Raw genomic sequence first — 57671 nt, forward strand, 5'->3', positions numbered from 1 at the left:
GAAAACAAGGATTCATTACCGGTAGGAACTGATATTTCGAGGGTACTGCTCAACATAAAGGCCGATACGGATTACATCCTTTATGGCAAGATAAACGAGAAAGGCGGTGAAGCCAAAGATACGCTTTGGACATCGGGCGACACCATCAACTTTGCCGTAGCTCCAACAGAAGGACTGCAGTTCAAAGTTATGGCCTATAGCGGCGTCATCGGCAAGCCTTATACGGTCAAGATCAATGTACACAAACAGGTCCCTGATTCTCTTGAATGGAATCTGTCACCAATGGGATCCGGTTTCCAGAACGGAACACTAAGCCGTATGAAATCTGTCTGCCTTGGCAACAGACTTTATGTCTTTGGAGAAAAAGACGGAAAAGGAGTTGCCGAATATTGCGACATCTCCGCCAATAATACTCCAGGGGACTGGGAAACACTTCCGTTGCCTGAAGGCACAGACAGCTATTCTGTAACGTCATGCGGCAATGACATATACTTCATTGCGACGGGTGCCCTCTACCGGCTTACCACCACAGGTTATGAGGTCTGCGGCAATGAGACATCATTGTCACAACTGATAGCGGCATCAGCTATCAACGGAGAATATTTACTCTATACCAGAAAAAACGACGGACAATTCCTGACTTACAACACTGTACAGAACACATGGAGCCCCAACGACGAAATCGAAAATTGTCCGGACGCCAGCCAGAACATTTCATCTGTCAACCTGCCATTATCATATAACAATACAATTGTCCGTACCATTCTGATGGGATACAATGAAACCGAACCGGAAGGTTCAGGCTTTGTGGCTACCCACCTGAGCAATGAAACGACATGGACAACCTACAATTTCGCACAGGCCGATACTTTCAGATGCCCTAACATTGCAGATCCGACCATGATATTCTACAACAAGAAAATCTATGTATACGGAGGCAATGTAAAGACGACCGACTATGAATACGCCCCATTCAGCGTATTCTTCGAATCGGCAGACAACGGCCTCACCTGGAATCCTGTACAACGTTATGTGACATTCCCGAAAGGTAACAATGCTTTCGCACAATATTATAAAGGCAACGGAAGTTACGCCAGTGTTGTGGACACCAATAACTTCATCTGGATTATCTGGAACGACGGACAGATGAGCAGGGGACGTATAAACCATTTTGGCTTTGCTACCAAATGGGAATAATATAAAATCTGAAAATTAAGACCATGCTATATAGAGACCAACTGGATAAATCGCGCATTCCGGCACACATAGCCATCATAATGGATGGAAACGGACGCTGGGCCAAACAACGTGGGAAAGCCCGCTCGTTCGGCCATCAGGCAGGAGCCGAAACGGTTCATGTCATCGCCGAAGAAGCTGCACGTCTGGGGGTGAAGTATCTGACACTCTATACGTTTTCAACAGAAAACTGGAACCGTCCTGCAGACGAAATCGCTGCATTGATGAGCCTCCTGATGGATTCCATAGAAGAAGAGACCTTCATGAAAAATAATATCTGTTTCCGGATCATCGGAGACACAGCCAAACTGCCGGCCGATGTATTGGAACGTCTGAACCAATGCATCGAACGAACCTCCTCCAATACGGGAATGTGCCTGGTATTAGCCTTGAGCTATTCATCCAAATGGGAACTGACAGAAGCCGTAAGACAGATAGCGGCCAAGGCCGTCAACCATGAGATCGAAATCGGAGAAATAACCGACAAAACAATAGACCAACATCTGGCAACCAATTTCATGCCCGATCCGGATCTTCTGATACGCACCGGAGGAGAAATCCGCCTGAGCAATTATCTGTTATGGCAATGTGCTTATTCCGAACTTTACTTCTGCGATACCTATTGGCCCGATTTCAAGGAAGAAGAGTTCTGCAAGGCAATCTGTGATTATCAACGAAGAGAACGCCGTTTCGGCAAAACCAGTGAACAAATATTGAAATAGAAAATGCGATACTTTTTTACTCTGATCTTGCTTGCACTTGTATGTTCCATTTTTAATCCGACAAAAGCCAGTGCGCAAGAGTTGAACGATACAATCTACAACCCGACAATCCTCTATAACGGAACACCGAAAAAATACGAGATTGCCGACATCAAGGTTGAAGGTGTTAAGAACTATGAGGACTACGTGCTGATAGGTATCTCCGGATTGGCTGTAGGCCAGACCGTAACCATACCGGGCGATGACATTACCGATGCGGTAAAACGCTATTGGAGGCACGGATTGTTTTCATCGGTCAGCATTACGGCAGAAAAAAGTGTCGGGAACAAGGTGTATCTGAAAATCTCCCTCACCCAACGTCCACGTATCACTGATATCCGCTATTACGGAATCAAGAAAAGTGACCGTGAAGACCTGCAGGCCAAACTGGGACTGGTCAAGGGAAGCCAGGTTACTCCGAACCTGATAGACAGGGCAAAAATATTGATCAAGAAACATTTCGACGAAAAAGGCTTCAAGAACGCCGAAGTGAACATTGTCGAAAGAGAGGATCCTGAAAACAAGGAACAGGTATATATTGATGTCAACATCGATAAGAAAGAAAAGGTCAAAGTACATAAGATTACGATAGAAGGCAACCAGGTACTGACCGACAAGAAGCTGAAACGTATCATGAAGAAGACAAACGAAAAAGGTAAACTCATTAACCTGTTCCGTACAAAGAAATTCATTGAAGAAAAATACGAAGAAGACAAACAGAAGATTATCGACAAATATAACGAATTGGGATATCGTGACGCCATCATTGAGGAAGACAGCGTTTCGAACTATGATGACAAGACAGTCGATGTCTACATGAAAATCTATGAAGGTAACAAATACTATCTGCGCAACATCACATGGGTAGGTAACACCGTTTACCCGTCCGACCTGCTGAATCAACAGTTACAGATGAAGCATGGTGATGTCTATAACCAGAAACTATTGAACGACCGTATCAACAACGATGAAGACGCTATCGGCAACAACTACTATAACCGTGGTTACGTATTCTTCCATCTGGATCCGGTTGAGGTCAACATTGACGGAGACTCCATCGATCTGGAAATGCGTATTGCCGAAGGTCCGCAGGCAAGTATCAGCCATGTACGTATCAACGGTAATGACCGTCTGTATGAAAACGTGATACGCCGTGAACTCCGTACACGTCCGGGCGACCTGTTCAGTAAAGAGGCTCTGGAACGTTCATACCGTGAAATTGCCCAGATGGGACACTTCAATCCGGAGACTATCAAACCGGATGTACAGCCTAACATCCAGGACGGTACGGTAGATATCAACTGGGGACTGGAATCAAAGGCCAACGACCAGGTGGAATTCTCGGCCGGTTGGGGACAGACAGGTATCATCGGTAAGCTGAGCTTGAAGTTCACGAACTTCTCGTTCGCCAACCTGTTCCGCAAGAACGACAACTTCCGTGGTTTCCTTCCACAAGGTGACGGACAGACACTGACAATCAGCGGACAGACCAACGGACGATACTACCAGTCGTATAGTATCTCACTGCTTGACCCGTGGTTCGGAGGGAAACGCCCGAATTCACTTTCATTGTCGGCTTTCTTCTCTGTACAGACTGACGTCAGCGACCAGTATTACAACTCGGCCGTCATGAACAGCTATTACAACTACATATCAGGATGGGGTAATACCTATGGCGGATACTACGACAATTATGAATTGTACTACAATCCTGACAAGTCAATCAAGATGTTCGGGCTTTCATTAGGATGGGGAACACGTCTCCGCTGGCCGGACGACTTCTTCACCTTATCGGCCGAATTGTCATACCAACGCTTCATGCTGAAAGACTGGAGCTACCTCTACATCAAACTGAACAACGGGCAGTATATGAATACAGGTAACTGCAACAGTCTGGCGCTGAACCTGACGCTGGCACGTAACTCAACCGATAACCCGATATTCCCGCGTTACGGTTCCGAATTCAGCGCATCTCTACAGATAACGCCGCCATATTCTCTGTTCAGCAAGAAAGACTATTCAACCTACGGCAAAGACAATTATGAAGAGGCTGCCAGCATGTATAAATGGATCGAATACCACAAATGGAAATTCAGAGCCAAGACTTATACGGCATTGATGGACATCCAGAAGTGTCCGGTAATCATGACCCGTACTGAATTCGGTATTCTGGGACATTTCAACAAATACAAACGTTCACCGTTCGAAACCTTCTACGTGGGAGGTGACGGTATGACGGGCTACAGCTACAACTACGCATCCGAAACCATTGCATTACGCGGTTATGAAAACGGATCCTTGACACCTTACGGTAGCGAAGGTTATGCATACATCCGTCTGGGAGCTGAATTACGTTATCCGCTAATGCTGGAAAACTCAACCAGTATCTATGCATTGGGATTCGTAGAAGCCGGTAACGCCTGGACCGATGTAACCAAATTCAATCCGTTCCAGTTGAAACGTTCGGCCGGTGTGGGTGTCCGTATCTTCCTGCCTATGATCGGTATGATGGGTATTGACTGGGCATATGGTTTCGACAAGATCAACGGTTCCATGCAATATAGCAAGAGCCAGTTCCACTTCATTATCGGACAAGAATTCTAATTACCTGCCTGATGCGGATGTTGTTCCCGCAACATCCGCCATCAGCATTAAAAACACTATATTATGAAAAGATTGATCCTTTCGGTAGCATTGTTAGCAGTGTGCACATTAGCAGTACAGGCCCAGCGCTTTGCACTCATTGACATGGAATATATCTTGAAACAGATTCCAGCTTACGAACAGGCAAACCGCCAGCTGGAAAGCCTCTCCAAGCAATGGCAAAGTGAAATGGAGGCAAAAGGGAACGAAGCCAAAACCCTTTATGAAACTTACCAGCAGACAGCCGGGAAACTGACTGCTACCCAAAAGACTGTAAAAGAAGAAGAGATTGTAGCTAAAGAAAAAGAAGCGGCCGAACTCCGGAAAAAATATTTCGGCCCGGAAGGCGAAATCATGAAAAAGCGTCAGGAATTGATCGGGCCGATCCAAGATGCCATCTATAACGCCGTAAAAGAAGTAGCTGTAGAAAAAAATTATGATGCAGTTATTGACCGTGCATCGGCCCAAAGCATGATTTTCGCATCACCACGCATTGATATCAGCAATGAAATCCTCTCGAAATTAGGATATTCAAATTAATTTCATACATTTGCAGTCGACATTGAATTAAGTATTTTAACCATAACATTAGAAACTATAAGATTATGTTGAAAAAAATTGCTTTATTACTTTTACTCATCGCTCCGATGACCGTATTCGCTCAGAAATTTGCACATTACAAATCTATGGATGTTATCCTTGTAATGCCGGAATATGCAAAAGCCCAGACTGACATCCAAGCTTTACAGAAGCAATATGAAGACGAAATCAAACGTGCTTCGGACGAGTTCAACAAAAAATTTGCAGAATACCAGCAGGAACAGAAAAACTTGCCGGCAAATATCCAGGAACGTCGTCAGAAAGAATTGCAGGAACTGCAGGAAAAAGGAATCCAGTTCCAGCAGGATGCCCAGCAGCAATTGCAGAAATCATATACAGATATGATGGAACCGATCTATAAGAAAATGGAAGATGCAGTCAAAGCTATCGGTGCTGCCGGCGGTTACACTTATATCTTCGACCTGAACCGTACAGATATTCCTTACGTTAACGAAACAATGTCTAAGGATGTAACCAATGATATCAAGACAAAACTGGGTATCAGCTTGACAGCAGCTCCTTACAATCCAGGAACAGCGACTACAGCACCAGCAACTACTACAAAATAATCAAGATATCCCTAATCCCTCGGAACCTCCGTTCAAAGGGATCCGATACTGACGAAGAATCCGGTAACACTTGTTTCGAACAGTCTGCCAGATTCTTCGTTTTTTATTTATAACCTTCTACCTTTATATGCCTATGTTTACAACTGGACCTATCGGTGTCTTTGATTCCGGTTATGGAGGGCTGACTATCCTCAACAAATTCCGTGAACTGCTCCCTCAGTACGACTATATCTACCTTGGAGACAATGCACGTACTCCATATGGTACACGTTCATTCGAGGTAGTTTACGAATTTACCCTACAAGCCGTACGCAAGCTGTTTGAATTCGGATGCCCGCTGGTCATCCTAGCCTGTAACACTGCCTCGGCCAAAGCTTTACGTAGTATACAGCAGAATGATCTCCCCCATATAGATCCTCACCGGAGGGTATTAGGGGTAATCCGTCCTACTGTGGAATGTATTGGCGGACTGACCCAGTCACGCCACATAGGACTGCTTGCCACGGCTGGAACTGTAAAATCGGAATCATATCCGCTGGAAATACATAAGCTGTATCCCGATATAAAAGTAACCGCTGTAGCTTGTCCTTTATGGGTTCCATTGGTTGAGAACAATGAATATGACTCTCCGGGAGCCGACTATTTTGTAAAGAAATACCTGGATCAACTGCTGGGCCAGGATCCGGAAATAGATACAATCATCCTGGGATGTACCCATTATCCTTTATTGATAGACAAGATCAGGCAATTCACCCCATCCCACATCCATCTGATAGCCCAAGGCGAATATGTTGCCCACAGCCTGAAAGACTACCTGATGCGTCATCCGGAAATAAAGTCCCGATGTACAGCTAACGGGACCTGCGAATTCCTTACAACAGAATCAATCGAAAAATTTCAGGAATCGGCAGCTACATTCCTGCATGAAAAAGTCCGTGTAAGAAGCATTGTTCTGGAATAACCGGACATGAAAAGAAAGACGGCTGAGATGGAACATGTCTGCCAGTTTTCATCTCAGCCGTCTTTTTATCATATAAAAGAGTAATCCGTCATTTCTTCTTCAACTCGTCGGCAGGTACAATCCGATAAAGCTTGTCGCTAGGCCGTACACGGTCGGGAACCTTGAATGAAACATGTACTCCTTTCTTGACAACATCTACCGGCTTCAGGTCAACACGAGCCTCATCCAGCGTTACATACATGGCTCCGGTAGTAGGTCCCGTAATCAGCAACTTGTCGCCAATCTTGATTTCGGCAGCTTCAATCAGAAACTCGGCTACACCGATATTCGAAAAGTATTTGATACCACGTCCTGCATATACCTTGCGTTCTGTCGCTTCCGAACCGTAGTTCTTACTCCATTCCCCCAAACGCTGGCCTAAATAATAACCGTTCCAGAATCCGCGGTTAAATACCGTCTTCAAACGGGCATCCCAATCAGCCTTCTTCTCTTCTGTAAAAGTACCGTCCAAGTAAGAACGGATAGCTTCCTTATAACATTCTACCACGGTTTTCACATACTCCGGTCCACGGGCACGCCCTTCAATCTTGAACACACGCACACCGGCCTCAATCATCTCATCCATGAAATGGATAGTCTTCAGATCCTTCGGTGACATGATATACTGGTTATCGACTTCCAGTTCAATATCGCTCTCCTTATCCTTTACAATATACGACCGGCGGCATACCTGCATACAGGCTCCACGATTGGCCGACGCATTCAGCTCGTTCAGACTCAAGTAACATTTTCCAGACACAGCCATACACAAAGCTCCATGACAGAACATTTCGATACGAACCGGATTTCCCATAGGCCCGACAATATGCTGTTCCTGAATCGCTTCATAAATCTTACGGACCTGCTTCAAATTCAGCTCACGGGCCAGTACCACCACATCGGCAAACTGGGCATAGAATTTCAAGGCCTCAGCATTACTGATATTCAACTGAGTGGAGAGATGTACCTCCTGCCCCACCTGATTACAATATGACATCACCGCCACGTCGGCTGCAATAACTGCACTGATACCTGCCTCTTTCGCGGCATCAATGATTTTACGCATCAGCTCAATGTCTTCATCATAGATGATGGTATTGACTGTGAGGTAACTCTTTACACCATGTTCGTCACAAACCTTTGCGATTTCACGCAAATCGTCAACCGTAAACGTGCCGGCCGAACGTGCACGCATATTCAGGCTTTCAATTCCGAAATAAATGGAATCGGCCCCTGCATGAATAGCCGCAGCCAACGACTCACGAGAGCCCACAGGAGCCATGATTTCAAAATCTTTTATAGAATAATTCATCCTTTTCTTGTTGATTTGGGATGCAAAGGTAGTGAATTTTTCCGTAATTTTGCAGCCGGAATCAGCCATTTCATTATATATAAGATATTTACGATAGGAAAACCAACTATACGCAATGAATATTAGGAATATAGACTTAGGAGAAAAGCCCGTATTGCTGGCTCCCATGGAAGATGTGACCGATCCTGCATTCCGCCTGTTATGCAAGGAATTCGGGGCCGATATGGTATATACCGAATTCGTATCAAGCGATGCACTGATCCGCTCTGTCGGAAAAACACTGCTAAAACTGAACATCAGTGAAGCCGAACGCCCTGTAGCCATCCAGATATATGGCAAGGATACCGAAACAATGGTTGAAGCCGCACGCATCGTAGAACAGGCACAACCGGATATTCTTGACATCAACTTCGGATGCCCCGTAAAACGGGTTGCCGGAAAAGGAGCAGGAGCAGGCATGCTGCAGAACGTACCGAAAATGCTGGAAATTACCAAGGCTGTTGTCAATGCCGTAAAAATACCGGTTACAGTAAAGACCCGCCTCGGATGGGATGCCGACCACAAAATTATTGTCGACCTGGCAGAACAACTGCAGGATTGCGGTATAGAAGCTTTGACCATACACGGACGTACACGCGCCCAGATGTATACCGGAGAAGCCGACTGGACCTTGATCGGTGAAGTCAAGAAAAATCCCCGGATCCATATTCCTATTATAGGAAACGGCGACATCACTTCTGCCGAACGTGCCAAGGAATGTTTCGACAGATATGGAGTAGACGCCATCATGATAGGACGTGCCAGCTTTGGACGGCCCTGGATCTTCAAGGAAGTGAAACATTATCTGAAAACGGGAGAACAGCTCCCTCCCCTTTCCTTCAAATGGAAAATGGACGTACTACGACGCGAAGTACAAGACAGTGTCAATCTTCTCGATGAAAGAAGAGGAATCCTCCATGTCCGCCGTCACCTGGCTGCCTCTCCCCTGTTCAAGGGTATCCCGAATTTCAAAGAGACCCGCATAGCTATGCTGAGAGCTGAAACACTAGTACAGCTGAATGAAATCCTGGATCATATCGAAATGACATTCGGACAACAGCTATAAAAATAAAAAAGGTAAGGATATGCGGATAAAACCGGAACATATCCTTACCTTTTTCTCCTTATAATCTCCTTATAACCTGGAAACCTTCTTCACATCACCTGAAATATGCGCAGGGCTCCCTTTATAGCCGACACTACCTCCTGTCGATACCTTGACAGTAAGTGTTCCGGACGGATGGCAGGTAATATCGCCAGAAGTTGAAGCACTGGCCGTCACATTACCGGCCTTTACATTATCGGCCACCACATTACCACTGCTCGTCGCTGAAAAGACAGCATCCCGACAAGAACCGTTTTTCAAAACAATATCGCCCGACGAACTTGCTACAGCAGAAATATTTCCCGAACAAGTCACCGACTTAACCTCACAGCCTCCTGACGAAGAAGCTTCCATTTCCACATCGGCTGAGCTGACCAATGATCCCACATTACAGTCGCCCGATGAGGAAGCTGACAAGAAGAAAGCTCCGCCATCCAATTTATCAATATTGATATCACCGCTACTGGAAATATCCAAAGTAACCTTTCCATTACATACTACATCCGACAACTTGATGTCACCACTGCTTGAAGCCTCCATATCCAACTCCCCGCATTTGATGGCAGAAGCATCCACATCTCCCGAACTGGATGAATGGATGCGTACCGGCTTAGCCGTATTCAAAGCAGTACCTAACTTTATATCGGCCGAACTCGAAGCCGCAAAAGAAATGACTTCAGGAGCATATACACGGACTTCACATTTGCTGTCTCCCCATCTGACAGATTCTCCATTCTTCAACTTAATTCCGGCTTTCAGCTCACCGTCCGAAACAGCAACATCAATATAAGGCAATATATTTTCCGGTGCATAAATCTCAATGCGCGGACTGCCCGCAGTCTGATAATAAACCACATTGACCGATGCATAAGCTACAATTGATGTCACATGAGTGGCACTGACCTCCCGGGTTACATACGTCTTGCTGGGAACAATGGTTTTACCCGTTACAGCAAAACCGCAAGCGGAACATAGAAACAAAACCGCTACAAACATAAAGGAGCCTACAACTCCAACCGATGTCTTCATTTTTTATATGTTTTAATGTTTATCTACCCTTTAGACGCAATTCGCCACAAAAAGTAACACAAAAAATGAAAAAATCAACCCATCAGTTTAAATACCGGTGAAATAAACCAACGTTTATACATCAAAGTAGCCAGTTGATACACAAAAAATGCTGAAACAAATCCCACAATAGCATCAATCAGATAATGGGCCTGAATATAGACTGTAGCACAACACAACAAGATATAGAAGGGAGCCAGCACAAATGCCAGCTTCTTGCTGACACGCCATGCCATGATCATCACAATGGTAGAAATACCGACATGCGAACTCGGGAATGCAGCAGTAGGACGTTCACCCACTTCCTGTGAAGCCTCGACCAACCGATAAAAGAAGCCTTTATCAAAACCCGGTCCGGGAATCAGGTAATCATTGGTATTAAAATAATCCCCGATTGAAGGGAATATACATGCATTTATCTTATCCATACCTACGGCAGGAAAATAAAACTGAGGACCGGCAACCGGTAAAAGAATATAGATGAAATAATAGATGAAGAAAGACGTAACCAGCACAAAACAGATTTTCTCGAACCATTCGAAACGGAAAAGGAAATAATACACTACAACGACCAATATCATGGGATAATAACAGAAATATCCCATATTGAACGGTTCGCTGAACCATATGGAAGGACATAACCTGCTGAAGGTGACAGCCGGCTGACAACCGAATATAGCTTGCTCGGCATGTGCGAACAGATGATCCAGATTTGGAAACAAACGGTTAAATTCGAATGTATCGGGGTACCAATAGGCCAGTAATACCATCTGGACTGCCATACGGATAAAAGCTGTCAGACGGCAGGGGAATGCCTGATACAGATAAATCAGCACAAACGTCAATACAACGATTCCCAAACGTTCCAGCAACATCGTACCCGGATGGTCCATCCGTGCATATAACAACAATATCAATATGGAGGTAAGTGCATTATATATAAGACTGATTGCCTCTACAGCAAAAAGTCCTTTTCCACTTTCAACCCGTTCAAATAACTTTATAGCCATCCTTCTTTCTTATACCAAGCAATAGTTTCCTTAACGCCTTTATCCAACAAGTAATCGGCTTTATAGCCTAATTCCTTCTCCAGAGGTGTAATGTCACAACGCCAGTTACGCTGCTTCATAATCTTATATTTATCCAGATTCAACGTACTTCCCTTATGAAACAGCTTTGCAGCTTGTTCTGAAAAGAAAGAGATGACTTTCAGCAAGGGCAGAGGACAAGTAAAACGGATCCACCATGGATTTCCCAACTCCTTCCGGATCAGATCGGAAAAAGTACGGCTGTTATAGACTTTTCCGTCACTGACAAAATAAGATCTTCGGGAAACCTTTTTTTCAATAGCCAGATAAACAGCCTTGACCAGATCCTTTACATACACAAATGTGATATCCTGACGACGGAATCCCGCCGCTATATCCAAATGCCTGCTGATTGATTCAGCCATCAGATAATAGTCACGTTCACGGGGACCGTAAACCCCCGTAGGACGGAATATCACATAAGGAAAATCTTCCATTGAAAACAGAAACTCTTCCGAATGTAACTTACTTTTTCCGTAAGCCGTATTAGGATGAGGGGTATCCTGTTCACATATCGGCATATAATCTTTTTCATGAATCGGACCGAAAACACTCAGAGAACTGAGATAGATAAACCGTTCAGGTACCATATCCAGGCGGACCAACGTTTCGATGAAATGACGTGTTGCCCAATAATTTCCGATTTCAAAGTCAGCCTTATCACTACATTTGGTCACACCGGCACAATGGATGATATAATCCCATCCTCCATGCTCCAGTTTATGCTTCTGCAACTGTTCGGCCAGGTGGTCGGAATCAGTAAAATCAAGAACGGCAAAACGTATGTCCTGCTCCTGCAGATACTTGCGGCTGCTACTCTTCCTGACACCCGCCCAGACCTGCATTCCACGTTCCAGACCACCTTCAACCAGAAAACTGCCTATAAAGCCACTGGCTCCTGTAACCAAAACTTTTTTCTTCATCTGTTTATTTTTCGGGTTCTACATGAAGGCTCACATACGTTCCTTCACCGTATTTTTCTCTTAACTTACGCTCGACAGCAGTCGCTTTAGCGTGTGCCTCCGATAATTTCAGATTACCATCCATGCGGATATGTACATCAATGGCATAATGGCTGCCTATCCGACGTGTCCGGAGATGATGCGGCTCACTAACACCTTCTTCAGAAAGGACAATCTCGGTGATCTGTTTCTCCACTTCTTCAGGCAACGAACTTTCAAGCAATTCGTCCAGACAAGGTTTCAGCTGCATAATGGAGACCTTTATAATGAACAGACTCACAACTACAGCAGCTATAGGATCCAGTACCCTCCAATTTTCCCCTAAAATAATAGCTCCACCGATACCGACAGCCGTACCGATAGACGAAAAGGCATCGCTCCGGTGATGCCAGGCATTGGCTATTACAGCGGGGCTGTCAAACATCCGTCCTACCCGACGGGTATATTGAAACAATATTTCCTTAGACACGACAGAAACGACAGCTGCTCCTAAAGCAATCCAACCGGGAGAAGCTAACTTCTCACCGTTGATGAAAGCCATGATCTGTTCAGCTCCATTCCAAAAAATACCTACACCCACAGCCAATAATGCCACACCAATCAGCAAAGTGGCCAAAGTCTCATACTTACCATGCCCATAATCATGATTCTTATCGGCCGGTTTCCCGGAAACACGGACAAAGACAATCACAATTACGTCTGTTACCAAATCAGAAAGAGAATGTACGGCATCAGCTACCATTGCCGCACTATGCCCCAAGATTCCTGCAACAAATTTGCAAGCTACTAGCAGGACGTTTACAAAACTTCCTACCAAAGTCACTTTATAAAGTTCTTTCTCACGTAGAACTGCATCAGTTTTATCCATTCTTTCATTCCGTTAAAAACAGAGCACAAAGATAATGGTTTATATACATCTTTCCTTAAAATAAAACAAGTTATTGATGTGCCATTTCATTTATTTTGCTTACTTTGTACTAGTGATATCAATCAGATGCCATTTCATGAATATAAACTAAAATAGAGAAACTATGGCTAAAAACAAAAAAGAGAAAAAAGGCGGAAAAAGAATGAAGAAAAAAGAGCTGAGTGAGCTACTGATAAACTTCTTCCGTACCAAGCCAACAGAGAGTTTCAGCCTCAAACAGATATTCGTATCATTGCACCTTACTACACACCCACTGAAAATGCTTTGTGTAGATACTATCCAAGAAATGACAGAAGACAATTTCCTTCTCGAAACAGAGAAAGGCCATTACAAGCTCAATGACAAAGGTCAGATTCTGACTGGTACCTTTGTACGGAAAAGCAATGGAAAGAATTCATTTATCCCGGACAACGGAGGAGAACCGATTTTCATAGCCGAACGTAATTCAGGCCATGCCATGAACAATGACAAGGTAAAGGTAGCTTTATGTGCCAAACGTCGTCGTCATGATATAGAAGGACAAGTCATTGAGATACTGGAACATGCAAACAGTACGTTTGTCGGTACACTGAAAGTAAGCAAGAACTATGCATTTTTGCTTACGGAAAGCAGTACCCTTGCCAATGACATCTTTATCCCGAAAGAAAAGCTGAAAGGAGGCAAGGACGGCGATAAAGCTGTAGTAAAAATCATTGAATGGCCCGATGAAGCCAAGAACCCGTTTGGAGAAGTCATCGATATACTGGGTAAAGCCGGAGACAATACAACCGAAATGCATGCCATACTGGCAGAATACGGATTACCGTATACATACCCACAGAATGTAGAAGCAGCTGCCGACAAGATATCGGCAGAAATCACTCCACAAGACTATGCCGAACGGGAAGATTTCCGGGATGTCGTAACCTTTACTATCGACCCGAAAGACGCCAAGGATTTCGATGACGCCCTTTCCATCCGTCAGCTAAAACCAGGATTATGGGAGGTAGGTGTACACATAGCCGATGTATCACATTACGTGACCGAAGGCAGTGTCATCGACAAAGAGGCGGTAAAACGCGCTACATCCGTCTATCTTGTAGACCGTACCATACCGATGCTTCCGGAACGTCTATGTAATTTCATCTGTTCCCTCCGGCCGGATGAAGAAAAACTGGCTTATTCGGTCATTTTCGACATGAACGACAAAGCGGAAGTCAAAGACTACCGTATCCGCCATACCGTAATCAAGTCCAACCGACGCTTCACATACGAAGAAGCACAGAATATCATCGAAACCGGACAGGGAGATTATAAAGAGGAAATTCTGGAGTTAGACAAACTTGCCAAAATCTTACGCGAAAAACGGATGGCGGCCGGTGCAATCAATTTTGACCGTTGTGAAGTGAAATTCGAGATTGATGAGAAAGGCAAACCCCTCAGCGTCTATTTCAAGGTGTCCAAAGACGCCAACAAGCTGATTGAGGAATTCATGCTGCTAGCCAACCGTACCGTAGCCGAACATGTAGGAAAAACGCCTAAAAACAAAAAACCGAAAGTATTCCCTTACCGTATCCACGATCTGCCGGATCCCGACAAGCTCGACAATCTAAGTCAGTTTATAGCCCGATTCGGATACAAGATCCGTACCAGTGGAAGCAAAACCGAAGTGTCAAAATCATTGAACCGCCTGCTCAGTGATGTAACCGGTAAAAAAGAGCAGAATCTGATAGAGACCGTTTCACTGAGAGCCATGCAGAAGGCACGCTATTCTATCCATAACATCGGACACTACGGACTGGCCTTTGATTATTATACTCATTTTACCTCACCTATACGTCGTTATCCCGACCTGATGGTACATCGTCTGCTTACCCGATATGAGGCAGGCGGACGTACGGCCCAAGCCGATAAATATGAAGCCTTATGTGAACACAGTTCAGCAATGGAACAGACTGCCGCCAGCGCCGAACGCGCTTCTATCAAATACAAACAGGTAGAATTTATGGGAGAACGTATCGGAAACGTTTATGACGGAGTTATATCCGGTGTAACGGAATGGGGCCTCTATGTGGAAATCAACGAAAACAAATGTGAAGGAATGATATCCATGCGTGATCTGGGCAATGACTATTATGAATTCGACGAAAAGAATTATTGCTTGATAGGACGCCGCCATCACCGCAAATTCAGCCTAGGCGACCCGATCAAAATCAAAGTGGCCCGTGCTAATCTGGAAAAGAAACAATTGGATTTCGTACTGGCAGAAGAATAAAATCATATAGATTTCTGAAACGTAAGCATTCGGTAAACCACGTTGCAAATTTTGTGAATTAGTTCCGAATCGGTGTTATTTGTAGTCGATTCGGAACTAATAGTATCTATTCGGAACAAGTTTGATGGGATTTAGCCCAATCACGTGGTAGAAGTTCTTCCATATTCTTCTCATCCCTTTCATAATATGGGATTTTACTCAGGACATCTTCCATCCAGATTCTGGGGTCTACTTCTGCAGACTTGCAGGTGGCAATCAGTGAGTACACGATGGCAGCCCTGTATGCGGATGCGTCGTTGCCGCAGAACAGATAATTCTTTCTGCCCAAGGCCAAAGGTCTTATGGCATTTTCTATGCGGTTGTCATCAATTTCGATTCTTCCGTCGTTTACGTATCTGGAAAGCCTGGGAAGAAGCGTGTACGTATATTCGATGGCTTTACCCATGCGGCTTTTAGGAAGCACTCTGAGATAAGCATCCTGCAGCCACTTTTCAAATTCAAGTATCAGCGGATAGGCCTCACTGATACGTTTTTCCTTACGCTCTTCGGCTGCGAGTCCGGCATCATTGGCTTCAGATTCTATCTTGTACAGCTTGCCGATGTAGTGTATTGCCTGTGTGGCCAGGGTCCTGTTCTCTTCCAGGGCATCCACGTACTTCCTTCTGGCATGTGCCCAACAGCCGACCAGGGTGATTCCTTTCATCTGCTCGAACTGTTCGTAAGCTGCATAGCCGTCACATTGCACAATGCCACGGTAGCATCCCAGCAGTTCACGGGCTACCATCCCCGAACGGCTGCCACGGTCATAATGGAACATGACGTCCCCCGTGATGCCGTCGCGCACGCACCACTCATACCCTTTTTTCGCCTTATGTTTCTCATTGTCCATCACAGGAATGACACTCTCGTCCACTTGTATATACTCACTGGAGAGTATCTTCTGTTTGAGCAGGTTGTACAGCAGCTTGAGTTTCTCCACCGCCATTTCATACCATCCGCACATGGTAGATTCGCTTATGCTGATTCCTGATTCGCGATACTGCTGTATCAGACGGTAGAACGGGAGATGATACATGAACTTGCCGATGATAATGTCCGTCAGGACCGAGGCGCCTGCCATACATTTGCTGACCGGAACAAGAGGTAGCGGGTGAATCAGGATCTGCCTTTCCTCGGGGTATTTCTCCATATCGGATTTACTTATCACTTTGTGACGGACGGTCTTCAGGATATATACTTTTGCCGGAACACGTTCCAGGCGTGAACTCTCTTCCTTTCCGATTTCAATGAATTCATCCTTAAGCCTGCCTTCCTCGTCTGTTGTCCCTTCAGGGTAAAGATCAACAACCTCTACAGGCAGTGAGGAAGTGTCCAGAGACTTGCGGACCGGTTTTTCCTTGACTTTTATAGTTCTGGTGATTTCTTCTTCACTCTTGCGGACTTCCTTCTCCATCCGGGATATTTCCATGGAGGACATTTCCTCCTTTGAGAACAGAAACAGCTGGTTGGGATCAAGCGGAAGACTCTTCTCGCTCATCCGCCCAAAGACTTTTTTCCGGAGCCAGTAAAGGGATTGTTCCAGCGAGGAAACCCTGCTGATAAGCGCCGCTTTATCCTGACGGAGCTTCTCAATTTCTTCCAATAAGGCTTTTTCCTGTTCTTCTGTAAGCATCTGTATCTCATTGTTCTACAATGTAAATATACTAAAATCCAATGACATACAAAAGCGAATAGAGTAAAAATCCGATACTATTTTCGAAGTTTCTGCAGGTTTTCAAGTCTCGTGCGACGGGAGTCGCGGGCTTCCATGATACCCTCCACAATCATGACAAGTTCCCGCCATTCTATATTTGTACAGACCTCATTGTCGTTGGCAGAATCAGGCTTGCCTAAGGTACCGGCTTCCAGAAGTTTGGAATACAGCACCATGCCGCCCGGCTCCCAATGCAGGAGCTTTATGCGGTCACGGGCACGGTTTATGAAGATATATACGTTGCCGTTGCTGGGGTCCTGACCCATGGCGTCGGTAATGATACCGCTGAGAGTATGAAAGCTTTTGCGCATATCAGTCGGGCGGTTATACAACAGATAGCGCATACTGTCATTAAGGCTGAACATGGCTGCAGGCCTGGATGATTGAAAACAGTTCCTTTTCATTTAGCTCACCGCAAATGCGTATGGCAGTACCGGCCGGTGTACGTATTTCTATCTCTTTCAATCCGCTTGGCGGGATCGGTGCGTTTTTCTGTTTACGCCCGCTTGTTCCGGCAAATGAAGGAACAGGAACAAAAGATCCGCTGTGGGGAAGCTCGATAAACTCACCTTGAGCCGATTTACCCGATGATTGCTCGGCGGCATAACGGGATTTGCTGTCATAAAACCGCCATACAGGGATATTGAGCTCCTCTAATCTTGACTTATAAGTCACTTTGTGCTCTTTGCAGTAGTTCATTATCTCTACTACTTCTTCTCGTGTCATCATAACTTTGCTTTTTGGACGTAAAGTTAATGATGGAAGTTGGAGATAAAAATACGTGGTTTACCGAATGCTTACTCTGAAACAATCCCTCCAGACTGTCTGGCTTTTCAGTATGTAAGTCAGACAGTCTGGAGGGATTGTTGATTTCTAGGAATTATCTAAAGATATTTCATTAAAATAACAAAAGAAAGCCAACCAATTCGTACTTAACTTTTAGTATTACGAATTAGTTGGCTAACCTCATTTTCATCTTTATTGCCTAAGATATTACTGAAATATCATAAGAATATGAATTCTAAAACTTTAAATTCATGTCAATTAGTTACACATTAATTATTATAGCCATAATTTTGATAAGCTTTCTTTCCAGCCTCATCAAGAACATTGTTATTCTCGTCTGTATACAAATCAAGGGTTGCCTGTTTAAAGGGTTTCAAGGTATGATAAGGCTGTAAAAATCCTAAACCTTTACGTCCAGAAAGAGACCCATCACTAACTTCATTATCTGCTACTGGCCAATAATCAGGACCCTCAGTCAATGTAGATGCCTCCTTATTATGATACAATATACGAACATACTGCCAAGCAGAATGATGTAACCAATCATAATAAATCATTTCCATATTGAATTCACGAGCAACTTCATTCAAAATAAAATTCTGGAAACGATCAGTTTCACTTAAAGCACCACCTAAAATACTCTGCCCTGGATACATTTCCCGTACAGAAGCCTGAGAACTACCATCCCATGAAGTGGCATCAATCATCATCTTAGAAGAATAATCTTGAGTCACTGTATATGGGTAATGACGCTCAGATGACTCCAGATTTTCACTGCCTGGATACAAACGAGCAATTACTTCAGCACGTTTTTCACCTGGACGATATGCGGCACGTTCACGAACCTTATTAATATCAGCTATCGCATTTGAATATTGCCCTTTCAATCCATAAGCATTAGCACGAATCAAATAAGTTTCTGCAATACGGAAAATAGGAACATCACGTCCTGAATAATAAGTATCTGCTCCCGGACGATCTGGATCATCATATTTACGGGTTGCCGGCTGAGGTTCTTTGGACATGTTATTCAAACCACCATGATTTGTATGATCCAAATAAGGCTCGTTACCATTTCTCTGATTACGTACAGGACGATAATAATACTTTCCATCTTTTTTCACCCAACGTGCAAATAAGAAATAAGGTTGTGCTTCTGCCTCATCCAAATCAATAGCCGTTGCTTTAGTATTTTCCAAATAAGCATAAGCAAGATCACCTGAACCCATCTTATGTTCTCCAGCTACAGCCTGACGTCCACCCCACGACTGACGATCATAAGTCGGTAATATGTGTGAATTAAAATATGAAGCCTGCTCTTCAGTCCAAACATAAGTCCCATTTTGAGGATCATTATAAGCATAATAAGGCAGATTTGCAGCATAGCCACTCGCCCCTCCTGTTCCACGAAGAGCTGTTTCCATTTCAACCCAAAAAGACTTTTCAAAACGTGAATCAATCGTTTTATCCGCAAAAACATCAAACCCAAAATCGTTCGTCGAAGCAATATGGGAACGTCCACGATATGGATAATCACAACATGTTTCAGGAATCCCCCACAATGCGACCATATATGCCGGTGACAAGAAATACATTAAACGATTCCCATACCGGCCATTATTTCCATCAGTAGCCGGATAACCATATACACAAGAAAATATTATTTCCGGACTTGTTTCACCAGAGAAATCCCCACCTTTACGGACAAATAATGTTCCATAATCGTCAGCTAAAGCATAATGACCATCCTGATCAATTACATAATTGCTATAATAAATACAAGAATCCAAATCAGCAGAACCTGTGCCTTTATATAGCATACCCAAATATGATTTAGGATTAGTATTATCTATTGTACCATCCGAATTACGCCCATACTCAGCTGTTCCATAATCCTTACCCATATAACGATACAAATACAATTTTGCCAAGAAATGAGCGGCTGCTCCTTTTGTAGCTCTACCAAATTCACCAGAAGCCATTTCTGAAGCTGTAGGTAGATTATCAAAACCATAGCGAAGATCTGTAATTATTTGTCTATAAATAGATTCAGATGATTCACGTTTGAATGCATAACTACTTGGCAACCCAGTTGTATATGTACGCGGGAAATATACATCACCCAAGAATGTATTCATAATATAGATACAATAAGCACGATTAAACAAAGCCTCAGCTTTTGCACGGGCTGCGTCAGTTCCTGATGCATATTTACCGGGACCTTTTCCTTCATTAATAGTCTGAATAACACGATTACAGTTATTAATAGTAGGATAATATCCTAGCATCTGACTACTTGTATATTCAGCACAAAGGCCATCCATATTATTAGCAGGAGCTCCAGTAGAACTCCAAACAGAAGCTGAATAATTAGAGGTTGTGGCTCCAGCAGCCGTCATATTATCGACCCCAAGAAAATATGTTGACGGCCCCTGTGTATATTGTTTAGATTGACGGAAAGCATCATAAGTCGCAGTAATCAATTCACCCATTCCTTTTTCGGTATTGAAGTAATCCTGAGTAATAGTAGATACCATCTCTTCTTCCAAAAAGTTATCGGTACAGGAAGCCAACGAGACTGCTGCCACAGAAAATAAAATATATTTATTAAATTTCATAATTACTAAATTAAATATTAATTAAAATCCAAGACGAATACCAATTACATAACTACGTGTTAACATCGTATTATTTGTCTGTCCACCTGTAGTTTCTCCTTCTGAGTTAAAATTAGTCCATCCTGTAATATCATCAGGATTAATACCTGCTTTTACCAACTCACCACCCCAAATAAACGGATTCAAGCATTGAGCATAAATCTGACATTTATTAATACCAGCCTTATTCAACCAACGTTGTGGGAAATTATATGAAAGCGAGATATTACGTAATGCAACCATATTACCCTTAGTATAGCTCATATATTTACTATAATCTGTTACTCCAGTATATGTACCGCCACTATATTGAACAGGATATTTACCATCCGGATTATCCACACTCCACAAATCTGTTTCAACACGACGCCCTAACGTCTGTGTCAAACCATAATACAAACCTCCGAAACGTCCATAGAAAAATGCACTTAACTCCCAATCTTTATAGGTAAAAGTAGTAGTAAATCCTGCCGAACATTTTGGAGACCAATGTCCCAGATGCTTCTTATCATCATCATTGATAGTACCAAAGCCATTATCTTCATATGTCACAGTTTCTGTATGAGAATTTCCCTCAGTATCTGTCCATGTAATATTAGCAGTTTTTGCACCTTCCGTTCCTACTGGAACTTCAACAAGAGGTTGGTCTTCAATCATCGCCATACCAGGTTTCATGGTAATACCATTTTCTTTATATAAAGCTAACAAACGTAAATCACTATCTGTATTCTGCCACAAACGATCATATTTATAATTCCATACATTATCAATCGGGCGACCAATAAACCAACCATTAGCAGTATCATCAACCTTACCATTAGCCAATTCTACAATCCAACCTTTATTTGTAGAGAATGAAAAATCAGTTTTCCATGTAAAATCACTAGTGCTGACATTTACAGTAGATAATGTAAACTCAAAACCACGGTTGGCTGTTTTACCAACATTTGTACGAATTGATGTATAACCTAAAATACCAGGAATAGCTTTCGACAAAATCAAATCACGAGTACGGGCCTCATAGTATTCGATACTACCACTAATACGATTGTTCAAAAAACCAAAATCAATACCAACATTAGTTGAAGCAGTCTTCTCCCATCCTAACTCAAGATTTGGTAATACATTAGCCTTAGCTCCATTAGAAATTACTGTTGAATTACCTTCGCCAAAAAATTTACCTGCTCCTGATGCAGTCATAGCACCAGATGTCTGATATGGACTTACAGAAGCATTACCAGTAACACCATAACCTACACGAAGCTTTAATTGATCAAGCCATGAGATATTTTTCATAAAAGACTCTTCACTAATCTTCCATGCCAAAGCAGCTGACGGAAAGAAATCCCATTTATTACCTAAAGCTAATACAGAAGCACCATCCCAACGACCTGTTAATGTCAACAAATAACGATCTTTGAAATTATAATTCACACGTCCCATGTAAGAAGCACGAGTTTGTTTAGAATAAGAAGAACCAATGCCATTACGAGTTGTATCAGAATTAGCCAATGCATACCACAAAGCCGTAGGGAAAGTACAACTATATGCACGATAATCCATACCTTCTGTACGATACATTTCAGCCGACTGCATCAATGTCAATCCAATTGTATGGGCATCTAAGAATGTTTTATTATAAAAAACCATATTCTCCAAAGTCCAAGAAATACTAGAATCCTGATCATTGTATGCTGTATTTGGAGCATAAGCTGAATTCTCCAACGGATTAGAAAATTCCTCACCATAATAACTACCATAACGAGAATTACGAGTTTGAGCTCCTAAATTTGTACGCCATTTAACACCGTCTAACGGTGTCCATATTTTCCCAAAATCAATATCCAGATGTGAACTAAGCAACATAGATGTTACACGCGTTTCATTTATGGCCTTATCAATATCCCATGCAGGATTATGCTCCAAACCATTATTAGATCCAACACCTTGTATAGGGTTACCATTTTCATCAAAAGCCGGATAAATAGGCAATAACGTCAATGCATAACTATATGAATCTTTTGCACCAGTATTTGATGAAGAGCTATTATTAATAATACCATAATTCTGTATAGAATGGCTTGCCTTAATCCCCATACCAACAGTCAACCAAGGCATAGGAGTAATTTCACCACTAATATTAGCAGAATAACGCTTATAATCCTGATCCTTCAAGGCAGCCTGTTGATCCAAATAAGCTAAAGATAAATACAGATTAGAGGTTTCTGTACCAGACGAAAGTGAAATCTGGTGATTTTGTGTAATACCTGTACGAGTAACCAATTTGGTCCAGTCTGTAGTCTCATAAGCACTAGGATTATATACTGGAACCTGCGCTGCATAACCTTTAGCTATTTCCTCTGGAGTTGCATTACGCATTACATAATTACCGCTCGTATCCTTTTGCCAAGCACGGTCAAAATTCACTTTGGCTTCCGGTGTATTACCCAAGTCAAAAATATTAGCTATTTGATCAGGATCTGGAGCTGTACCATATTTACCTGGATAATTATCTGAATTTATCAATTTCTGCATTTGCCAATCAACATACTCTCCCGAATCCATCCAATCAGTCATAGAACCAATTTTTGAGAAAGTAACATTTCCACTATAAGAAATAGAAGCTTTTCCTTTAATTCCCTTTTTAGTGGTAATAAGTACGACACCATTTGCACCACGAGAACCATAAATAGCTGTAGCTGAGGCATCCTTCAAAATTTCCATTGATTCAATATCATTAGGATTCAAATCTGCCATTGACCCAGCAGTCAAAGGTATACCATCTACAACATAAAGAGGATCATTAGAATTATCAATAGAACGTGTACCACGAATACGAACATCCCCTAATTGTCCAGGACGACTATTGGTAGAAATTTCTACACCGGCAGCCTTTCCCTGCATTGCTTGTAATGCATTCTGCACCGGCCGTTCTTCAATAACAGATGAGGTTACACGAGTTAAAGCCCCTGTAACATCACTTTTCTTCATAGTACCATAACCTACTACTACAACTTCATCTAAGACCTCTGTATCATCCAACAACGTCACATTAAATACAGATTGTCCCTTTACTGGAATGGCCTGTGTTTTATAACCAACAAAGCTAATTTCCAAAACGGCATCATCAGAAACATTAGATAAGGTAAACTTACCATCCATATCAGTAATTGTACCATTAGTAGTCCCTTGGACTAACACACTTGCACCAATCACCGTTTCGCCAGTTTTGTCAAGTACTGTACCTGACACACTCTTACCTTGTGCATAAGCAGTCATCGCAACTACTGACAACAAGATTAGAAAAAATAAACGCTGCATCAAACAAGAGCCGCGCAACAGAATAGACATCTTCCTGTCTTTCATACTTCTAAATTATTAAGTTAAACAAAAGTTAGGGCTATTATATAACAATCGTTATTTTTTTGGTCACAAAATTATTTCCAATTTTATTAATACGGCATAGAAAATTGTATATAAAACATGGGAAAAACGACCATGAAATTAGTTTCTAAGTCTTTAACAGAAATTATTAGTATTGTCCCGTCAAAATCGGAATACAAATAAAATACGTTTATTTTATATAAATAACAATCTTTTAGACTTAGCAATCTTATAAATTATTTTAAAAACGCATAAAACAATTTATTAATAGTCCATAAATATCCATAAAATAAAGATTTATTACCTCCAATATGCCTAATTAAAAATTTCTGTTCACAGTATAAAAATACTCCAGAGTCCTTTTATCCAGCTTTTCTACACAATAATACAGAATGGACATACAAAATACCTCTATATTTATTTTTTCAACCTCTAAAGTTTGATATATGAAATACAAAACATTATTATTCTGCCTCATGATGGGGTGCACATTCCCCATCCATCTTGGTGCACAACCCTATAACGGAGAAAAGCTTTCACGAGGATTTGTCGGAATTTCTGACGGACATGGCATGCAACTAAGCTGGAGAATGTTCATTACAGACAAGACCGACATGCCATTCGACATCTACCGGTCTACCGGCAAAGGCAAAGCAATCAAACTGAACCCAGCCCCCATTACACAGACATCCGACTTTCAGGATATGTCGGTCAACTGGGAGAAAGACAATACCTGGATTCTTAAAAGCGGAAGCAAAGAACTCGCCCGCTTCAGCCGGCAAGCCGGCTCTCCCAAACCCTATTTATCTATCCCTATCCAACGTCCTGAAGGCGGCACAATAGCTGGCGAGATCTATGAATACAAGGCAAACGACTGTTCAATAGGAGACCTTGACGGAGACGGCGAATACGAAATCGTATTAAAATGGGACCCTACGAATTCTAAAAGACCACCACAAAAAGGTTTCACCGCCAATACAATCATAGATGCCTATAAAATGGACGGCACACATTTATGGCGTATTGATCTGGGACCTAATATCCGTTCGGGAGCAGCTACAACCAATCTGCTGGTATTCGACTTCGACGGAAACGGACAGGCCGAGTTATGCTGTAAAACAGGGGACGGAACGATAGACGGTACGGGCAATTCTATAGGTGATCCCAAAGCAGACTGGCGTACTTACGAAAAAACAAGTCCGACCTACGGTAAAATTGTACAAGGACCGGAATACATCACAATATTCGACGGGAAAACCGGCAAGGCCTTAGATACGGAAATTTATATTCCCACACGCTATCCACTTGACGGTTGGGGAGGCATCGGCGGAAATTGCGGGAACGATAATACAGGAGGACGTTCCGACCGTTTTACAGCAACTATAGCTTTTCTGGACGGCAAGACCCCTTCACCTATAATGATAAGAGGATGGTATGGACGTACTGTAATGGCAGCATGGACCTTTACAGACGGAAAACTCAGACACAAATGGACCTTCGACAGCGCCTTACCGGAATGGAATGGATATTCAGGTATGGGAAATCACAATCTGACAACTGCCGATTTCGACCAGGACGGATACGACGAAATCTGCGTAGGTGCAATGACCGTTGACCATAACGGAAAAGGACTTTACACAACCGGATTACGTCATGGCGATGCCATCCATGTGGGTGACCTGATTCCTGCCCGTCCGGGACTTGAAGTATTTGGTGTACATGAGAATGAAGGGAATAATCCAATTGTAAAACGAACTCCCGCAGTGGCCATGTTCGACGGAAAAACCGGGGAAATCATCTGGAAAGACGGACTGGGTGCAGATGCGGGAAGAGGTGTATCAGCCGACGTTGACCCACGCTTTCCCGGATCCGAGTGTTGGAGCAACCTGCCCGGACTCCGTAAAGCAGATACCGGAGACATAATCTCCAAGAACAAACCGGCTTCCTGTAATTTTATCGTATACTGGGACGCCGACCACCTGTCGGAGCTGCTTGACCACACCTCTATCAGCAAATGGAATTGGGAAACACAGACAACAGATCTTCTTATGAAGGCGGAAGGTGTAGTCTCCAATAATGGGACAAAAGGAAATCCCTCTCTCTCCGGAGATATTTTGGGAGACTGGCGGGAAGAAGTCATATGGCCATCGGAAGACCAAAATGAATTGCGTATCTATATAACTCCGATTCCAGCAAAAGACCGCCGTGCCACTTTAATGCAGGACCGCCAGTACAGATTATCCGTTGCCTGGCAGAATGTAGGCTATAACCAGCCACCCCACCTGAGTTTCCGGTTGAATCCCTAAAAAACCAGATACAACTGCCTTCATCTTTACAGATACAAAGGCAGTTGTATCTACTTATTTAACAGACGCCGGCTCAAGAAACGTATCGGGTACCATACAGACAAGGAACCGATTACCAGAACAGTAACAAAAATCAGGACAACATCCCATACATGGACACTTACGGGATAAGCATCTACTACAAAACTACCGGAATTTCCCAAGGAAATAAGGCCGTATTCCTGTTGCAACCAGCAAAGGACCAATCCCAATATGACCCCGATAAAAGCTCCTAAGAACGAAATCATCCGGCCTTCAAATAGAAAGATACGTATTATCTGTCTATCGTTTGCTCCCAAATTACGCAACGTTACCACATCGTCACGCTTATCAATAATCAGCATTGACAACGAACCGATAACATTGAAACACGCAATCATCAATATAAAGGTAAGGAAAAGGTAAGAAATCAATTTCTCGATTTCCATAATGCGGAACGTATCCGACTGCTGCTCATAGCGGTCTTCGACCCGGAAATCATCTCCCAGAATATCACTGATCTGTTCCTTTACAGAACGCTCATTGGCTTCAGACTTCAATTTCAGGTTTATAGCACTGACTTCATCGGTGTATTGAAAAAGTTTCCGTGCAAAACGTAAAGACGTAAGTATATAAGCGGCATCATACTTTTCCTGATTCACGGCGAAAACCAAGCCAGACGAGAACAGATTCCCCGTTACGAAACTGGAAGATGGATTGGCTATATTCACTTTGGCTCCTCTACGGGGAGCATATATTTCCAAAGGATCCAAAAAACGGATGCCGGTACCCAACGTAGAAAGGAACTGGATACCCGGAATGGCATAATCAGCCACTTCATCATGCAGAATCAGATCTCCGCGTCCGAACAGGATACTGTCAATGGGAGTAAGCTGTTCAAAATTATCTTCTACACCTTTGATTGTAGCCATCGACTGCCGCCCCAGATATTGGACCATAGCATAATCTTCCAACGATTCTGAAGCCACCTCTATGGAAGGAAGTTCCTTGACTTTCAGTATACGTGGATCCTGCCCGCTGAAAACCTTACCCTTTACCGCCGTTATTTTCAACTGAGGATCAAAAGCCGTAAAGAATGTCGCCACCAGATCCTGGAAACCGTTAAAGACCGACAAAGTACACACCAAGGCCAATGTAGCCAAAGCAACACCACATACCGAAATGGCTGAAATCACATTAATTGCATTATGCGACTTTTTCGAGAACAAGTACCGGCGGGCTATATAGAATGGAAAATTCATGCTTCTAACTAATATGACTTGATGAAAAAACAACGGAGAACAAGGAATACGGCCTATACACCTTATATATTATATTCCCTATTCTCCGCCATTTTCATTATGACAACTATTATTTTTTCAACAGCTCGTCTATGTGGGCTGCATAATCCAAGGAGTCGTCCACAAAGAATTTCAGTTCCGGAATAATACGCAACTGATGACGTACCCGGTTCCCCAATTCAAAACGGATAGACTTCATGTTATCATTGATATTCTTAACAATTTCCGCACTCCGCTCCGAAGGGAATACACTCAGATAAACACGGGCATAACTCATATCAGGACTGATGCGTACAATACTGACAGAAACCAGCACACCGTGCATGGCTTTCGTCTGCAGCAGAAAGATCTCGCTCAGCTCCTTCTGGATCAGACGAGCAATCTTATTTTGTCTGGTAGTTTCCATAATACATCTTTTATTTTTTACGAATAATGGTCAAACCGTCACGTAAAGGCAAAATCACCTTCTCTACACGTGAATCGGTAGCGACCAGATCATTAAATTTCTTGATTCCGATAGTCTGTGTATCGGTATGATGAGGTTCTTCTTCCAGAACATGCCCATCCCACAACGTATTGTCGGCTATAATATAACCTCCGGAAGGCATCTTCTTCAGAATCATTTCGTAATACTCCACATAAAAACGTTTGTTCCCGTCAACAAAAGCCAAATCGAACATTATATCCATATCAGGCACAATCTTCAGGGCATCACCTATATAGAACTTTATTTTATCGGCATAAGGAGAATTTTCCAACCACGGACGGGTAAAGTCCTCCTGCTCGTCGTTGATTTCAAACGTATGAAGCATTGCCCCTTCTTCCAATCCTTCGGCCAGACATAAAGCAGAGTATCCGCTGTAAGTACCAATTTCCAATACCTGTTTCGGACGTATCATCTGTACAAACATTTTCAACATCCTTCCCTGCAGATGCCCGGAAGCCATACGCGGACGCAACAACTTTACATGGGTAGCACGATATAAAGCTTTCAAATAATCACTTTCTTCATCAATATGATGAAGTATATACTCATCCAAAGCGTCCGTTTCTTTCATCTCTTTAATCTTGCTCCGTTAAAAAGGAAGTTAAAGAAAAGCCTTACCTTCCTCATTTCTATTCTGATCCGTCAATTACAGATAACGGTTACGGTTAGGCAGAACATATTCACCGGCATTATCCAATACATCCTGTACCTGATTGATTTCAAGGAACGATGTCTTGGTTCCCGCTTTACCGCCGCTCAAATAAGCCACCATATCATTCTTCGACAGGACACCGTCATCCAACAACTTACGTAATGCTGTGAAGTAGTATTCCTGACCATTTGCCTTTTCCGGCATATAAATAGCTTCCACTCCATAAGATAAAGCCAGATGACGCATGGTCTTTTCTTTATAACAGATAGCCAGTACAGGATATTTTCCACGGAATGCAGCCAGGTTACGTGCAGTCAAACCACTGAAACTGTCAGTAATGATGGCCCGGATAGGCATCAACGTAGTTGCACGTACCGCCTGCTTGGCCAGGAAACTGGTAACATCCGTATTTTCAGGAGTCAATGGAATAGGTATATCATTTTCTTCCATCTTATCCTTTTCGGCCTGAGCTGCCACCTTAGCCATTGTCTTGACAGCCTCTACCGGGTATTTGCCGTAAGCCGTTTCACCGCTCAGCATCAACGCATCTGTACGATAATAGATAGCATTGGCAATATCCGTTACCTCCGCACGGGTAGGACGAGGATTATTGATCATGGTATGAAGCATCTGGGTAGCCACAATAACCGGCTTCTTGGCCAAAATACATTTCTTGATCAACTTACGCTGAATTCCCGGAATACGTTCCTGAGGGACCTCAATACCCAAGTCACCACGGGCTACCATTACGCCGTCGGCAACTTCGAGAATCTCATCGATATTATCTACACCTTCCTGATTCTCAATCTTGGCAATAATTTTAATATCACTGTGATGGGCATCCAGAATCTCACGGATATCCAAGACATCCTGCTTGTTACGTACAAATGAATGAGCTATGAAATCAATGTCCTTTTCTATGGCATAAAGGATATTGTTACGGTCTTTTTCTGTCAAGGAAGGCAGATTGATGCGGACACCCGGAACATTTACACTCTTGCGGCTTCCCAAAGTGGCATCGTTACATACTTCACAGAACAAGGCCTCATCATTCTTGTCGACAACAACCATATCCAGCTCACCGTCATCCATCAGGACATGGGCACCGACCGACAAATCATGAACGAAGTCGGGATAACTCACTGCAATACAATCATGAGTGGTTCCCTGCTCAGGTTTACCTACAATCTGGGTCTTATCACCAGTCTTGAAATCAATCGGACCTTCCACACAAGCTGTTGTACGGACTTCCGGACCTTTGGTATCCATCAAAATGCCGATACGGTTTGAAACTTCACGGACATTCTTGATCAGTTTCTCAAACCCTTCACGGTTTGCATGAGCGGTATTCATACGCACAACATTCATTCCCGCATTGAACAAGTCTCTGATAAAATCCACTTCACAGCGTAAGTCCGAAATGGACGCAACGATTTTGGTTTGTTTAAGCATCATAATATATAAATTTATTTTTTTGCATGTAAAAGAGCTTCTACTCCCAATCTATATGAATCCAGGCCAAAGCCACAGATTACCCCCATACAGGCACATGAAATCATCGATTTATGACGAAACTCTTCACGAGTATGGACATTCGATATATGTACCTCAATTACCGGTGTTGTCACTGCACGAATCGCATCCTGCAAAGCAATGGATGTATGGGTATACGCTCCCGCATTCAAAACTATTCCATCATAAGAAAAGCCGACTTCATGAATTTTATTGATCATTTCACCTTCCACATTCGACTGATAATAATCAAATTCAACAGAAGGATACATCTCTTTCAGATCGGCCAGATAGTCCTCAAAAGATCTGGACCCATAAATGGTAGGTTCCCGTTTCCCCAACAGATTGATATTGGGACCATTGATTATTTGTATTCTCATATACGGTTCAAAACAAAAACTTTAATAACTTTGTTGAGAAATCTGGCACAAAGTTACGAAAAAGAAATGAAAACTCACGAGAAATCCGAGAAGATAATAATAAAGTATAAACAATACTTGAAACTGGAAAAATCATTGTCGGAAAATACCATACAGGCTTATCTTACAGATCTCGACAAACTGCTCGCCTTCTTCACTCTGGAAAACATCGATTATACACAAGCGACCCTGGAAGATCTGGAAAACTTTTCGGCAGGACTTCACGACATCGGAATCCACCCGCGTTCACAAGCAAGAATCTTGTCAGGAGTACGTTCATTCTACCGGTTTCTTCTTCTTGAAGACTACATAGAACAAGACCCTTCAGAACTGTTGGAATCACCCCAAATAGGGCAGCATCTGCCAGATGTACTTACCGTAGCGGAAATAGACAGCCTGATAGGATCGATTGACCGAAGTACAAAGGAAGGCCAGCGTAACCGTGCCATCCTTGAAACACTTTACAGCTGCGGGTTACGTGTTTCCGAATTATGCAACCTGAAGATATCCGACCTTTATCTGAACGAACAGTTTATAAAAGTTGAAGGAAAAGGCAGCAAGCAACGTCTGGTACCCATTTCACCGAGAGCAATCAATGAAATCAGAAATTATTTCATTGACCGCAACCAAACTCTGATCAAACCCGGATACGAAGACTATGTATTCATCAGCCGGTTCGGAAAAAACATCTCCCGCATCATGGTATTCCACATTATCAAAGAATTAGCCGACAAAATAGGACTTAAAAAGACCATCAGTCCGCATACTTTCCGTCATTCTTTTGCCACCCACCTGCTGGAAGGTGGGGCCAACCTGCGTGCCATCCAATGCATGCTCGGGCATGAAAGTATCGGAACGACTGAAATCTATACCCATATTGACCGGAATATGCTCCGACAAGAAATTATAGAACACCACCCACGCAACAACAAGCAATATGTTAAATGAAAAAATCTGATTTTAATATTTTTTTTAATATTTCCCCGAAAAAATAGGATAAAAAGTTAATACGTAATATAGTTTTTCTTATCTTTGCCCCTAGGTAGCTCGAAATATGAAAACAACTAGATAAAAGATAAAAATTTAATATACAAACCTAACATTAAAAATCATGATTAAAAAGTTGTATTTGCCGTTAGTGGCATTGTTAGTACTTGCTCTCTCTTCTTGTAGCAAGATGGGTGAGCTGTCTTCCGACTACTTCACCACAAATCCGGAAGTTTTGGAAGCTATCGGTGGTAAAGTTCCTGTTACCATTACAGGTAAATTCCCTGAGAAATACTTCAAGAAAAATGCAATCGTTGAAGTTACTCCTGTCTTGAGATGGGAAGGTGGCGAAGCTAAAGGCCAGCCAGCAACATTCCAGGGCGAAAAAGTACAGGGCAACGACCAGACTATTTCTTACAAGACTGGTGGTACCTATACAATGAAAGCTTCTTTTGATTATGTTCCAGAAATGGCTAAATCAGAACTGTATCTTGATTTCAAGATCAAGAAAGGTAAAAAGGAATACACTATTCCTTCTGTAAAAATCGCTGATGGTGTAATCGCTACATCTGAACTGCCTACAGTTGCTTCTGCAAATGCAGCTGAAGCTCAGGATGCTTACCAGCGTATCATCAAGCAGGCTCAGCAGGCTAACATCATGTTCTTGATCCAGCAGGCTAACTTGCGTGCAAGCGAACTGAAATCAGATAGCTTGGCTGCATTCAACAAGAAAGTGGTTGAAGTTGCAGGCGATACAAAGAACTTCAAACTGAACAATATCGAAATCTCAGCTTATGCTTCTCCTGATGGTGGTGTTAAACTGAATACCGGTTTGGCTGAAAAACGTCAGAACAACACAGAATCTTACTTGAACAAACAATTGAAGAAAGGTAAGATTGAAACTGAAGTTGACGCTAAATATACTGCTCAGGACTGGGAAGGTTTCCAGGAATTGGTTTCTAAATCAAACATCCAGGATAAGGATCTGATCTTACGTGTTCTCTCTATGTATCAAGATCCGGAACAGCGCGAAACAGAAATCAAGAACATCTCATCTGTTTACAAGACTTTGGCTGACGAAATCCTGCCTCAGTTGCGTCGTGCACGCTTGACAGCCAACTACGATGTAATCGGCCGTAGCGATGAAGAAATCAATGCTGCATTCGATCAGGATGCTAAAGTATTGAGCGTAGAAGAATTGCTTTACGCTGCAACTCTTACTAACGACAATGCCCGTAAAGAAGCTATCTATAAGAAAACTGTAGAACTTTATCCGAATGACTGCCGTGCATACAACAATCTGGGTATGTTGGCATACGCTGCCGGTGATAAGGTTGCTGCTGAAAACTACTTCAAACAAGCTTTGGCCAAGAATGCAAATTCTGCAGAAGCTAACACCAACATGGGTCTTTGTGAATTGGTTAAAGGTAACGTAGCTGACGCTGAAACTTACTTGAGCAAATCAACCGGTGCTAACTCAGCTAATGAAGCATTGGGTAACCTGTATATCAAACAAGGTCAGTACGACCGTGCTGTAAACGCATTCGGTGACACCAAGACAAACTCTGCAGCTTTGGCTCAGATCCTTGCAAAAGACTACAACAAAGCTAAGAGTACTTTGGAAGCAGTCAAGAATCCGGACGCTTACACTGATTACCTGATGGCTATTGTAGGTGCTAGAACCAACAATGCCGACTTGGTAAAATCAAGCATGGCTAAGGTAGCTCAGAAAGATGCTACATTGGCTGCAAAAGCTCAGAATGACCGCGAATTCGCCAAATATGCTAACGAAATCAAATAATATCTGAGTATATAAAATAAAAAAGCCGGAGTGCCACCGCATTCCGGCTTTTTTATTTCCATAATAGTCGTACTCCATCCGGATTTTGAACATTACAAATAAATTAGTTACATTTGCAGCAAACAAACCGGAATCATGAAAAAAACAGTTTTCCTGCTTATTATATCTATCGGGCTCATCTCCTGCGGAAAGTCATCCACCTTCACACTGCAGGCCACACTCGATGGAATCGAAGACAACAGCCATGTATTGATTGTATACGACGACCCGAGTTCAAAGCTGGATACAATTTATCCCCAAAACGGAAAGTTCACTTATCAGATTACTCCGGATACCACTATCTTATTCCGTTTACTTTCATCGGAAGGTGAAATAATACCGATTGTTGCAGAACCGTCACAAGAGATAACTATCAAAGGAAGTTTCCAGACTCCTGTTATCCAAGGAGAAGGTGAAAACGGAGAATACGGGAAATTCATGGAAGCGATATCTAAACTTAGCAACAATCTGCCAGCCATACAGAAAGAAGCTGAAAACTTTATTCTCTCCCATCCCCAATCCTTTATATCGGCCTATCTGATCAATCAATATTTCGTACAGGTTCCGGATCCCGATCCTGATAAGATAGAAAAACTGATCAAACCTCTAAGCGGAAATGTCAAGGATTGCCGTATCATGGGAGTTATTCTGAAATCACTGGATCCACAGACCGGTAGAACAAGTTCACAAGACCAGGTCAATTACTTTTCATGCAAGGACCGGAACGGTAAATATACTTCCTGGAACAATGATAAAGACGGGTATACCTTACTGAATTTCTGGGCTAGCTGGGATCGCACAAGTTGCGAAAAAAGAGATTCAATCTATACCAAAATCAAGGATCTGCCCAAAAACAAACTAAAAGTAATCAACATATCACTTGACTACAATAAAGACAATTGGATTTCCGCATGCAAAGAAGATTCCGAACTATGGGTAGAATCCTGCGACTACAAAGGCTGGAGTAATCAATTGGTAAAACAAAACCGGATAAATGAATTGCCTGCCAACATATTGATTGACCACAATCGGAAAATAATTATGAAAAATCTGTATGGTAATGCGTTATATAATAAAGTCATGGATTTGACCAAAAAGAAATAACCCATTACAGATTTGACATAAATGCTCGTAAAACTATTTGGCGCAGCCGTCCAAGGGATAGACGCCACCATTGTAACCATTGAAGTAAACAGCTCAAGAGGCATCAAATTTTTTCTAGTCGGACTACCCGATTCGGCAGTAAAAGAAAGCCATGAACGGATTGTATCGGCACTCCAGGTAAACGGATATAAATTTCCCACCTGTCAGATCGTAGTCAATATGGCTCCTGCCGATATCCGTAAAGAGGGCTCTTCCTATGACCTGCCTCTTGCGATAGGCATATTGGCGGCTACCGGAACCATCTCTTCGGATAAACTTGACAGGTACCTGATTATCGGAGAATTAAGTCTTGACGGAAGCCTGCAACCCATTAAAGGAGCGCTACCTATTGCCATCACAGCCCGTGAACAGGGATTCGAAGGTTTCATTCTCCCGAAACAGAACGCACGGGAAGCAGCTGTGGTCAATAACCTGAATGTATATGGTGTAGAAAATATTACCGAAGTTATCCGATTCTTTAACGGAGACAAGGCCCTTGAACCAACTACAGTCAACACGCGGGAAGAATTTTATCGTAGCCAATACGACTTTCCTTACGACTTTTCCGATGTAAAAGGGCAGGAAAACGTAAAACGGGCCTTGGAAGTAGCTGCGGCAGGAGGACACAACCTCATTATGATAGGTGCTCCAGGAAGCGGAAAGTCCATGATGGCCAAACGTATGCCGGGAATACTGCCTCCGTTATCTTTGGCCGAAAGCCTTGAAACCACCAAAATTCATTCTGTAGCCGGAAAACTCGGCAAGAATTCTTCATTGATAGCTGTACGCCCCTTCCGAAGTCCACACCACACCATTTCACAAGTAGCTATGGTAGGTGGAGGAAGCTCTCCACAGCCCGGCGAAATCAGCCTGGCACATAACGGAATCCTTTTTCTCGATGAACTGCCCGAATTTAGCCGGAACGTTCTGGAAGTCCTTCGCCAACCCCTTGAAGACAGGTACATAACCGTATCACGCGCCAGATATACCCTTAACTATCCGGCCAGCTTTACACTTATAGCGTCCATGAATCCTTGTCCTTGCGGATACTATAACCATCCTACCCGCCAATGTGTATGTACTCCTAACCAGGTACAACGCTACCTGAACCGAATATCCGGTCCTTTGCTAGACCGTATCGATATCCAGATTGAAATAGTTCCGGTTCCATTTGAAAAACTGTCCGAACAGAATCCCGGAGAAACAAGCCTGGCCATACGTGAACGGGTTATCCGGGCACGCAGAATACAGGCCGACCGGTTTTCCGGCTGTACAGGCATCCACTGCAATGCACAAATGAATTCCAAGCAGCTCCATCTCTATGCCCAACCTGATGCCCATGGCTTACGTATGCTGAAAGATGCCATGCAACGTCTGAACCTTTCGGCACGAGCTTATGACCGTATATTAAAAGTGGCACGTACCATAGCCGATCTGGAGGAGTCGAAACAGATCTTGCCCCACCATCTGGCCGAAGCCATCAGTTACCGTAACCTGGACCGGGATAATTGGGCAGGATAGCTGTCGGGCAGGATATAAATAACGAATGTTATATAAAATAACAATACTCCGTTATAACACCTGACAATTACCGATATGTTTCCAAATTTGGATATGATAGAAAGAACTTGAACTTTCCGGAAAAGAATTTGATCTATTGTCCAGAAGTTCAAGTTCTTTTTGTCAAAACATCAAGTTCTTTCAAGACAAAGACCAGGTTCTTCCATCAAAACGTCAGGTCATTTCCGGCCATCCCTCTTTTCAACCTCCCTTTATCACCCTCTTTTTCACATGTTTCGTGTAAACCATTCATAAATAGCAATAAAATCTATATCTTTGCAGGCAGTAAACATGTATCAAAAATAATATATTAACATATAAACATATATGGAAAAGAAATTCAAACGGACAACTGTCACATCGGCTCTGCCATACGCCAACGGACCGGTGCATATCGGTCACTTGGCTGGGGTGTACGTACCAGCTGATATCTATGTGCGCTATCTGCGCCTGAAAAAAGAAGAAGTTCTCTTTATCGGAGGATCGGATGAACATGGAGTACCTATTACCATCCGTGCCAAGAAAGAAGGAGTTACCCCACAAGATATCGTAGACCGCTATCATACGCTTATCCGCGATTCATTCAAGGAATTCGGAATTTCATTCGATGTATATGGGCGTACTACGTCAAAAGTCCACAGCCAGACTGCTTCCGATTTTTTCCGCAAACTATATGACAAAGGGGAATTCATCGAAAAGACTTCCATGCAATATTACGATGAAGAAGCACACACATTCCTCGCCGACCGCTATATTACCGGTGAATGTCCACATTGCCATGCCCAAGGTGCATATGGTGACCAATGCGAAAAATGCGGCAGTACATTGTCGCCTACCGAACTGATCAATCCTAAAAGTGCCATCAGCGGCAGCCAACCGGTCATGAAGGAAACCAAACACTGGTACCTTCCTCTCGACAGACATGAAGGATGGTTACGCAAATGGATTCTGGAAGACCATAAAGAATGGCGTCCGAACGTTTACGGACAATGCAAGAGTTGGCTCGATATGGGTCTACAGCCACGTGCCGTCAGCCGTGACCTCGACTGGGGTATTCCTGTACCGGTAGAAGGAGCCGACGGCAAAGTATTGTACGTATGGTTCGATGCACCAATCGGTTATATTTCAAACACCAAGGAACTGCTCCCTGATTCATGGGAAAAATGGTGGAAAGATCCGGAGACCCGACTCATCCACTTCATCGGAAAAGACAATATTGTATTCCATTGTATCGTATTCCCAGCCATGCTGAAAGCCGAAGGAAGCTATATCCTTCCGGACAATGTCCCGGCCAACGAATTCCTGAATCTGGAAGGCGACAAAATATCCACATCACGGAATTGGGCAGTATGGCTACATGAATACTTGCGTGATTTTCCTGGCAAGCAGGATGTACTGCGCTATGTGCTTACAGCCAACGCTCCAGAAACCAAAGACAATGACTTTACCTGGAAAGATTTCCAGGCACGCAACAACAACGAGCTGGTTGCCGTTTATGGAAATTTCGTAAACCGTGCTTTAGTACTGACCCACAAATATTTCGATGGGAAAGTTCCTGTCTGTGGCGAACTGACCGACTACGATAAGGAAACCCTGAAGGAATTTGCCGATGTCAAAAGTCAGGTAGAAAAACTGCTGGACGTATTCAAGTTCCGTGACGCACAAAAAGAAGCAATGAATCTGGCCCGTATCGGAAATAAATATCTGGCCGATACAGAACCATGGAAACTGGCCAAGACCGACATGGACCGTGTGGCCACTATCCTGAACATCGCATTGCAACTGGTAGCCAATCTGGCCATCGCGTTCGAACCATTCCTGCCATTCAGTTCAGAAAAGCTGCGCCATATGCTGAATATGGAATCATTCGACTGGGAACAGCTGGGACGTACCGACCTGTTGAAAGAAGGCCACCTGCTGAACAAGGCAGAGCTGCTGTTCGAAAAGATAGAAGACGCTGCTATCGAAGCACAAGTACAGAAACTGCTGGATACCAAGAAAGCCAATGAAGCGGCCAATTACAAAGCCAATCCGATTAAGCCGACTGTTTCCATCGAAGACTTTGACAAGCTGGATATCCGGGTCGGAACGGTCCTGGAATGTGAGGTTGTACCTAAGATGAAGAAGCTGTTGAAATTCAAAATCGCCGACGGCCTTGAAAACCGTACAATCGTAAGCGGTATAGCACAACACTATAAACCTGAAGAACTGGTAGGCAAACAGGTATTGTTCATTGCCAATCTGGTTCCGCGTCAGTTCAAGAACGGACTGGTAAGTGAAGGTATGATTCTGAGTGCCGAAAACTTTGACGGTTCACTGGCTGTCACTTCCGTTTTAAAGGAAGTAAAACCGGGCAGTGAAGTGAAATAATCTTTTCAACTATCGAGAATTGGGAATGAACGGTCTTCCGACCGCCATTCTCAATTTTCTTTTCCCTTTAACCCTCCTACAACTGACGTGGCAGAATCACTCAAAGAAAAAACGGCAAAAGGCTTATTCTGGAGCGGCATAAACAACGGTGCTATGCAGTTCCTGAATCTGGTATTCGGAATCGTAACTTCACGTATTCTGAACGACACCGATTATGGAATGGTAGGTATGTTGAGTATCTTCTCGCTTATTGCATCCTCACTTCAGGAAAGCGGATTCACTTCCGCTTTGGCCAATAAGAAAGAAATACGGCACGAAGACTACAATGCCGTATTCTGGTTCAGCAGTATCATCAGTATCACTATCTACCTGATTCTGTTCTTTTGTGCCCCGCTCATTGCCAACTTCTATGGTAATGAAAAGCTGGTTCCACTGGCACGCTACTCTTTTCTGGGCTTTGTCATCGCCAGTTTGGGAATTTCACAGAACGCCTACCTGTTCCGCAACCTGATGGTAAAACAGAAAACAATCGCCAGCATCAGCGGACTGGCTGTATCGGGAGTCGTAGGTATCATCATGGCCTACTTAGGATGTTCCTACTGGAGTATCGCCACTCAAAGTATCGTTTACATCAGCGTTCTGAATATATGCCTATGGAGTTTCTCACCCTGGAGACCAAGCCTGAAAATCAGTTTCACCCCCTTGAAAGATATGGTTAATTTCAGCACGAAACTGATGGTTACCAACATTTTCAACCATTTCAACAACAACTTATTCTCCATAATCCTAGGCAAGTACTATTCGGAAAAGGAAGTAGGCCAATTCAATCAGGCCAACAAATGGAACTACATGGGCCACTCATTTATCAGCAGTATGGTAGGCAGTGTGGCACAACCCATGTTCAACCAAGTGGGTAACGATCTCGAACGGCAACAACGGGTATTCCGCAAGATGCTCAGATTCACATCCTTCATCGCTTTCCCGGCCATGCTGGGACTATCACTCATCGCCCCTGAACTGATTACCATTACCATTACGGCCAAATGGTTGCCCAGTGCACATATACTGCAGATTCTGGCCATAGGAGGAGCCTTTATCCCCATTACAGCCCTTTACTCAAACCTGATCATCAGTAAAGGGAAATCAAATATTTTCATGTGGAATACCATCATATTGGGTATCCTGCAACTGATTGTCATGCTGACACTTAGCCCTTATGGCCTGCAGACCATGCTCACGGTTTACGTAGCCATTAACATTGGCTGGCTGTTCATATGGCATTATTTCCTCTATAAAGAGATTCGGCTTCCACTCTGGAAAGCTCTGAAAGATGTGGTACCATACGCCGGTATCGCATTGTTTACCATGGCAGTAACTTATTTATTCAGTCGGCAGATTACCAACATATACCTGCTCATTCTGACTAAAATGACCGTTGCGGCAATAATTTATACCGGACTCATGTGGATTACCGGATCTGAAACATTCAAAGAAAGTCTAAGCTATCTGATAAGAAAGAAAAAAGCATGATTATCTGCGTACTATTTCCAGCGTTACGTCACCCAGCTGAGCCGCCAGTTCTGAAAAGGAACTCCCGGAAGAACCGTATATTTTAGAAGTGCGCGACAACGTGAACATATCAACAACGGCATCTTGTATTCCACGCACAGACCCTCTGTCGGCAACCGCATCGGCCACCAGCAATCTTTTCCCATACCGGCCACGTAAATCCGACTTTACTTTCTCCGAATCAGTAGCCAGGTAAATACACAAGCCGGCATGTGCATCCAACTCTTCATCCAAACGGGAATAAAACAGTTCCAACGGACTTTGCCGGATAGATACAACATTATCAGTACGTCGGATATGAAGCCCTATCGTATAATCTGAAAACAGACTACAGCGACGTTCAACTTCCCTACGGACAAGGTCTACCGGACGGAACATTGACTGTACCAACCTATTGTCGTACGCCATAAACTGGTCGTAAGAAGCCATATACACCTTTCCTTGTGACGCCCACTTTCTCCAGAAAGATTCCTGATAACAAAGCGGCCCTACCTTCCGTTCATACATACACGAATGGAATAATATTTTCTGGAAAAGGACAGGAATATAAAAATTATGTTTTCTAGGGCGATCATAAATCAGCAGATCCTTGAGTGAAGCCTCCCTGACAGAGACTCCCCTTTCACCCACCGGCTCAAACAGATCACCAAAAGGTGCATTCAGTGCCCAGTCACGGAACCATACTACCCGAAGTTCACCCCCCAGCCGCTGCATCAACGTATAGGCTGAAGCTACAGCACGCATACGGTTAGCCAAACCTCCTACTGGAACTAAAAGCATCTTTCTCATAATCAGTCTCTCTGTTTTCGATACAAAAATAAGATAAGTTTATCTATCTTTATTACTTTTGCAGATAGAAAATACAGATGAAGCCTCTTATGAAAGCAACCCTTATGCCTCAGGTGAAAGTTTCGGTAGTGATGTGTACCTATAACGGAGAAAAATTTCTTCAGGAGCAGATTGATTCCATACTGAACCAGACCTACCCTATACATGAACTGATTATCCAGGACGACCGTTCAACCGACCATACAGTAGACATTGTCCGTAAATACCAACACCAAGATTCCCGCGTAAAGCTTTTTATCAATGAACAGCCGTTAGGCTTTAACCATAATTTTTCCATAGCTTTCACCCGGGCTGAAGGCGACTATATCGCTTCTACCGACCAGGACGATATCTGGCGTGCCGATAAAATTGAAGTTCTTCTGAAACACATGGCAGGACATAGCTTGCTGTTCCATAATTCAGTGTTGTTCACCGATGATCCCCAACATACATCGGGAATGAAAAACGCCTCAAATGTAATCTATAATCCACTATATCTATTGATAAAGCCCTATGTCCCCGGACATGAATGTTTCTTCGACAGATCCATCATGTCCCGTTTCATGGAAGCGGTAAAAAAAGAGCCGCATATTTCCTATGATTCATTGTTGATGTTGGCAGCCGTCACATCAGGAGCGATAAGTTTCATCAATGAAGGACTGGTATACTGGCGCCGGCACCCTAAGGCTACATCTTACCATACCAGCAGCCAATACGGACTGCTGAAAGGACTGTTGTCCGCTTTTAAAAGTCTGAAAGACCCTACGAAAAGGAATGTTACCCAACGCTATTTCAAGGCATTGAATACCTATCCGTTCACCGGAGCTTCCGCCAGGATTGTCCGCTACATGGGAAAAGGGAATTTGTGGGGAATCATACAAAGCTGTATGATATGCTGTCACAATCATAAACAACTTTATCCCTACAACAATATATTACAATCATATATAAAGTCATTTTTTACACCCTTGTATTTTATCCGTGACTGTAGCAAGTTCATTATCTGTTAAAGCCTGAAGCCTATGATCCGATTCACTATTTTCCCCAGACTCCATATCCTTCCCGGCCAAAAGGCCAATCCCTATATCCACGATTTTGTGACTTCACTGGAACGTGAAGGAGTATCAAAAGTGGTCAACCCGCCCCATAAAAATCCGTTGCTTAGCCTGCTCCCTCCCAAAAACTGGGGAGATGTATTCATTTTCAACTGGTTCGAAAGTATCCCTGATTTCAAATATGGACCGCTACAATCTGTGATAGCAATCTGTTTCGTCTTATTACTGAAATCCAACAGACGGAAAATCATTTGGATTCTGCATAACAAAAAGCCTCATGCGGGAGGCCATACCCGACTGAAGAGGTTTCTCACCCGTTTCATGGCAAAAAAATCCGACCTGATCCTAACCCATGCTACCGAAGGAGTGGAAATGATCAGGACACATTATCCTTATGCAGCTGATAAGATACATTTTCTGCATCATCCCACCAAGAACAGGCTTCCGGAATCATCAAATGAAATGAATCCGGAATACGACCTTCTTATTTGGGGAAGCATTTCACGCTACAAAGGAGTACTGGAATACCTCACCTACCTGAGGGAGAATCCTCAGGATCTCAAAATCTGTATCATCGGCAAATGCTCACCGGCATCATTAGCCGACGAAATACGGTGTATAGCACCCAGGAACGTTACCTTTATATGTGAAAGTCCTTCATTTGAAGAACTGGCCCGCTACATCCGACATTCAGCATTCGTATTAGCCCCCTATTGCCCCGAATCGGTTCTGAGTTCGGGAATCCTGATGGACTCCCTTTCATTCGGTGCACGCGTCATCGGACCTGACGTAGGCTCTTTCAAGGATTACGCCAGTGAAAAACGGCTGAAAGTCTATACATTCCACAACTATGATGAAATCGGTCAAATTGTCGCCATCCATAAAACAGATCCCGTTTCACGAGAAAGTTACAGAAACTTTCTCGAGGAAAACGACTGGAAGCATTTCGGCGACCGAATCATTGAACTAATAAAATCGATCCACTGAAATTATGAAAACCTACGCACCTATCCTGCTATTTGTATATAACCGCCCTGCACACGTATATCGGAATATCGAAGCCTTGCTGAAAAACAGTCTGGCCGCAGAAAGCGAACTGTTCATCTATTCGGATGCAGCAAAAGACGATACATCACAGAAATCCGTAGATGAAGTACGTAACTTTATCCGGTCTGTACGAGGATTCAAAAATATAACGATAACCGAACGTACAGAAAACTGGGGACTGGCCCGCAATATCATTGATGGAGTAACAACTCTTGTAAACCGATACGGCCGCGTCATCGTACTGGAAGATGACCTGGTGATATCGCCCTATTTCCTGAAATTCATGAATGACGCCCTCGAAACTTACAAAGACGAAGAGCGGGTGGGACACATACAGGCCTGTGATTTCACCCAAGACCCTTCCCTTCCGGATACCTTTCTCATTAAATGGACCGGAAGCTGGGGATGGGCTACCTGGGACCGTGCCTGGAAGCATTTCAATCCTGACGGAAAAGTTCTGCTGGCTGAACTGGAAAAAAGAAACCTGACCTATACCTTCGACTTCAATGGCAAATACGGATATACCCGGATGCTGCGCAGACAGATTGAAGGCAAGAATAATTCCTGGGCTATCCGTTGGAATGCATCTCTCTTCCTGAAAGATATTCTCTCACTCAATGTAGGAAAATCATTGGTACAGAATGAAGGATTTGATGGAAGCGGGACCAATTGCGGTGGTGGCGGACTTTATGCATCCAATCTTTACATGAATCCGTTGCCGGTAGAGAAGATTTCCCCTATCAAGGAAAACATGCAGGCTCGTAATGCCTATATACGATATTATGCACGTACCAACTCTTTTATGGCAAAAGCTATCCGCCGCATCAAACGTACATTAAAAGGAGATTTCGGAGCATGAAACTTTACTATTACCATACCCGCCCCATTGTCCCTGCTTTAGAGGAATGGAAGGAACATAAGCATCCGGGACACATTCTGTACGGACTTACCCATTTCCCGAAATATGGAATAAAGCCTATACTCCATCCTTATCGTCACTTCACTTCCCGAAAAAAGCTGATGTGGTACAATCTGTGTACCATTTGGAACAAACGGAAAGAATTCGATATACTCTACGGAACCTCCTACCGGGGCCTGGAACTGCTTATCTTCCTGCGTGCCCTGAGAATCTTCCGCAAACCGATAGCTGTCTGGCACCATCAGGCTGTTCCTCAGACAAAAGGTTGGCTGAAAAGCCGGCTTTCACGTCTCTTCTATAAAGGGATAGACTGCATGTTCTTTTTCAGCCAGGCACTCATAAATGATTCGTTGAAGACCGGAAAAGTAAAAGAAGAAAACATGTTCCTGATTCACTGGGGAGCCGATCTCGACTTCTATGACCGGATAAAAGACGAGGCCAAAGACAAGGAATTCATCTCTACCGGTAAAGAGAACAGAGACCTTCAGACACTATTGCAGGCCTTTAATGACACCGGACTGGAATTCGATCTCTATACATCTCCTGCCAATGGTGACCAGAAATATGAGGAGATAATCAACCGTTTCCATCACAAGACCAATATCCATATTCACCTCGTAGAAGGAATCATCCCTTATCAACTGGCACTCGAAGTAGCCCGTTCAAAGGTTGTGGTCATTTCTTGCCTCAACTATCCGTATACCATCGGACTGACTACCTTGGTAGAGGCACTGGCACTGGGACTTCCTGTCATCTCTACCCGCAATCCTAAATTCGAAATGGACCTGGAAAAGGAACAAGCCGGTCTACTAGTAGAATACGCCGACGTAAAGGGCTGGGAGAAGGCATTAAAACAACTGCATGAACATCCCGAACAAGCCCGTGAAATGGGCAAGAACGGAAGACGAATGGCAGAAAGCACCTATAACCTGGAAAATTACAGCCGTGAACTGGCCGAAGTCCTGATAAAAAGATTTACCCACTATAGTACATTCAAAAAAGAATAATGTACCTTTGTATAAAATTAACCCTACAGCCTAATGAGAGTACTTATCATCAATACATCCGAACGCAGAGGAGGAGCTGCTATCGCTGCCAACCGGCTGATGGAAGCCCTGAAAAACAACGGTATAAAAGCCAAGATGTTGGTGCGCGACAGGCAGACCAATGAAGTTACTGTAGTAGCGTTAAAAAAATCATGGAGAAGCCTTTGGCAGTTTGCATGGGAACGTATCGTTATTTGGGCTACCAACGGTTTCCATAAACATAATCTGTTTGCTGTAGACATTGCCAATACAGGTACCGATATCACCAACCTGCCAGAATTCATTCAGGCTGATGTCATCCATCTTCATTGGATCAATCAAGGAATGCTCTCATTGAAGGATATCCGGAAAATCATCGACTCAGGCAAACCTGTAGTATGGACCTTGCACGATATGTGGCCTTTTACCGGTATCTGCCATTATGCCAAATATTGTGAGAAGTATACCGTCCAGTGCCAAGATTGTGAACTGCTGGTACACCCGCATCACAAGGATCTTTCATACAAAGTATTCCGCCGCAAACAGAAGCTGTACAAAGATGCCAATATCACATTTGTGGCTTGTAGCCGTTGGCTGGAAGGCATTGCGCGTAAAAGCGCCCTGATCAGGAACCAGACCATTACAAACATACCGAACGCTATCAATACCAATCTATTCACTCCGCGTCCGAAAAAATCAGTACGCGAAAAGCTGCACTTACCGCAAGACAAGAAACTGTTGCTATTCGGTTCCATGAAAATTACCGACAAGCGGAAAGGCATTGATTACCTGATAGAAGCCTGTAAACTGATAGCCGAGAAGAATCCCGGACTGAGCAGCCAACTAGGTGTAGTAGTACTAGGAAGTCAGTCGGAACAATACGCTACGCTCTTCCCCTTCCCTATCTACCAGATGAATTACGTAAACAATGAAAAGGGTCTGGTAGACATCTATAATGCAGTCGACCTATATGTAACTCCATCCCTGCAGGACAATCTACCTAACACGATTGTCGAAGCAATGGCATGTGGCATTCCTTGCGTAGGTTTCAACGTTGGAGGAATTCCGCAAATGATCGACCATTTACATAACGGATATGTAGCCCAATATAAATCGTCCGAAGACCTGGCCAATGGCATCTGCTGGTCGTTCAATGAAGGTGATTATAACAGTTTAAGCGAAGAAGCACGGCGAAAGGCAGTAAATACCTATTCCGAACATAACGTCGCCATGAAATATATCCAGATTTACAACCAGATTACAGGAGACAATGCATAACATACATCATCTGCACCCCAAATTCTCCATTATTACCGTGACCTATAATGCCGGAGAATTACTGGAAGATACAATTCAAAGTGTTATTACACAAACCTACAAGAATATCGAATACATCATCATTGATGGAAAATCGACCGATAACACTCTTGAAATCATCGACCGGTATCGTAACCATATTCAGACAGTAGTGAGCGAGCCCGACAAAGGTCTGTATGATGCCATGAACAAGGGAATAGCCAAAGCGACAGGAGACTATATCTGCTTTCTGAATGCCGGCGACGAACTGCATGAAGATGACACCCTACAGCTAATGGTACACTCGCTCACATCCCTTACAGAACTTCCGGATGTCATTTATGGTGAAACAGCCATTGTAGATAAAGAAGGGCATTTCTTGCGTATGCGCCGCCTTTCCACTCCAGAAAATCTGACATGGAAAAGCTTCAAACGGGGTATGGTAGTCTGCCACCAGGCTTTTTTTGCCCGCAGAGACCATGTCATGCCATACGACCTGCATTATAGATTCTCTGCCGATTTCGACTGGTGTATCCGTATTATGAAACAAAGTAAGGTACTCCACAACACCCATCTTACCCTCATCGACTACCTGAATGAAGGAATGACAACCCGTAACCACAGGGCATCACTGAAAGAACGCTTCCATATCATGTGCAAACATTATGGATACATCTCCACAATATTGTGTCATATTTCATTCATTATACGACTTCTATATAAAAAATAGAAAACTATAAAATAAAAAGAGTCATAACATTAAAATCGAACAAAATGAAAAAACTGGTAATTTTAAGCCTTTTATTGGCATCTGTAACCGGGAATCATATTTTTGCACAACAGAAATATACCATTTCAGGAACCGTACCGGCCCAATATGAAGGCAAATGCATTTATCTGTACGAAAATTCACGTAACCCGGCCAAGATAGACAGCGCATTTGTGAAGAACAGCACTTTCACCTTAAACGGTGAAGTTTCAGAAGCCCAGTTCGCAAATCTGGTCGCTGCCCCCAAAGACTTTATCGGGTCCGTATACCTCGATTCTACTCCGATATCACTCACTGTTTCTGAAACCGACTATCAGGCTAACGGCTCCGATATCAACAACGTATGGGGAGAATATAACAAAGCCAACTACAAATTCAGTCTCACCGGCAACAAGCTTTCACAAGAATATCGTGAACTGAGCCAGCAGGGAGAAGCCGCCAAAGACAAGATGGATGCTATCGAAAAACAGTTCAATGAAGAACAGGCCAGACTCACAGAATCAATCAAAGCAATATTACTGGCCAATCCTACCAATATAGCATCAGCCTACATCCTACAACGTTCCTATTACAACATGGAAACAGCCGAAGTAGACAAAATGCTGGAAGCTCTGTCGGCTTTAAAGGATATGCCCGCCTATAAAGCCGTAGCCGAACATCAAGTAGCTGCCCGAAGAACTGCTATAGGAACTTCATTTACACACTTCGACATGGCCGACCGTAACGAGCAAATGCACAATACTGCCGAATTTATAGGTAAGGGGAATTATGTATTGGTAGACTTCTGGGCCAGCTGGTGCGGACCTTGCCGGGCAGAAATGCCAAACGTGAAAAAAGCATACGAGACTTACCATTCTAAAGGATTCGAAATAGTAGGCATTTCATTGGATTCAAAAAAAGATGCATGGACAAAAGCCATCGATCAGATGCAACTCCCATGGATACACTTATCCGACGTCAAAGGATGGCAATGTGCCGCAGCACAGCTATATGGTGTCAACAGTATCCCATTCATGCTGCTGATAGGTCCCGACGGCAAGATTGTTGCCCAAAATCTAAGAGGCGAAGCTTTACAGAAAAAACTGGCGGAATTATACCAATAATTTCTGTATAATAAGCTATAGGCAACATGTAATCAAAGACGCTCTGATATAAAACCAATATTCTGAAAATGGCCCTGTCACTACTCTATAAAGATAGAGTCTGACAGAGCCATTTTTATATACCATCAATCACACGGATTATTCCTTCCGTTTCCGATACTGAAGTACAAGAATCACTACCGCACCGAGAATCAGAACACCCAATGAAGCAAAAGCTACAGCTTCGGTTACATGCAGTGATTTCGGATCAAAAGTGAAACGGACAGTATGTTTTCCTGCCGGAACATTCATCGCACGCAGAATGTAGTCGGCACGTCCGTGCTCCACTTCCTTATCGTCGATATATGATTCCCATCCCGGATAATAGATTTCAGAAAAGACAACTACTCCACCCTTCGGTGAACTGGTTTCGTAAACCAACTCATTCGGCTTATAACTCTTCATGACAATGCTATTCAAGCTGTCAGCGGTAGCTTCAGCCGCCTTTATCTGACCGGAAAACCGTTTATCGACTACAGCAGTCACCGCAGGGTCAAGATGATGGATAGCATCAATCTCCTCATTGGCATTATCCACATATTCCACTTTATCTACAAACCAGGCATTACCCAACGCATATGGATTGAATACCGGTGCAGTACCCCCTCCTTGTAATGGGAAAATGAAATAACGGGTATTCAGCATATTCAATACCGGATAATGAGAAGAGTCTACCCGGGTCATGTCCCCACCAGCTTCTGAAAAATCCTTGAATAATGTATTCATTTCACCGTGAATATGCTCTTCTATCATCTCCTGGTAACGGCGGAGTTTGGCGGCATGATATCCACCGATACTCTTGTGCCAATATGAAGTCTCATTCTCATTAAACGTATTGGTTGAAAGATTTAATACACGATAATCAAGGGTCTTGTCGGCAAGAATGGCTTTATCTGTTTCTGAAGGTTGCAAAAATGGTTTCATCTCGGTTCCCTTCTCCACAAACTGCCCATCATACAAATAACGTTTATTTACGCTCCACATATCAACCAAACATATCAAAGCTATCAGACCTATAGTCCACTGAGCTTTCAGCTTACCTTTACAATACATCCATAGTAGGAAAAAGCCTATCAGAATAAAAATCAGGCTACGCCATGCATCAGCTGTAAAGATAGCCACACGCATTTCTTCCAGATTTATCAGAATGGGCGCCAGCTGTTCGGCAGGAATGGCATTTTGCAGAGCTTCCAGCTCCATTGACGACACATACGAAGGGAAAAAGACTTTAGGCAAGACCGCAAAAAGCAGACATAGTCCTCCCGTAAGTATCAGACTTATATAAAACGAACGGGACTTCTCCTTAAACAAGGCAGGACGCTCTATTACTTCTTTCAATGACATCATGGCAAGTAACGGAATAGTAAATTCTGCTATCACCAGGATAGAAGACACCGCACGGAACTTATTGTACATAGGCACATAATCAATGAAGAAATCGGTCAGTCCCATAAAATTCTTACCCCACGAAAGCAAAACAGAAAATATTGTACCGCCCAACAATGCCCATTTCATAGGACCTTTCACAATAAAACAACCCAAAATGAAAAGGAACATGACAAAAGCACCGACATAAACCGGACCGGATGTACCTGGCTGTTCGCCCCAATACTGACCAATCTGATTATACAATCCCAAATAGGTAGGATCAGCCTTTGACATGGCCGTTTCATTCTTCGACAATGGCACAGACGCACCCCCCTTTACATTCGGCACCATTAATGAAAATGTCTCACCGATCCCATAACTCCATTGAGTGATATAGTCACGTTCCAGACCACTTCCCGTCTGGTTGGCCGAATTTTCCTTGACAAGCTCACTCTTGCCGCGCATACTTTCCTTGCTATACTGATAAGTATGATACAGGTTTGAAAGATTTATGCAGATACCGATTATACCGGCTACCACCAATACACCCGTAGCCTTAAGGAATTGAGGAAAGCGCTTCTCCTTCCATGCCGCCACACCATAGGCTATAGCCATAAAAAGCATGACAAAAAGGAAATAGTAAGTCATCTGTACATGGTTCGACACAATCTGTAAAGCCACAAATAAAGCGGTAACCAATCCACCGGTCCAGAACTTTCCTCTATAGACCAATACCATACCGGCAATAGTTGGAGGAATATATGCCAAGGTTACAAACTTCCATATATGCCCGGCAGCTATAATAATGAAGAAATAAGACGAAAAAGCCCAAACGATAGCCCCCAAAGCCGACAACCATACCTTGAAGTCAAAAGCACGGAGAAGGATATAGAATCCAAGCAGCATGACAAATACATACCATACATAAGTAGGAAGGAACAGATGATAGATACCCTGGATATAGTTCAACACCTTATTTGAAGAATAGCTGGGAGCCATCTGGTAAGTAGGCATACCACCGAACAATGCATTGGTCCAACGGGTAGTCTTACCGGTCTGTTCACGGTATTCGTTAATCTCTTGACCGGCTCCGATACCAGCAACGGCATCATGCTGCGCCAGAATACGCCCTTCGGTCACCGCCGGACAGAAATAGGCAAACGAAATGATGACAAACAGCACAATCGCCACAATATCAGGAAGTATTTTCTTGAATCGGTTCATGATACGATAGTTTATTAATTAATGTTTTCAGGGAGCAAAGATAACAATATACTCCATGAAAAATAGTAACTTTGTAACCGAAAATCATTTTTACGCATGAAAATAGGAATCATCACGGCCATGTCTTCCGAACAGAAGCAACTGGCCAGCCAACTGGAGAACAGAACAGAACGCACAGAAGGACCTTTCACCTATATTGAAGGGACCATCCGGAAAAATACAGTTATCTTGATGCAATGCGGTATCGGTAAAGTGAATGCTGCAGCCGGATCCGTAGAACTGATACGTAATTTCCAACCCGACTGTATCATCAGTACCGGTGTGGCAGGCGGTATAGATACCTGCCTGAAAGTAATGGATGTAGTAGTAAGCCGGCAAATCGTCTATCACGACGTATGGTGTGGTGAAGGAAACGCCTACGGACAGATACAAGGACTACCCACCTATTTCAACGGTAACGATACACTTTATCAATGCGCCTTGTCGCTCGATACGGAAACCGCTATCCATGGCGGACTTATCTGTAGCGGAGACAAGTTCATTACTGAACGTAAAGAACTCGAAAGCATCAAAGGAAACTTTCCCGACGGTCTGGCTGTCGATATGGAATCAGCGGCCATCGCACAAGTATGCTACTTGTATAATGTACCTTTTATCAGCTTCCGCATCATCAGTGATACACCGGGAGCCGAAAAACATCTGGAACAATACCAGAACTTCTGGGGCGAGATGGCCGACCGGTCTTTCCGCATTACGGAAACATTCCTAAAGGCATTACCAGCCCGACTTTAATCCATTCATACATATATCACACAGATTATGAAAAAGATACCTAGCTTTACTGTCGACCACATCCACCTGCAACGTGGCATTTACGTATCCCGCCAGGATACGGTAGGTGAAGAGATTGTAACCACCTTCGATATCCGGATGAAAGAACCTAACAGAGAGCCGGCCTTGAGCCCGTCGGCCATCCACACAATCGAGCACCTGGCCGCCACATTTCTCCGGAACCATCCGGTCTGGGCCGACAAGATCATCTATTGGGGACCAATGGGATGTCTTACCGGTAACTACCTGGTGATAAAAGGTGATCTTTCCTCACGGGAAATAGCTCCACTGATTACAGAAACATTCCAGTTCATTGCCGATTATGAAGGAGAAATCCCGGGAGCTTCCCCGAAAGATTGCGGAAACTATTTAATGATGAATCTTCCGATGGCAAAATGGGAGGCAAACAAGTTTCTGCACGAAGTACTGGAACAACTTACCGATGCCAATCTGGAATATCCCAAATGAAATAAAAAAAGATGAGCCGCCTTCCTACATACGGAGAGCGGCTCATCTTCTGTTCGTTTGCAGCAAGTAAAGAATTACTTACGCAGACCGAGTTCCTTAACAATGGCACGGTATCTTTCGATATCACGGCTTTTCAAGTAGTTCAGCAAAGAACGACGCTTACCTACCAATGTTGTCAGAGCTCTTTCAGTACTATAATCTTTTCTGTTGAGCTTCATGTGCTCAGTCAGGTGAGAAATACGGTATGAAAACAATGCAATCTGTGCTTCAGGTGAGCCAGTATCAGTGTTAGACTTTCCGTACTTTTCAAAGATTTCTTGCTTTTTAGCTGCGTCTAAATACATAATTTGACTGTTTTTATAAATGTATAAATCTGATTTGCGGGTGCAAAGATAGTGAGAATCTTTTAGACAGCAACTTTTTCAAGGCCTTTTTTTATCTTAATTTGTTCAAACCGACCTTTTTAGCCCATAAATCTTGCTTAAATCATATTGTTTTTCGTATAATATTAAAGAAAAATCGTAACTTTGTGCCCAAATTATAGGTATAGTATGCAAGACATTAGAAACATTGCCATTATTGCCCACGTAGACCATGGGAAAACTACATTGGTGGACAAAATGATGCTGGCGGGACATCTGTTCCGCAATGACCAGACTAACGGTGAATTAGTATTGGATAACAACGACTTGGAGCGTGAAAGAGGAATTACAATCCTTTCAAAAAACGTTTCAATCAACTACAATGGAACAAAAATCAACATTATCGATACTCCGGGACACGCTGACTTCGGCGGCGAAGTGGAACGCGTACTGAATATGGCCGACGGATGTATCCTGCTCGTCGATGCCTTCGAAGGCCCGATGCCTCAGACCCGTTTCGTATTACAGAAAGCGCTGCAAATCGGATTAAAACCGATTGTGGTTGTCAATAAGGTAGATAAGCCCAACTGCCGCCCGGAAGAAGTATACGAAATGGTCTTTGACCTGATGTTCAGCCTGAATGCAACGGAAGACCAACTTGATTTTCCTGTTCTTTATGGATCTGCAAAAAACAATTGGATGGGCGAAGATTGGAAAACCCCTACCGGAACCATCACTCCGCTACTTGACGCCATCATAAAATATATTCCTGCACCGCAGCAATTGGAAGGGACACCACAGATGCTGATCACTTCACTGGACTATTCTTCATACACCGGACGTATTGCCGTAGGACGTGTACACCGCGGAACTCTTTCAGAAGGTATGAACATCACACTAGCCAAACGTGACGGAACCATGGTGAAATCAAAAATCAAGGAAGTCCATACATTCGAAGGTTTGGGACGTAAAAGAGTACAATCCGTTTCATCCGGTGACATTTGTGCCATCATAGGTGTGGAAGGATTTGAAATCGGTGACACCATCTGCGACTTCGAAAATCCGGAGCCACTGCCACCTATTGCCATAGATGAACCGACCATGAGTATGCTCTTTACCATCAATGATTCTCCGTTCTTCGGTAAGGAAGGTAAATACGTAACTTCACGCCATATTCATGACCGCCTGATGAAAGAGCTCGACAAGAACCTGGCTCTGCGTGTACGCAAGACTGAAAACGAAGACGGAAAATGGATTGTTTCAGGACGTGGCGTATTGCACTTGTCTGTTCTGATCGAGACCATGCGCCGTGAAGGTTATGAATTACAGGTCGGACAACCTCAAGTGATATTCAAGGAAATAGACGGTGTAAAATGTGAACCGATAGAAGAACTGACCATCAGTGTACCGGAGGAATTCGCCAGCAAGATGATCGATATGGTTACTCGCCGAAAAGGTGAAATGGTTTCCATGGAAACCCAGGGAGATCGTGTAAATATCGAGTTTGACATGCCGTCACGTGGTATCATCGGTCTGCGTACCAATGTACTGACAGCTTCACAAGGAGAAGCCATCATGGCACACCGCTTCAAGGAATACCAGCCGTATAAAGGCGATATCCCTCGCCGTACCAATGGTTCTATGATTGCCATGGAAAGCGGAACGGCTTTTGCCTATGCTATCGACAAGCTGCAGGATCGTGGAAAATTCTTCATCTACCCGCAAGACGAAGTATATGCCGGCCAGGTAGTGGGAGAACACGTACATGAGAACGACTTGGTGGTTAATGTTACCAAATCAAAGAAACTGACCAACATGCGAGCTTCCGGTTCGGACGATAAGGCCCGCATTATACCACCGGTAATTTTCTCATTGGAAGAAGCATTGGAATACATCAAGGAAGATGAATATGTGGAAGTGACACCGAAAAGCATGCGTATGCGTAAAATTATTCTGGATGAAACAGAACGCAAGCGTGCCAACAAGAATGCATAATAATAAAACAATACATTGTTCTGGAACATAACTCCAGAATATCTTTCATAGAGTGGAAGATCTGCACCGTTTACCGAGAAAAGACGCAGGTCTTCCATTTTTTCATTCAACATAACGCCATGAAGAAAGAACAAAGAACTTACCTGATCCTGCTGGCCGCCATTTGTGCGGTTACGCTTTTCACCATTGGAGGCATTACATTTTTCCATACCAAAGGTGAACCTCGTGAAGCCATCGTTGCCTATACCATGCTTGATACAGGCAACTGGATACTTCCAGAAAATATCGGAGGTGAATTTGCCTACAAGCCACCTTTTCTTCACTGGTGTATCGCCGCACTGGCATCTGTATCCGGTATTTTAAACGAATACATATCACGTATGCCATCCATGATCGCCGTCACCATGATTGCTCTGATCGGATTCCTGTTCAATTCCAGACGAAGCGATACCAAACTGGCATTCCTGACTGCCCTTATCACACTCAGCAACTTTGAAATACATCGTGCAGCGATAAACTGCCGTGTAGACATGGTACTCACAGCCTGTATCGTACTGGCTCTCTACTCTCTCTACCGCTGGTATGAAAAAGGTTACCGCTCTGTCCCATGGACAGCTATATTCTGCATGAGTCTAGGGACATTGACCAAAGGCCCTGTAGCCATTATACTCCCCTGTCTGGTCATGGGAGTAATGATGCTTATCCGACAAGTCAATTTCTGGCGTACGCTTCTTTCATTTATCGGAATAGCCATCTTGTCGTGCATTATTCCGGCACTATGGTATATAGCCGCCTACCACCAGGCAGGACAAGCCTTTCTGGATCTGGTAATGGAAGAAAATTTCGGAAGATTCCTCGGAAAGATGTCATACCCGAGCCATGAAAACCCTTGGTACTATAATGTAATGACAGTCGTGGCCGGTTTTACTCCCTATACTTTACTTGCCCTTATTTCCCTATTTTTTCTGCAATACAGGAAAATAAACGGCAAACCCCTGCAATGGTGGAACCACCTGAAAGCCTATATCGGAAAAATGGATGATGTACGTCTCTTCAATCTGTTGAGTATCATACTGATCTTTGTATTCTACTGTATCCCGAAGAGCAAACGGAGTGTCTATCTTATGCCTATCTACCCGTTCATCGCCTATTTCCTGGCCGAATATATACTCTGGCTCTACCGCAACAAGCCCCAATCCTTGCGCATTTACGGAAGTATTATATACGGACTATGCCTGCTACTGACACTGGTATTTGTTTCTGTCAAGATGGGATTAGTTCCCGACTCAGTCTTTCATGGAAAACATGCAGCCGACAACATTGCATACCTGCATGCCTTGAAAGACACCCCCATCCATCCACTACAATTCATAGCCATCCTACTTCCTCCCGTATACGCCGTTTGGGGATTCGTCAGAAAACATTATGCCCCTCTAGCGGTCACCGGAATCACATTTATCCTATTTCTGGCATTGGACGGCTTCTACCAACCTACCGTCCTGAACATCAAATCCGACAAGACTTTTGCCGGACAAATCATCGAAAAAGTACCCGAAGGCAAAATCTATTCCTTTGTCAATGTAGGCATGATGCATTTTTTTACCATCAACTTCTATACCCATAACCGGGTGGATGTTTGGGAATACCATATGCCTGACGAAGGTTATCTTATCGTCGGTGAAAATGATCTTGAAGCTTTGCCAAACAGGAAAAACTATACACTGACAGAGGTTATGCACAGTGACCATAGGGGATGCGATGTAAAACAAATTATGTATTTATATCATTTCAAGAAGAAAACCTCGGCACAAAGCATCGTAACAGAATAAAATATAGTATATTTGAAACAATTAACTCAGATAACACCACCAGTCAAGATGGACAGACGGGAAATTACCGGTGAAGTAATCAGATTTGGAACGGTAGGTCTGCTGGCTACAGCATTACACTATGGTATCTACTACCTCCTGCAACGCTACATACCCGTGAACATAGCCTACACAATAGGATATGTACTTTCATTTATAGCCAATTTTTACCTTACCGCATTCTTCACGTTCCGCTCTGCTCCATCATGGAAAAAAATGATAGGTATGGGAGGAGCACATGCCGTAAACTATGCACTGCATATCATACTGCTCAACCTGTTCCTTTTTATAGGAATACCTGCCATATGGGCTCCCTTCCCGGTATTCGCCATCGCCATACCAATAAATTTCATTCTGGTCCGTTTTGTCTTTAAGCACCGTAAACTATGAAACAACATATCCGCCTTGCCATTGTCGTTCCTTGTTACAACGAGGAAGAAGTATTACCCGAAACCACACGTCGTCTGACGGACATCCTGCAACGCCTGGAAGTAGACGGAATGATCGGTTCCGGAAAAATCCTTTATGTAGATGACGGAAGCAAAGATGCGACCTGGCGGCTCATCAAAACTTTTTCGGAAACAGACGAAAAGGTAGAAGGAATCAAGCTGGCTCATAATGTAGGCCACCAGCAAGCATTATGGGCAGGACTGGAATGGGCCTCGGTACATGCAGATGCCGCAATATCAATCGATGCCGATCTGCAGGATGATGTAGAAAGCATTATCGCCATGACTGATTATTATAACAAAGGCATTGACATAGTCTATGGCGTACGGAAAGAACGTAATACAGACACATTCTTCAAGCGCAATACAGCTCTCCTCTTCTACCGGTTAATGCACAATCTGGGAGGGGAAATTGTCTATAACCACGCTGATTTCCGACTGATGAGTAAACGGGCTCTCCAGGCTCTGATGAGTTACCCGGAAAGGAACCTGTTCCTCCGGGGTATGGTCTGCACGCTCGGATTTCCTTCTGCTGTAGTCTATTATGACCGGAAAGAACGGTTTGCCGGAGAATCAAAATATCCACTGAAAAAAATGCTGAGCTTTGCTCTCGACGGAATAACATCCTTCTCGGTACGCCCCCTACGTTATATCGTTATATTAGGCCTCCTGTTTATCCTCATATCCATCATTGCCATCATCTACGGCCTCATCAG

General features: G+C 43.4%; 46 protein-coding genes (2 of these 46 cut by a window edge). 28 read left to right on the top strand and 18 right to left on the bottom strand.

Annotated features, from left to right (window positions below; genetic code table 11):
• The 6 genes from BQ7489_RS12005 to murI all read left to right on the top strand — a co-directional run.
• A protein-coding gene (locus tag BQ7489_RS12005) for a BamI family beta-barrel-assembly machinery protein (RefSeq protein WP_072531194.1) crosses the window boundary here: on the top strand, positions 1–1197 show its 3' portion. It extends 249 nt beyond the left edge of the window; the window shows 1197 of its 1446 coding nt (coding positions 250–1446); the start codon falls outside the window, past its left edge; the stop codon is at positions 1195–1197.
• Between the two features lie 23 nt (positions 1198–1220).
• Positions 1221–1958 carry an isoprenyl transferase gene (locus tag BQ7489_RS12010; protein ID WP_072531195.1) on the top strand — a complete coding sequence of 246 codons (738 nt, stop codon included), beginning with the start codon at positions 1221–1223 and terminating at the stop codon, positions 1956–1958.
• Between the two features lie 3 nt (positions 1959–1961).
• On the top strand, positions 1962–4601 hold the full coding sequence (bamA, locus tag BQ7489_RS12015) for an outer membrane protein assembly factor BamA (protein ID WP_072531196.1): 2640 nt from the start codon (positions 1962–1964) through the stop codon (positions 4599–4601).
• A gap of 63 nt (positions 4602–4664) precedes the next feature.
• The gene (locus tag BQ7489_RS12020) at positions 4665–5180 is read left to right on the top strand and encodes an OmpH/Skp family outer membrane protein (RefSeq protein ID WP_072531197.1); all 516 of its coding nucleotides are present in this window, start codon (positions 4665–4667) and stop codon (positions 5178–5180) included.
• Between the two features lie 65 nt (positions 5181–5245).
• Entirely contained in the window at positions 5246–5809 is a 564-nt protein-coding gene (locus BQ7489_RS12025; protein ID WP_072531198.1) for an OmpH/Skp family outer membrane protein, read from the top strand.
• Positions 5810–5942: 133 nt separating this feature from the next.
• A complete protein-coding gene (gene murI / locus BQ7489_RS12030) occupies positions 5943–6770 on the top strand; it encodes a glutamate racemase (protein WP_394334071.1) in 828 nt (275 codons plus the stop codon).
• 88 nt (positions 6771–6858) lie between these two features.
• Here the strand turns inward: murI and BQ7489_RS12035 are convergent, their stop codons facing one another.
• A complete protein-coding gene (locus tag BQ7489_RS12035) occupies positions 6859–8121 on the bottom strand; it encodes a peptidase U32 family protein (protein WP_072532171.1) in 1263 nt (420 codons plus the stop codon).
• Between the two features lie 115 nt (positions 8122–8236).
• Here BQ7489_RS12035 and dusB point away from each other — a divergent pair, with 115 nt between their 5' ends.
• Positions 8237–9226, top strand: a complete 990-nt coding sequence (gene dusB, locus BQ7489_RS12040; protein ID WP_072531200.1) for a tRNA dihydrouridine synthase DusB — start codon at positions 8237–8239, stop codon at positions 9224–9226.
• 69 nt (positions 9227–9295) lie between these two features.
• On the opposite strand, the gene BQ7489_RS12045 is transcribed toward dusB, so the two are convergent.
• From BQ7489_RS12045 to BQ7489_RS12060, 4 genes are all read right to left on the bottom strand, one after another.
• Positions 9296–10294, bottom strand: coding sequence for a GIN domain-containing protein (locus tag BQ7489_RS12045; RefSeq protein WP_072531201.1), 999 nt, complete (start codon positions 10292–10294; stop codon positions 9296–9298).
• 74 nt (positions 10295–10368) lie between these two features.
• Positions 10369–11343, bottom strand: coding sequence for a phosphatase PAP2 family protein (locus BQ7489_RS12050; RefSeq protein ID WP_072531202.1), 975 nt, complete (start codon positions 11341–11343; stop codon positions 10369–10371).
• Positions 11334–12344 (bottom strand): NAD-dependent epimerase/dehydratase family protein, encoded by a 1011-nt coding sequence (locus BQ7489_RS12055; protein WP_072531203.1) that lies wholly within the window; start codon positions 12342–12344, stop codon positions 11334–11336. Before BQ7489_RS12055 ends, BQ7489_RS12050 begins: the two co-directional genes overlap by 10 nt.
• 4 nt (positions 12345–12348) lie before the next feature.
• Positions 12349–13251: a cation diffusion facilitator family transporter gene (locus BQ7489_RS12060; RefSeq protein WP_072531204.1), complete on the bottom strand. Its 903-nt coding sequence runs from the start codon at positions 13249–13251 to the stop codon at positions 12349–12351.
• 163 nt (positions 13252–13414) lie between these two features.
• Between BQ7489_RS12060 and rnr the strand changes: the two genes are divergently transcribed.
• Entirely contained in the window at positions 13415–15565 is a 2151-nt protein-coding gene (gene rnr / locus BQ7489_RS12065; RefSeq protein ID WP_072531205.1) for a ribonuclease R, read from the top strand.
• A gap of 106 nt (positions 15566–15671) precedes the next feature.
• On the opposite strand, the gene tnpC is transcribed toward rnr, so the two are convergent.
• The 5 genes from tnpC to BQ7489_RS12090 all read right to left on the bottom strand — a co-directional run bounded on the left by tnpC (position 15672) and on the right by BQ7489_RS12090 (position 24127).
• A complete protein-coding gene (tnpC, locus tag BQ7489_RS12070; RefSeq protein WP_072531206.1) occupies positions 15672–17237 on the bottom strand; it encodes an IS66 family transposase in 1566 nt (521 codons plus the stop codon).
• A 77-nt stretch (positions 17238–17314) separates the two neighbouring features.
• Positions 17315–17683 carry an IS66 family insertion sequence element accessory protein TnpB gene (tnpB, locus tag BQ7489_RS12075; RefSeq protein WP_072531207.1) on the bottom strand — a complete coding sequence of 123 codons (369 nt, stop codon included), beginning with the start codon at positions 17681–17683 and terminating at the stop codon, positions 17315–17317.
• Positions 17670–18047, bottom strand: a complete 378-nt coding sequence (locus BQ7489_RS12080) for a hypothetical protein (RefSeq protein WP_227195382.1) — start codon at positions 18045–18047, stop codon at positions 17670–17672. Before BQ7489_RS12080 ends, tnpB begins: the two co-directional genes overlap by 14 nt.
• Positions 18048–18373: 326 nt before the next feature.
• Complete coding sequence (locus BQ7489_RS12085; RefSeq protein ID WP_072531208.1) at positions 18374–20722, bottom strand: RagB/SusD family nutrient uptake outer membrane protein; 2349 nt, start codon at positions 20720–20722, stop codon at positions 18374–18376.
• A 21-nt stretch (positions 20723–20743) separates the two neighbouring features.
• Positions 20744–24127, bottom strand: coding sequence for a SusC/RagA family TonB-linked outer membrane protein (locus tag BQ7489_RS12090; RefSeq protein WP_072531209.1), 3384 nt, complete (start codon positions 24125–24127; stop codon positions 20744–20746).
• 464 nt (positions 24128–24591) lie between these two features.
• On the opposite strand from BQ7489_RS12090, the gene BQ7489_RS12095 reads away from it, so the two are divergent.
• The gene (locus BQ7489_RS12095; protein WP_072531210.1) at positions 24592–26451 is read left to right on the top strand and encodes a rhamnogalacturonan lyase; all 1860 of its coding nucleotides are present in this window, start codon (positions 24592–24594) and stop codon (positions 26449–26451) included.
• A 50-nt stretch (positions 26452–26501) separates the two neighbouring features.
• On the opposite strand, the gene BQ7489_RS12100 is transcribed toward BQ7489_RS12095, so the two are convergent.
• The 5 genes from BQ7489_RS12100 to aroQ form a co-directional block, all read right to left on the bottom strand.
• Positions 26502–27731: an FtsX-like permease family protein gene (locus tag BQ7489_RS12100; protein WP_072531211.1), complete on the bottom strand. Its 1230-nt coding sequence runs from the start codon at positions 27729–27731 to the stop codon at positions 26502–26504.
• Positions 27732–27840: 109 nt separating this feature from the next.
• On the bottom strand, positions 27841–28176 hold the full coding sequence (gene rbfA / locus BQ7489_RS12105; protein ID WP_072531212.1) for a 30S ribosome-binding factor RbfA: 336 nt from the start codon (positions 28174–28176) through the stop codon (positions 27841–27843).
• Positions 28177–28186: 10 nt separating this feature from the next.
• Positions 28187–28828 carry an O-methyltransferase gene (locus BQ7489_RS12110; protein ID WP_072531213.1) on the bottom strand — a complete coding sequence of 214 codons (642 nt, stop codon included), beginning with the start codon at positions 28826–28828 and terminating at the stop codon, positions 28187–28189.
• A gap of 75 nt (positions 28829–28903) precedes the next feature.
• Entirely contained in the window at positions 28904–30364 is a 1461-nt protein-coding gene (gene pyk, locus BQ7489_RS12115; protein WP_072531214.1) for a pyruvate kinase, read from the bottom strand.
• Between the two features lie 11 nt (positions 30365–30375).
• Positions 30376–30801 carry a type II 3-dehydroquinate dehydratase gene (gene aroQ, locus BQ7489_RS12120; RefSeq protein WP_072531215.1) on the bottom strand — a complete coding sequence of 142 codons (426 nt, stop codon included), beginning with the start codon at positions 30799–30801 and terminating at the stop codon, positions 30376–30378.
• 66 nt (positions 30802–30867) lie between these two features.
• Between aroQ and xerD the strand changes: the two genes are divergently transcribed.
• The 6 genes from xerD to BQ7489_RS12150 all read left to right on the top strand — a co-directional run bounded on the left by xerD (position 30868) and on the right by BQ7489_RS12150 (position 40270).
• Positions 30868–31788: a site-specific tyrosine recombinase XerD gene (xerD, locus tag BQ7489_RS12125; protein ID WP_072531216.1), complete on the top strand. Its 921-nt coding sequence runs from the start codon at positions 30868–30870 to the stop codon at positions 31786–31788.
• Between the two features lie 163 nt (positions 31789–31951).
• A complete protein-coding gene (locus BQ7489_RS12130; RefSeq protein WP_072531217.1) occupies positions 31952–33628 on the top strand; it encodes a tetratricopeptide repeat protein in 1677 nt (558 codons plus the stop codon).
• Positions 33629–33763: 135 nt separating this feature from the next.
• Positions 33764–34771, top strand: coding sequence for a DUF4369 domain-containing protein (locus BQ7489_RS12135; RefSeq protein ID WP_072531218.1), 1008 nt, complete (start codon positions 33764–33766; stop codon positions 34769–34771).
• 21 nt (positions 34772–34792) lie between these two features.
• The gene (locus BQ7489_RS12140; RefSeq protein ID WP_072531219.1) at positions 34793–36331 is read left to right on the top strand and encodes a YifB family Mg chelatase-like AAA ATPase; all 1539 of its coding nucleotides are present in this window, start codon (positions 34793–34795) and stop codon (positions 36329–36331) included.
• Between the two features lie 366 nt (positions 36332–36697).
• Entirely contained in the window at positions 36698–38740 is a 2043-nt protein-coding gene (metG, locus tag BQ7489_RS12145; protein ID WP_072531220.1) for a methionine--tRNA ligase, read from the top strand.
• Positions 38741–38827: 87 nt separating this feature from the next.
• Entirely contained in the window at positions 38828–40270 is a 1443-nt protein-coding gene (locus BQ7489_RS12150) for a lipopolysaccharide biosynthesis protein (RefSeq protein ID WP_072531221.1), read from the top strand.
• Here BQ7489_RS12150 and BQ7489_RS12155 read toward each other — a convergent pair whose 3' ends face one another.
• On the bottom strand, positions 40271–41098 hold the full coding sequence (locus tag BQ7489_RS12155; protein ID WP_072531222.1) for an O-fucosyltransferase family protein: 828 nt from the start codon (positions 41096–41098) through the stop codon (positions 40271–40273). It abuts the gene before it with no gap.
• Positions 41099–41187: 89 nt separating this feature from the next.
• Here BQ7489_RS12155 and BQ7489_RS12160 point away from each other — a divergent pair, with 89 nt between their 5' ends.
• The 7 genes from BQ7489_RS12160 to BQ7489_RS12190 are packed head-to-tail and all read left to right on the top strand — an operon-like array spanning position 41188 to position 48351.
• Positions 41188–42147 (top strand): glycosyltransferase, encoded by a 960-nt coding sequence (locus BQ7489_RS12160; protein ID WP_162617807.1) that lies wholly within the window; start codon positions 41188–41190, stop codon positions 42145–42147.
• A 12-nt stretch (positions 42148–42159) separates the two neighbouring features.
• A complete protein-coding gene (locus BQ7489_RS12165) occupies positions 42160–43179 on the top strand; it encodes a glycosyltransferase family protein (RefSeq protein WP_072531224.1) in 1020 nt (339 codons plus the stop codon).
• Positions 43180–43183: 4 nt separating this feature from the next.
• Entirely contained in the window at positions 43184–44098 is a 915-nt protein-coding gene (locus BQ7489_RS12170) for a glycosyltransferase (protein WP_072531225.1), read from the top strand.
• A complete protein-coding gene (locus tag BQ7489_RS12175; RefSeq protein WP_072531226.1) occupies positions 44095–45165 on the top strand; it encodes a glycosyltransferase family 4 protein in 1071 nt (356 codons plus the stop codon). Before BQ7489_RS12170 ends, BQ7489_RS12175 begins: the two co-directional genes overlap by 4 nt.
• Before the next feature lie 33 nt (positions 45166–45198).
• Positions 45199–46461, top strand: a complete 1263-nt coding sequence (locus BQ7489_RS12180) for a glycosyltransferase family 4 protein (protein ID WP_072531227.1) — start codon at positions 45199–45201, stop codon at positions 46459–46461.
• Positions 46454–47209, top strand: a complete 756-nt coding sequence (locus BQ7489_RS12185) for a glycosyltransferase family 2 protein (protein ID WP_072531228.1) — start codon at positions 46454–46456, stop codon at positions 47207–47209. The genes BQ7489_RS12180 and BQ7489_RS12185 overlap by 8 nt, the downstream gene beginning before the upstream one ends.
• 44 nt (positions 47210–47253) lie before the next feature.
• The gene (locus BQ7489_RS12190) at positions 47254–48351 is read left to right on the top strand and encodes a TlpA disulfide reductase family protein (RefSeq protein ID WP_072531229.1); all 1098 of its coding nucleotides are present in this window, start codon (positions 47254–47256) and stop codon (positions 48349–48351) included.
• Positions 48352–48489: 138 nt separating this feature from the next.
• Here BQ7489_RS12190 and BQ7489_RS12195 read toward each other — a convergent pair whose 3' ends face one another.
• A complete protein-coding gene (locus BQ7489_RS12195) occupies positions 48490–50982 on the bottom strand; it encodes a glycosyltransferase family protein (protein WP_072531230.1) in 2493 nt (830 codons plus the stop codon).
• Between the two features lie 96 nt (positions 50983–51078).
• Between BQ7489_RS12195 and BQ7489_RS12200 the strand changes: the two genes are divergently transcribed.
• Both BQ7489_RS12200 and BQ7489_RS12205 read left to right on the top strand, forming a co-directional pair.
• Positions 51079–51774 carry a 5'-methylthioadenosine/adenosylhomocysteine nucleosidase gene (locus BQ7489_RS12200; protein ID WP_072531231.1) on the top strand — a complete coding sequence of 232 codons (696 nt, stop codon included), beginning with the start codon at positions 51079–51081 and terminating at the stop codon, positions 51772–51774.
• A gap of 27 nt (positions 51775–51801) precedes the next feature.
• A complete protein-coding gene (locus BQ7489_RS12205; protein ID WP_072531232.1) occupies positions 51802–52281 on the top strand; it encodes an S-ribosylhomocysteine lyase in 480 nt (159 codons plus the stop codon).
• Between the two features lie 74 nt (positions 52282–52355).
• Here the strand turns inward: BQ7489_RS12205 and rpsO are convergent, their stop codons facing one another.
• On the bottom strand, positions 52356–52625 hold the full coding sequence (gene rpsO, locus BQ7489_RS12210; protein WP_072531233.1) for a 30S ribosomal protein S15: 270 nt from the start codon (positions 52623–52625) through the stop codon (positions 52356–52358).
• A 207-nt stretch (positions 52626–52832) separates the two neighbouring features.
• Here rpsO and typA point away from each other — a divergent pair, with 207 nt between their 5' ends.
• From typA to BQ7489_RS12230, 4 genes are all read left to right on the top strand, one after another.
• Entirely contained in the window at positions 52833–54638 is a 1806-nt protein-coding gene (typA, locus tag BQ7489_RS12215; protein WP_072531234.1) for a translational GTPase TypA, read from the top strand.
• A gap of 119 nt (positions 54639–54757) precedes the next feature.
• The gene (locus tag BQ7489_RS12220) at positions 54758–56467 is read left to right on the top strand and encodes an ArnT family glycosyltransferase (RefSeq protein ID WP_072531235.1); all 1710 of its coding nucleotides are present in this window, start codon (positions 54758–54760) and stop codon (positions 56465–56467) included.
• 48 nt (positions 56468–56515) lie between these two features.
• Entirely contained in the window at positions 56516–56896 is a 381-nt protein-coding gene (locus BQ7489_RS12225) for a GtrA family protein (RefSeq protein WP_072531236.1), read from the top strand.
• Positions 56893–57671, top strand: the 5' portion of a protein-coding gene (locus BQ7489_RS12230) for a glycosyltransferase family 2 protein (RefSeq protein WP_072531237.1). The gene runs 175 nt beyond the window's last position; only the first 779 of its 954 coding nucleotides appear in the window; it begins with the start codon at positions 56893–56895; the stop codon falls past the right edge of the window. Before BQ7489_RS12225 ends, BQ7489_RS12230 begins: the two co-directional genes overlap by 4 nt.

It is taken from the genome of Bacteroides ilei, assembly GCF_900128495.1.
In the GTDB taxonomy this organism is placed as follows: Bacteria; Bacteroidota; Bacteroidia; order Bacteroidales; family Bacteroidaceae; genus Phocaeicola; species Phocaeicola ilei.

What these genes read in the sequence shown, in the direction of transcription:
- BQ7489_RS12010 (WP_072531195.1), top strand. Translation starts at nt 1,221, where the DNA reads ATGCTATATAGAGACCAACTGGATAAATCGCGCATTCCGGCACACATA.
- bamA (WP_072531196.1), top strand. Translation starts at nt 1,962, where the DNA reads ATGCGATACTTTTTTACTCTGATCTTGCTTGCACTTGTATGTTCCATT.
- BQ7489_RS12020 (WP_072531197.1), top strand. Translation starts at nt 4,665, where the DNA reads ATGAAAAGATTGATCCTTTCGGTAGCATTGTTAGCAGTGTGCACATTA.
- BQ7489_RS12025 (WP_072531198.1), top strand. Translation starts at nt 5,246, where the DNA reads ATGTTGAAAAAAATTGCTTTATTACTTTTACTCATCGCTCCGATGACC.
- murI (WP_394334071.1), top strand. Translation starts at nt 5,943, where the DNA reads ATGTTTACAACTGGACCTATCGGTGTCTTTGATTCCGGTTATGGAGGG.
- BQ7489_RS12035 (WP_072532171.1), bottom strand. Translation starts at nt 8,121, where the DNA reads ATGAATTATTCTATAAAAGATTTTGAAATCATGGCTCCTGTGGGCTCT.
- dusB (WP_072531200.1), top strand. Translation starts at nt 8,237, where the DNA reads ATGAATATTAGGAATATAGACTTAGGAGAAAAGCCCGTATTGCTGGCT.
- BQ7489_RS12045 (WP_072531201.1), bottom strand. Translation starts at nt 10,294, where the DNA reads ATGAAGACATCGGTTGGAGTTGTAGGCTCCTTTATGTTTGTAGCGGTT.
- BQ7489_RS12050 (WP_072531202.1), bottom strand. Translation starts at nt 11,343, where the DNA reads ATGGCTATAAAGTTATTTGAACGGGTTGAAAGTGGAAAAGGACTTTTT.
- BQ7489_RS12055 (WP_072531203.1), bottom strand. Translation starts at nt 12,344, where the DNA reads ATGAAGAAAAAAGTTTTGGTTACAGGAGCCAGTGGCTTTATAGGCAGT.
- BQ7489_RS12060 (WP_072531204.1), bottom strand. Translation starts at nt 13,251, where the DNA reads ATGGATAAAACTGATGCAGTTCTACGTGAGAAAGAACTTTATAAAGTG.
- rnr (WP_072531205.1), top strand. Translation starts at nt 13,415, where the DNA reads ATGGCTAAAAACAAAAAAGAGAAAAAAGGCGGAAAAAGAATGAAGAAA.
- tnpC (WP_072531206.1), bottom strand. Translation starts at nt 17,237, where the DNA reads ATGCTTACAGAAGAACAGGAAAAAGCCTTATTGGAAGAAATTGAGAAG.
- tnpB (WP_072531207.1), bottom strand. Translation starts at nt 17,683, where the DNA reads ATGTTCAGCCTTAATGACAGTATGCGCTATCTGTTGTATAACCGCCCG.
- BQ7489_RS12080 (WP_227195382.1), bottom strand. Translation starts at nt 18,047, where the DNA reads ATGATGACACGAGAAGAAGTAGTAGAGATAATGAACTACTGCAAAGAG.
- BQ7489_RS12085 (WP_072531208.1), bottom strand. Translation starts at nt 20,722, where the DNA reads ATGAAATTTAATAAATATATTTTATTTTCTGTGGCAGCAGTCTCGTTG.
- BQ7489_RS12090 (WP_072531209.1), bottom strand. Translation starts at nt 24,127, where the DNA reads ATGAAAGACAGGAAGATGTCTATTCTGTTGCGCGGCTCTTGTTTGATG.
- BQ7489_RS12095 (WP_072531210.1), top strand. Translation starts at nt 24,592, where the DNA reads ATGAAATACAAAACATTATTATTCTGCCTCATGATGGGGTGCACATTC.
- BQ7489_RS12100 (WP_072531211.1), bottom strand. Translation starts at nt 27,731, where the DNA reads ATGAATTTTCCATTCTATATAGCCCGCCGGTACTTGTTCTCGAAAAAG.
- rbfA (WP_072531212.1), bottom strand. Translation starts at nt 28,176, where the DNA reads ATGGAAACTACCAGACAAAATAAGATTGCTCGTCTGATCCAGAAGGAG.
- BQ7489_RS12110 (WP_072531213.1), bottom strand. Translation starts at nt 28,828, where the DNA reads ATGAAAGAAACGGACGCTTTGGATGAGTATATACTTCATCATATTGAT.
- pyk (WP_072531214.1), bottom strand. Translation starts at nt 30,364, where the DNA reads ATGATGCTTAAACAAACCAAAATCGTTGCGTCCATTTCGGACTTACGC.
- aroQ (WP_072531215.1), bottom strand. Translation starts at nt 30,801, where the DNA reads ATGAGAATACAAATAATCAATGGTCCCAATATCAATCTGTTGGGGAAA.
- xerD (WP_072531216.1), top strand. Translation starts at nt 30,868, where the DNA reads ATGAAAACTCACGAGAAATCCGAGAAGATAATAATAAAGTATAAACAA.
- BQ7489_RS12130 (WP_072531217.1), top strand. Translation starts at nt 31,952, where the DNA reads ATGATTAAAAAGTTGTATTTGCCGTTAGTGGCATTGTTAGTACTTGCT.
- BQ7489_RS12135 (WP_072531218.1), top strand. Translation starts at nt 33,764, where the DNA reads ATGAAAAAAACAGTTTTCCTGCTTATTATATCTATCGGGCTCATCTCC.
- BQ7489_RS12140 (WP_072531219.1), top strand. Translation starts at nt 34,793, where the DNA reads ATGCTCGTAAAACTATTTGGCGCAGCCGTCCAAGGGATAGACGCCACC.
- metG (WP_072531220.1), top strand. Translation starts at nt 36,698, where the DNA reads ATGGAAAAGAAATTCAAACGGACAACTGTCACATCGGCTCTGCCATAC.
- BQ7489_RS12155 (WP_072531222.1), bottom strand. Translation starts at nt 41,098, where the DNA reads ATGAGAAAGATGCTTTTAGTTCCAGTAGGAGGTTTGGCTAACCGTATG.
- BQ7489_RS12160 (WP_162617807.1), top strand. Translation starts at nt 41,188, where the DNA reads ATGAAAGCAACCCTTATGCCTCAGGTGAAAGTTTCGGTAGTGATGTGT.
- BQ7489_RS12165 (WP_072531224.1), top strand. Translation starts at nt 42,160, where the DNA reads ATGATCCGATTCACTATTTTCCCCAGACTCCATATCCTTCCCGGCCAA.
- BQ7489_RS12170 (WP_072531225.1), top strand. Translation starts at nt 43,184, where the DNA reads ATGAAAACCTACGCACCTATCCTGCTATTTGTATATAACCGCCCTGCA.
- BQ7489_RS12175 (WP_072531226.1), top strand. Translation starts at nt 44,095, where the DNA reads ATGAAACTTTACTATTACCATACCCGCCCCATTGTCCCTGCTTTAGAG.
- BQ7489_RS12180 (WP_072531227.1), top strand. Translation starts at nt 45,199, where the DNA reads ATGAGAGTACTTATCATCAATACATCCGAACGCAGAGGAGGAGCTGCT.
- BQ7489_RS12185 (WP_072531228.1), top strand. Translation starts at nt 46,454, where the DNA reads ATGCATAACATACATCATCTGCACCCCAAATTCTCCATTATTACCGTG.
- BQ7489_RS12190 (WP_072531229.1), top strand. Translation starts at nt 47,254, where the DNA reads ATGAAAAAACTGGTAATTTTAAGCCTTTTATTGGCATCTGTAACCGGG.
- BQ7489_RS12195 (WP_072531230.1), bottom strand. Translation starts at nt 50,982, where the DNA reads ATGAACCGATTCAAGAAAATACTTCCTGATATTGTGGCGATTGTGCTG.
- BQ7489_RS12200 (WP_072531231.1), top strand. Translation starts at nt 51,079, where the DNA reads ATGAAAATAGGAATCATCACGGCCATGTCTTCCGAACAGAAGCAACTG.
- BQ7489_RS12205 (WP_072531232.1), top strand. Translation starts at nt 51,802, where the DNA reads ATGAAAAAGATACCTAGCTTTACTGTCGACCACATCCACCTGCAACGT.
- rpsO (WP_072531233.1), bottom strand. Translation starts at nt 52,625, where the DNA reads ATGTATTTAGACGCAGCTAAAAAGCAAGAAATCTTTGAAAAGTACGGA.
- typA (WP_072531234.1), top strand. Translation starts at nt 52,833, where the DNA reads ATGCAAGACATTAGAAACATTGCCATTATTGCCCACGTAGACCATGGG.
- BQ7489_RS12220 (WP_072531235.1), top strand. Translation starts at nt 54,758, where the DNA reads ATGAAGAAAGAACAAAGAACTTACCTGATCCTGCTGGCCGCCATTTGT.
- BQ7489_RS12225 (WP_072531236.1), top strand. Translation starts at nt 56,516, where the DNA reads ATGGACAGACGGGAAATTACCGGTGAAGTAATCAGATTTGGAACGGTA.